The following is a 54,898-nucleotide window of genomic DNA, read 5'->3' as shown; positions in this document are numbered from 1 at the left end:
TCAATGGTGACGAGGGTACACCTGTTCCCATTCCGAACACAGTAGTTAAGCTCGTTTACGGTGACAATACTTGGCTGGCGACGGCCCGGGAAGATAACTCGACGCGCACATTGATAACGCCGGTTCTGACGAACCGGCGTTTATTTTTTGTTAAGATTCCTTGTGTTTCCCCAATTCATACACTTTCTATGGTATAATATATTGATTTTTGTTTATAGGGGAAATGCAATGAATAAGATTTTAAAAGAAAAAATTGTAGAGGCATTATCGTCTGTTTTGCCTATCACATTGATTGTATTACTGTTAAGCATTACAATTACGCCCATGCCGGTCGGAACGCTGGTTTTGTATCTGGTTGGTGCGGTGCTTCTGATCGTCGGTATGGCATTTTTTTCACTGGGTACCGATGTTTCTATGACACCGATGGGCGAAGGCATCGGCGCACAATTGCCGCGCACGAAAAATCTGTTTGCGGTTGTGGGCATTACATTCGTGATCGGCGTGCTGATTACCATAGCAGAACCGGATTTGCAGGTTTTGGCGGGACAGGTTCCGTCGATTCCCAATGCTGTATTGATTTGGACGGTTGCAATTGGTGTAGGCCTGTTTTTTGTGCTGGCAATGCTGCGCACGCTGTTCAAAATTCGATTGGCGTCCCTGCTGATTGTGTTTTATATCGGTGTTTTGATTTTATCCGCATTTGTGCCCAATGAGTTTGTTGCAGTAGCCTTTGATTCCGGCGGCGTTACAACCGGCCCAATCACCGTGCCGTTTATCATGGCCTTGGGTATTGGCCTTGCTTCCATTCGTGGCGATCGGGACGCACAGGATGATAGCTTTGGTCTGGTAGCACTGTGCAGCATCGGCCCGATTTTGGCGGTATTATTGCTCGGTATTTTCTATAAGGGCGGCGATCCGGGTTATACTGCTGTGACTGTGCCGGAGGTGGAGGATACCAAGCAGGTAGCAAAACTGTTTGCGTATAGCCTGCCGGAGTATGTACATGAAGTTTTATCTGCCCTGATTCCGATCATTCTGTTCTGCGCGGTATTTCAGTTAGTGTTTCACCGCTTTCACCGGATGCAACTGAAAAAAATCGGCATTGGTTTTGGGTATACTTTCTTCGGCCTTTCACTGTTTTTAACCGGGGTTAATGTTGGCTTCATGCCGGTTGGTCATTTTTTGGGAAAGCAGTTGGCACAGAGCGGACACAGCTGGCTGCTAGTGCCGCTGGGTATGTTGATCGGATATTTTTTGGTGACGGCAGAGCCTGCGGTGCATGTACTAAATCGTCAGGTAGAAAATATTACGAACGGCGGTGTTTCGCAGCGTGCAATGATGCATAGCCTGTCCATCGGTGTAGCCTGCTCGGTTGGCCTTTCCATGCTGCGTGTGCTGACCGGAATTTCTATCTATTGGATTGTCATTCCTGGCTATCTGTTGGCGCTTGGTTTGACGTTTTTTGTCCCTAAAATTTTTACCGGTATTGCGTTTGACTCGGGCGGCGTTGCATCCGGTCCGATGACCTCCACATTCCTTCTGCCATTTGCAATGGGAGCGTGTGAGGCCTTGGGCGGCAATGTTTTAACGGATGCATTTGGTATTGTATCAATGGTTGCAATGACGCCGTTGCTGACGATTCAGATCCTCGGCTTGTTGTATCATCGAAAGATGCGGCGCACGAATGAAGCAGCACAATCCGCTGCAGAGGAAGAGGAAGAAATTATCGTTTTGGAGGAGGAGGAACAGCATGCGTGAGTATCAGCCGCAGATGGCGGCACGCAGTGCGGTGGAGCTGGTCATATCTGTAGTGGATGTATCACAGAGTGAAAAGGTGCTCCGCCTGTACCGAGATAGCCACGCGCTCGTGGATTATGTCTGCATGGCACATGGTACTGCGAAAACCGAAATGCTGGATTTGCTCGGCATCGGCGAAACGGCCAAGGCGATTGTTCTCTGTCTGACCGACCGGGAGCGAGCGTGTCTGCTGCTGGAAAAGCTGGGGCATAGTTTGCAAATGCGTTATCCGGGCAAGGGGATTGCTTTTACCGTTCCGATTAACGGAATCGGTGTGCGATGGCACAAGCTGTTGACGCAAACGGATGTTGGAAGCGAGGAGGCGGAGAGTATGAGCAAATCAGAGCGAGCCTGTGGTTTGGACGCGGTTGTCGTCGTGATGGAGCGAGGATATACGAATGTTGCCATGGATGCGGCGCGCAAAGCAGGAGCACGAGGCGGAACCGTGATAGCTGCGCGCGGCATTGCAGAAGACGAGGTCAAGCGTTTTTTCGGCATTGAAATTCAGGCGGAAAAGGAAATCGTTTTTTTGATTGTGCGCAGTGAGCAACGGCAGGAAATCATGACTGCGCTAATGAAGGCGGTCGGCATGAATACACGCAGCCATGGGCTGGTGCTTTCCGTTCCGTTGTCGGACGCAATCGGCTTGGCGGACTGAACCAAGCCAAGGAAATTGGAAGGGTCGCAGCAGTGGGGCTGCGGCCCTTTCCATTTGTGGATGATAGGCTGCGGGACGTTTTGATGTGCGCGTGCGGTTGGTGCAGTGCATACTATATCTTGTGTTAGGTCAAATGTGGAAAAGAATGGTATGCACTGCGTCTTTCAACAAGATGTACACAGAATTTTCCACAGTAAAAGAGTTATCCACAAAACAGCCGCTTGTTGTCCACAGAGAAAATTGATGAAATTTCAGAGAAACCAACAAGAAAAATATTTTGATTCTTACAATTCTTCCAAAAACCCTGTTTCCCCTTGACAGGCCGTTGTGTGAGCGGTAAAATATATAGCACAGGCACAAGATATGGTGCGGAAAATTAGAACAATCTACGAAATTTTGTGATCGCCGCAAGGCGGTTTTTGTATGAGAGAGGGAACAGAATTTATGATTCAGCAGATCGTCAAACGCGATGGGCGCAACGCCCCCTTTGAGATTGACAAGATTGCGGGTGCGATTTTCCGCGCGGCGCAGGCTTCCGGCGGACAGGATTACGAGATGGCGCGCGGTCTGGCTGAACAGGTGGAAAAGATGCTGGAAAAGGCTGTGGGAGAGCAGATTCCCACGGTGGAGCAGATACAAGATACAGTAGAGAAGGTTTTGATTGAAAGCGGACATGCCCGCACGGCCAAAAAGTATATTCTTTACCGTAATGAGCGCACGCGTGTGCGTGAGATGAATACCCGGCTGATGAAAGTGTATGAGGATTTGACCTTTCAGTCCTCGCTGGAAAATGACGTAAAGCGAGAAAACGCCAACATTGACGGCGATACCGCAATGGGCACCATGCTCAAGTATGGCTCGGAGGGCGCAAAGCAGTTTTACGAAATGTTCATTCTCGATCCGGCGCATGCCAAGGCGCATCGGGAGGGTGATATCCATATTCACGATTTGGATTTTCTGACGCTTACGACAACCTGCTGCCAAATTGATTTGCTCAAGTTGTTTGACGGCGGTTTTTCCACCGGTCACGGCTTCCTGCGTGAGCCGAATGATATCCGTTCGTATGCGGCGCTGGCGTGTATTGCCATTCAGTCCAATCAGAACGACCAGCACGGCGGCCAGTCGGTGCCGAATTTCGATTACTCGATGGCCCCCGGTATCCGCAAGACGTTCCGCAAGCTGTTCCGCAGTAATCTGGCAAAAGCGCTTGAGGTGTTCGGTGCGGATGAAAACAACGAAGTCGATGCCGCTGCGCTGACCGAGCGTGTCGAGCAGCAGACCGGAAAATGGGCCTGCCTTGCCGGCGATAACGGTTACGATGAAGCCATGGCGGCGGCGCTTGGCGAAACGCTCGATGAGCAGACCGTGCAGAAATGCATGCGCTTTGCCCGCAAGTATGCGGATAAGGAAACACGCAAGAGTGCGTATCAGGCGATGGAAGCGCTGGTACACAACCTGAATACCATGCATTCGCGTGCGGGTGCGCAGATTCCGTTCTCCTCGCTCAATTACGGCACGGATACCTCGCCCGAAGGCCGTTTGGTCATCGAGCAGCTGTTGCTGGCAACCGAGGCCGGTTTGGGCAACGGAGAAACGCCGATTTTCCCGATTCACATTTTCAAGGTGAAAGAGGGCGTCAACTACAACGAAGGCGAGCCGAATTACGACCTGTTCAAGCTGGCTTGCCGCGTTTCCGCCAAGCGGATGTTCCCCAACTTCTCTTTCCTCGATGCGCCGTTTAACAAGCAGTATTACAAGCCCGGCCATCCGGAAACCGAATGCGCGTATATGGGATGCCGCACGCGCGTTATCGGCAACCACTTTGACCCGACTCGTGAAATCGTCAACGGCCGCGGTAATCTGTCGTTTACTTCAATTAATCTGCCGCGCATTGCAATCCGCAGCCACGGTGATATCGACTGGTTCTTTGAGGATTTGGACCGCAAAATTGATTTGGTCATTGACCAGCTCCTGGCCCGTTTCCGCATCCAGTCGGCCAAGAAGGTGCGCAATTATCCATTCCTGATGGGCGAGGGCGTCTGGATTGATTCGGAAAAGCTCGGCCCGGATGATACAGTCGGCGAGGTGCTCAAGCACGGCACACTGACGTTGGGCTTTATCGGCCTTGCGGAGACGCTCAAATCGCTTATCGGCAAGCATCATGGAGAAAGCGATGAAGCGCAGAACCTTGGCTTGGAGATTGTCGGACACATGCGCGAGCGCATGGATCAGGCAAGCGAAAAATATGGTCTGAACTTTTCGCTGATTGCAACCCCGGCAGAGGGCTTGTCCGGCCGATTTGTCAAGATCGACCGCGAGAAATACGGCCGCATTGAGGGCGTGACCGACCGTGACTATTACACCAACTCATTTCATGTTCCGGTATATTATCCGATTTCTGCGTTTGAAAAGATTACGCGCGAAGCACCGTATCATGAGCTGACCAATGGCGGACATATCAGCTATATCGAGCTGGACGGCGATCCGACGCAAAATCTGGAGGCGTTCGAAGCGGTTGTCCGTGCGATGAAAGAAGCCGGTATCGGTTATGGCGCAATCAACCATCCGATCGACCGCGACCCGGTTTGCGGTTACACCGGCATCATCGGTGAAACCTGCCCGCGCTGCGGACGGCATGAGGGTGAGGGCGTGCCGCTTTCCAAGCTGCAAAAGCTGGGACTCTATAAGCATTTAAACAGTATGACGCTTGGCTATCACGGCGATCCTGCCGAGGAGGCCGACCGTCTGCCCAATACATTGCAAATTGTCAAGGAATAAGAAAGGAAGCGTATGATGATGGAGAAAAAGGAAATGCAGGAGCAGTTAATCGGCGAGGGTGTGGGCTTTGAGCGCATCCGCCGTATTACAGGCTATTTGGTTGGTACTCTGGATCGCTTTAATAATGCCAAGCGTGCAGAGGAGCATGACCGCGTCAAGCACACGGTTTCCTGCTGCTCGCTGGAGGAGGAGCATACTGCGTGATGGAAGGTACCATACGCATTGCGGGTACAGTCGGGGAGTCCATTGTGGACGGCCCCGGCTTCCGTTATACCCTGTTTACACAGGGCTGTCCGCATCATTGTCCCGGTTGCCATAATCCGCAGACGCATGATTTTGCGGGCGGCAAGGAGATGGAACTGGACACGCTGCTGCGCGACATGTGTCGCAATCCGCTGGTCAAGGGTGTGACCTTTTCGGGCGGCGAACCGTTTTGTCAGCCTGAGCCGCTGTATCGACTGGCGGTGGAACTGAAGGCGAAGGGCAAACACTTGATGGCATATTCCGGCTATACGTTTGAGCAGCTGCTGGAGTTGCCTGACCCGTACGTCCAAAAGCTGCTGGAGCAGCTGGATCTTTTGGTAGATGGGCCGTTTGTCGAGGCGGAGCGTAATCTGGAATTGCGCTTTCGCGGCAGTGCAAATCAACGTGTGCTGGATGTGCCTGCTTCTCTGGTAGCAAATGCACCCGTATGGGCGGAGCAGTACCGATAAGGGAAGCTGAAACGGAAAGGCCGCTGCAGAGCGGCCTTTTTTATGTTTTTCGCGCAAAGAGTACGCATGAGGAAAAGAGGAAAACCATATGCATGATGAATTGACTGCACAGGATATTGCAATGATGCAGAAGGAACTCGATCATCGCAAGCTGGAATTGATGCCCGAGCTGATTGAAGAGGTCAAACGTACGCGAGCGTTTGGTGATCTGAGTGAAAATTTTGAATACAAGGCGGCCAAGCAGGCGCAGAACCGTAACCGCAGCCGTATTCGTTATCTGGAACGCATGATTAAGTCGGCGCGCGTGATCGAGGATCGCGCCGCGGCGGATGAGGTCGGCCTGTTTGACAAGGTGGAGCTGTACTTTGAGGACGATGACGAAACCGAAACCATACAGGTGGTTACGACCGTGCGCTGCGACCCGCTGCAGGGACGCATCAGCCGCGAGGCGCCGCTGGGAAAAGCGGTGCTGGGCAGAAAGCAGGGAGATCGTGTTGCTGTGACAACCGAGGACGGTGATAGCTATACGGTGGTGATTCGCTCGATCTGCAAGCAGGCAGATGATGGAACGGGTTCGATTCTATAAAGAAAAACAGCAGCTGACGTAAAAGCAGCTGCTGTTTTTTTGGTTGAAAAAGCGGATTATGGCGCAGTTTCATCGGTGTCTTCGGTTTGCTCGGTTTCTGCATCTAACGTAGCGAAAAACGCTGCGCGCTCCACTGCGCATATCACATGCGGCAGGTCTTTTCCTCGATACAGTTTGGTGAATTGACCAACCGGCTTCATGCCGCAGGCCGCTGCAACATGAAGCGATGCGATGTTATCTGGACGGATTAAGGCAAGCACACGCGATACATCCAGTTTGTCAAATGCAAAGGTAAGCGCGGCGCGGGCGCATTCGACTCCGTAGCCCTGTCCCCATAGGTCGCGCCGAACAATATAACCCAGTCCGAGTGCAGTGGTCTCGGAGTCCAGGCGTTCGACCAATGGGCCGGCCAATGCGATTAACGCCCCGGTTTCCCGGTCAAGGCCTGCAAAATATCCGCACCCATCTTCGTGGTAACGACGCAGCATGTCTGCAATCCAGTCTACCACTTCCTCATAGGAAAAACCGTGTTCCCATGCATACATGGTCTGCTCATCCTGAAGGATCGGGGCGACAAGGGAAAAGTCATCCGCGCGTAAGCGGCGAAAACGCAGGCGCTCGGATTCCATTTCGTAATGCTGAATTTCCATTTGATTGCTCCTGTAAAAACGGTGCAGCGTGGCGCCGCACCGTTGTTCATGCTCTTAGTTTTTACTTTGTGCCGAAGATACGGTCGCCGGCATCGCCCAGACCGGGGACAATGTAACCATGGTCATTGAGCTTCTTATCAATGGCGGCTACGAAAATTTCTACATCCGGATGCGCTTTCTGAACGGTTTCAATACCCTCGGGCGCTGCGATGAGGTTCATCAGCTTGATGTGCTTAACGCCGCGGCGTTTGAGTCCGTCAATAGCAGCGATAGCAGAGCCACCGGTTGCCAGCATCGGGTCGAGCAGCAGCACGTCTCGCTCCTCGATATCACCCGGCAGTTTGCAATAATATTCAATTGGCTGCAGCGTATCGGGGTCACGGTACAGGCCGATATGACCAACCTTAGCAGCTGGAATCATTTCCAGCATGCCCTCCACCATGCCGAGACCGGCACGCAGAATGGGAACCAGCGCAATCTTCTTGCCGGAAATAACCTGTACACGCGCTTCTGCCAGCGGTGTTTCAATCGAAATTTCCTTAAGCGGCAGGTCGCGGGTTGCCTCGTAGCACATGAGCATGGCGATTTCGCGGGTCGCTTCGCGGAACTCCTTTACGCCGGTGGTCTTATCGCGCATCAGGCTGAGCTTATGCTTAATCAGCGGGTGATCCATTTCGTGAACGGTAGCCATAATCCTTTGTCTCCTTTAATGTAGATTCGATGCATCGCCGGAAAGCCGTTTCATACGTTCGCGTTCGGCCTGCGGACGGCGCAGGTAAAAGGCGTCCAGCTCTTGTGGGGAGCAGGTTTTACCTGCCTGTAGTAACGGCAGAGCAGCGGCAGCAACACCGTAACCGGTGGGGTAACGCAGCTCGGGCGGTGCGAGGCGCAGGCCGGTACATTTTTCCCTAAGGGTATTATAACATAGTTCGGCCCCATCTCCAACCAGAAAATACACGGTATCGCCGATTTCTTCCGCAAGATCGGTCAGTTTGACAGCGCGGTCTTCACACAAGCGTTTGGGCAAGCCGTTTTCGACTGCAAAGAGTGCATTATAAACTTGTCCTGCGCGCGCGTCCATCACACAGCACAGGCGACCGTCGAGCGCGTGTGCGCCGTATGCCATCGCTTCCAGCGTGGATACGCCGATGCACGGCTTGTCCGCGCCAAGCGCCAGCCCTTTGACCGTTGCCACGCCGATGCGTACGCCGGTGAACGACCCCGGGCCGTGCGCCACGGCAATGGCATCGACTGCATCGAGTGTCAAGCCGCAGTTTTGAAAAAGGCTTTCTACCATCGGAAGCAGCGTGCGCGAGTGGGTCAGTCCGCAGTTTTGAAAAGATTGCGCAATAAGTTTTTCGTCCTCGGTCAGCGCTACCGAGGCACTGACGGCGGAGGATTCCAATGCAAGGATTTTCATGCGCACACCTCCCCAGTGGTGATGAGCCGGTCATCCGGTTGACTGCCGTAGGCAATATGCACGGTTTTGTATTGTGCCGGCAAGATATCCGCCGCGTTTTCGCTCCATTCAATCAAAACGATGCGGCTGCCGTCCAAGTATTCCTCAAAGCCGATTTCAAACAGCGCTTCGCTGTCCAGAATACGGTACAGGTCAAAATGCGCCACGCGACCGCCTGGGGTGTCGTATTCGTTGGCGATGGCAAAGGTCGGGCTGGTGACTCGACCCTGATAGCCGAGTCCACGCAGCACACCGCGGGTAAATGCGGTTTTGCCTGCGCCGAGGTCGCCGGAGAAGGCAACAACGTCGCCCGGCTGCAGCGACGCGGCATAGTCTGCGCCCAAGGCTTCGGTTTCCTCGGGCGAGTGGGTGATATATTCCATTAAAACACCTTTTCTTGTGGATTCTGGCTTTATCATATCATGGAAGCAGACAAATAGCAAGGTGCGGGCTTAGGGCTGCGACGCGGCAGCCAGTGCTTTGATAACTTCTCCCGCAAGAATCATACCGGCAACCGGCGGAACGAAGGATACGCTGCCGGGGACGGCACGGCCTGCGGTGCCTTTTTGTTCCTCCGAGGGAAGGGGAGTGCGGGCTTCTTCCTTGGAGTAAACCACCTTGAGACGGCGAATCCGGCGTTTTTTGCATTCGAGTCGAATGACGCGTGCGAGCGGACAGACCGAGGTCTTATAGATATCGGCGACCTCGAAGCGTGTCGGGTCGAGCTTGTTGCCTGTGCCCATTGAGCAGATAAGCGGCACACCCAGCCGGTCGCATTCCGAAATCAGGTGCAATTTCGCGGTGACGGTGTCAATAGCATCAATCACATAGTCGAATTGTGTTAGGTCGAGCGTGCTGTCCGGGGTGTAAAACTGTTGCAGCGCGTGTACGGTGCAGCGCGGATTGATGTCTGCAATGCGTTCGCGCATGACTTCGACTTTGGCCTGTCCAGTGGTCGAAACAAGCGCAATCAGTTGGCGGTTGCGGTTGGTCAGGGAAACCGTATCGTTGTCTATCAGCGTCAGTTCTCCAACGCCCGCGCGGGCCAGCGCTTCACAAGTGAACGAGCCGACGCCGCCGATGCCGAACACCGCGACATGCGACGAAGCCAGTTTTTGCAGCGCATCCGCACCAAGCAGCAGTTCTTCACGGGAAAATTCATGCAGCATATCGTAAACCTCTCAATAAAGTATGGTCAGAGTATATCACAGAGCGTTTGCGTGGGCAAGCGGGAAGGAGAGGAAAGCGGGGCTTTCGAGCCTCCTTAGCCGCTTCCATTCGGGGAGCCGCTGCACGGGACGGGTGCTTACTGTGAGACGCAAAATCCGCCCGTTGAGGTCGGATTTTGCGAGGCTCCGGCCGACTGGGGCAGTCGGCCTAAACACACGGGCTACAAAACAGCCCACTGGGCTGTTTTGCTTGACGCCCTTTCGAGCCTCGAGCCGCTCCAAAAAGAAAACGCCTGTCTATGACAGGCGTTTTCTTTTTGGAGCGGCTGACGAGGCTCGAACTCGCTACCTCCACCTTGGCAAGGTGGCGCTCTACCAGATGAGCTACAGCCGCATGTTTTTTGGTGCCTCCGGGCGGAATCGAACCACCGACACGGGGATTTTCAGTCCCCTGCTCTACCGACTGAGCTACAGAGGCATTCACAGCACGAGATATAGTATAGTCGAAAGTTGGAGAAAAGTCAACCATAAATTTTCCTTTTTTTCATTTTGTTGCGGAAGGGGGTGGGAGCATGGTATGATAGACCAAGTGAAAGGAGCGTGTAGCATGCGAATTTGGACAGGCCGCGCGGCGAGCGGCAAAACAACGGCGATTCTGCGGGAAATTGCGGAAGCCTGCCGAAAGGGCGAGGGAAAACAGGTTCTGCTGGTTCCGGAACTGAACTCGCATCAGATGGAGCGCCGACTTGCTGAGGCTACCGAAAACCATGGTGCGCGCACGGCCGAGGTGCTGACGTTTTCGCGTCTGGCCGACCGTGTTTTTTCCGAGGTCGGCGGACTGGCGCAGCAGATGCTGACTCCCGCAGGGCAGCTCCTTACTTTACAAGAAGCAGCGCGTCGCGTACAGGGGGGTCTTTCGGTTTGGAGCGGTCTTGCGGACAAACCCGAGCTGTTGCGTGAGGCGCTGCGGCTGGTGGATGAGTGCAAAACCTGCGCGGTAGCGCCGGAAATGCTGTTCGACGCGGCGCAGGAAAGCGAGGACGCGGCCCTTTCCGCCAAGCTGTCAGACTTAGCGCAGCTGCTGACCGCTTATGAGCGTCTGTGTGAACAGTCGCTGCCCGACCCGCGCGACCGCCTGACCCATCTGCGCGACCGTCTGCCCGAAAGCCATGTACTCGCGGGGGCGCAGGTGTATCTGGATGGGTTTCTCGGCTTTACGGCGCAGGAGCTGTCCGTGGTGGAGGCGATGCTTGCCGCAGGGGTGTCGTTGTCGGCGGCGGTCGCCTGCGATTTGTCACAGCCGGAGATTTTTGTAACTGGCTGTAAGACGGTCAAGACGCTGACCCGTATGGCAAAGCGGCATAATCAACAGGTGGAGAGGATTGAACTGGGCGCCAGCCGCCTGTCCCGCCCAGTGGGACTGGCTGCGGTGGAATCGGAAAGCCTGCTGCCGGTGCGCGGCGTGCATGAAGATATGTGCGAAGGTGTACGCTTGTACGCGGCGGCGTCTCCCTTTGATGAATGCGAACACGCGGCGGCTTATATCCGTCGCAAGGTACGCGACGAAGGCGCGCGCTATCGGGATTTTGTGGTTGCGGCGCGGGATATCGAGCCGTACAGCGCGGCTTTGGCGATGGCAATGGCGCGGTATGATGTGCCGGTGTTTCTGGCAGAAAAGCCCGACCTGCTTTCCCGACCGCCCATGGCGCTCGTGATGGGTGCGCTGGACGCGGTGCGCACGGGCTTTCGGTATGAGGAAATGTTCGGCTGTCTCAAAACCGGACTGACCAGCTTGACACGCGACGAGGTGGACCGGCTGGAAAACTATGTGCTGACATGGAACATCCGCGGCAGCGCGTGGGAGCGCGACTGGACCGATCATCCCGACGGATACGGTTTACCCATCGACGAGCGCGTGCGCGCAGAACTGTCTACGCTGAATGCATTGCGTGCGCGGGCGATTGCACCGTTTACCGATTTGCGCGAGCGCCTAAAAGGGGAAAACCCTGCCTCTGACTGCGTGCGTGCGCTGTACGATTTTCTGATTGCGGTGGATGCGCCGCAGCGCATGGCGGACCGTGCTGTCGCGCATGAACAGGCGGGACGGTTGCAGCTGGCGGACGAATATCGGCAGCTATGGGAGATTCTGGTCTCCGCGATGGAGCAGTTTGCGTGGGTGTGTGAGGAGACCATGCTCACCGCCGAGCGGTTTGCGCAGCTGTTCCGGTTGGTGCTGGGGGAATACGATGTCGGTTCGATTCCGGTTTCGCTCGACCGTGTCACTTGCGGCAATATCGAGCGTGTTTGCAGCGAGAACGTCAAATATGTCATTCTGCTCGGCGTGAACGACGGGCTGATTCCGAAAACTACGGCTTCTACCTCGCTGCTGAGCGATATGGACCGGGATAAGATGGACGCACTGGGCGTGGAACTCAAGGCCTATGGTGCGGAGCGGCTGCTCATGGAGCAGGAAACGCTGTACCGCGCGCTGGCGTGTCCGTCGGACGAGTTGCTGTTGTCTTATCACACGGCGGATGCCGCTGGCGGAGAAACGCGGCCTTCGTATTTTATCGGCACGGTGCGCAGCCTTCTTCCCGCAGTACCGCTGGATGCATATAAGGCCCAGTCGGTACGCGACCGTTTACAGGCTGAGCGCCCGGCGGTCGAGCTGGCATGCGCCTATCTGTCGGGCGACCGTTCGCCCGCTGTGCGCGCGGCCTATGATTTCTATCAGAATGACGAGCGGGTACATCGCGCGTCGGCGCAGCGGCGCGGGCGCGGTCCGTTGGAAAATCTGCACACCATCGAGGGGCTGTACGGCAAACACCTCAACTTGACTGCGTCACGTGTGGACACCTTTTATTCCTGTCGGTTTGCGTTTTTCATGCAGTACGGCCTCAAGGCCAAGCCGCGCAAGGTCGCACGGTTTGATGCGCTGGAAACCGGCACGTTCCTGCATTATGTGCTTGAGCATGCGCTTGCCGAGCTAGGGAAAAACGAGGGCGGCGCGGCGGCTGCCGACGAGACAACCGTCCGGCGCGTGTGCCGCGCGGTCGTGCGGCAGTATGTGCGCGAGGAGCTGGGCGGACTGGAAACCCGCACGGCGCGTTTCCGATATTTGTTCGGACGGCTGGCGCGCACGGCGGAGCAGATTCTGGAAAACGTGCTGGCAGAGCTGCGCGTGTCCGACTTTGAACCCATCGACTATGAGGTGGACTTCTCGCGCGGGGGCGATTTGCCGCCCGTCACCTGCGAGGATGCAGAGGGCGACGTGTCCCTGTCCGGCAAGGTGGACCGTGTGGACGGTTATATCAAAAACGGACGGCTGTATCTGCGCGTGATGGACTACAAGAGTGGAAAAAAGTCGTTTTCGCTGTCCGATATCTGGTACGGGCTGAATATGCAGCTGGTCATTTATCTGTACGCCTTGCAGCAGGAAGGGCTGGAGCGCTATCGTGCACGGCTGGAAGCTGAACTGAACGAAATCGTGCCGGCGGGCGTACTGTATGTGCCGGTGCGTGACGCGCTGCCGGATGCCGCGCGCGACACGGATGAAGAAACCTTGCGCGCATTGCGTGACAAAGCGCTGCGCCGCAGCGGTCTGCTCAGCGACGATATGGAGCTGCTCGACGCGATGGAGCACGGGCTGGAAGGCGACGGACGGTTTCTGCCGGTGTCGGTCAAGGTGAAAAAAGGCGAGGACGTGCCGACGCTTGCGGCAAAAAGTGCGGTGGCCGATTTGGAGAAATTCGGGCGGCTGGCGCGATACACGCACAAAAAGCTGCTCGAAATGGGCAAAGAGCTGCGTGCGGGCAGCGTAACGGCCGACCCTTGTAAAAAGGATAAGCAGTCGAGTTACTGCGACTGGTGCGATTTCCGTGCAGCCTGTCGTTTTGATGAAACGGCAGGGGACAAGGCGCGCTTTTTAAAACATTTGACGGACGAAGAGTTCTGGCAGCAAACAGGAGGTGAGTGACGTGCCGCAGTGGACAAAAGACCAACAGACCGCAATCGAAAACCGGGGCGGCACGTTGCTTGTCTCGGCGGCGGCGGGTTCAGGCAAGACGGCCGTGCTGGTCGAGCGGGTGCTCACCCGTTTGACCGACCCGGAAAACCCGGTGGATATCGACCGGCTGCTGCTGGTGACCTTTACCAATGCCGCCGCCGCCGAAATGCGCGAACGCATCGGCGCGGCACTGGCACAGGCGGTCGCACGCGACCCGCAGGATACGCGCCTGCGTCGGCAACTGTTTCTGGTGCATCGCGCCAAAATCACAACCGTACATGCGCTGTGCTTGTCGCTGGCGCGGGAACAGGCCGCTGCGCTCGGCATTGCGCCGGATTTCCGTCTGATGGATGCGCAGGAGGGAAAAATCCTGCGCGCCGAGGTGCTGGAAGAGGTGATGGACGCAGCGTATGAGCGCGGCGACGCGGGCTTTTTCGCGCTGTGTGACCTGTTGACCGCGGGGCGCGACGATAAAAAGCTGGGCGACGTGATTTTGAGCACATACGAAAAGATTCAAGCGCACCCTGACCCGCGCGCCTTTCTGGAAACCGTGCGGCAGGGATTGCATGCGGACGGCATGGATACGCCGCACGCGGCGGTGCTGCTCACGCAGGCGCGCGCGGCGGCAGAGCACGGCGCAGCTTTTCTTCACATGGCGGTGGATGCCGTGACTGGCATTGACGAGCTGTATGACACCTATCTGCCCGCGCTGAAAAGCGACCTGAACCAAGCCGAGAGCCTGCTGGATGCGCTGCACGGCGGTAATTGGGACGCTTGCGTGGAAGCGGCGCAGTCGATTACATTTGACCGGATCAAGGCCGCGCGCAAGTTCGAGGACAAGGCATTTCTCGAGGAGATAAAGGCGCTGCGCGAGGAGTGGAAAACGGTGGCCAAAACCATTCGGGAAAAGTGGCTGACCGTGACGGCGGAGGAAATGGCCTGCGACCGCGTATTGACCGCACCCGCTTTATCTGCGTTGATTGACATGGTAAATGCTTTTGAACAGGCGTTTTCCGATGCCAAGCGTGCGCGCAATGCGGCGGATTTTAACGATTTGGAGCATTTCGCCGTACAACTGCTGTATGATGGCGCGCAGCCCTCCGCGCTCGCGCGCACGCTGAGTCAACAGTATGCGGAGATAGCGGTGGACGAATATCAGGACACCAACGCCGTGCAGGACGCAATTTTCCGCGCACTGTCGCTGGAGGAACGCAACCTGTTTCTGGTCGGTGACGTGAAGCAGAGCATTTACGGCTTCCGTCTGGCCGACCCGTCCATTTTCCTGCAAAAGTATCATGCCTTTGCCGATGCGGATGACGTGCAGGACGATGCGCCGCGCCGTGTGGTGCTCGGACAGAACTTCCGCTCACGCGCGGCGGTGCTGGATGCGTGTAATTATCTGTTTTCAGCTGTGATGGGTGAGACGGTCGGCGATTTGCAGTACACCGACCGCGAAGCATTACATCTTGGCATGGACTATCCGGACGCGGGGCATGCGCGCTACAAGACCGAGGTGCTGCTGCTCGACGCGGCGGGACTGGGGGAGGATGAGGATGCGCCGGATAAAACCTCGCTGGAAGCGCATCTGGTTGCGTCCCGTATTCGCGCGCTGCTGGACGAAGGATTCCCGGTCTTGGACAAGGAGACGGGCGCGCTGCGGCCGGTCACGCCGGGCGATATCGTCATTCTGCTGCGCTCGCCGGGACCGCGTGCGCAGGCGTTCATTGCGGCGCTCGAGCAGGCCGGCCTGACTGCCAGCGCGGAGGAACGGGGCGGATTGCTGGGTACGGCTGAGGTAGGCACGATGGTGTCGTTGCTGGCGGTCATTGACAACCCGCGGCAGGATGTGGACCTCATCGGCGTGCTGCGCTCGCCGCTGTTCGGATTTACCGAACAGGAACTGGCCGACATTCGACTGACCGACCGACGTATCAGTTTTTACGATGCACTGGTTGCCTCGCGTGAGCAGTTTGATAAGGTGGAGTTGTTCTTACAGCAGCTGGATGATTTGCGCACCTTCGCATGCGACCAGCCGGTGTATCGATTGTTGTGGGAGATTTACGACCGGACAGGCGCGCTCGGTTTGTATGGTGCGCTGCCCAATGGCGCGCAGCGGCAGAGTAATCTGCTGGCGTTTTTCGAGCGGGCGCGCGCCTTTGAAGCGCAAGGCTATCGTGGTCTGTTCGCCTTTGTGAGTTTGCTGCGCGGCATGCAGGAAACAGGCGAGGACTTCCAGACAGTCGGTGCGGAGACGACAGGCGGCGCAGTGCGCATTCTGTCCATCCACAAGTCCAAGGGACTGGAGTTCCCGGTGGTGATTGTGGCGGGCTGCGCCGGTCAGTTTAACGAAATTGACTTGCGTGAGCCGGTGCTGGTTCATAAAGAACTGGGCTTTGGCTCCAAGTGCCGCGATTTGGAGCGCGGCGTGCAGTATGATACGGTTGAGCGCACAGCGGTCGCGGTGCAGCAGCGGCGTGAAATGGTCAGCGAAGAGCTGCGCGTGCTGTATGTCGCGCTGACGCGTGCGCGGGAAAAACTGATTATCACGGCGGCAAGCGGGACGCTGGAAAAATCGCTGCAAAAGTGGGCGCAGTGGGCGGCGCTCGACCAGCTGCCGCAGTACGCCATGGGCGCAGTGCGCGCGCCGCTTGCATGGATTGTCGCGCCGCTGCTGCGGCATCCCGCGTCGCGTTCCCTAAGGGAAACCTACGGGCTGGAGGTGCCCGAGCACGGCACGGACTGTGATGCGTTTATTCTGCGGGTGTTCCGGCCGGATGAGGTTGCCGAGCCTGCGCTGCCCGAAGTGCTGCGCTTTGCCGAGGCAGATACGCAAGGCTACACCGTGCAGCCGTATTTGCAGTATCCGAATGCGTTTCTGTCCGAGCTGCCCAGCAAGCTGACTGCGACCGGTTTGGGCCGCGGCTACCGCGCGGACGAGGCCGCCGAGCAGACGCCCCCGCCGCGCCGTGAGGTCAAGCTGCGCGCGCCGCTGTTCGAGCAGGGACAGCGCCGTCTGACACCGGCTGAGGTCGGCACAGCGCATCATTTGTTCATGCAGTTCTGCGATTTTGATGCGGCGGCGGCTCCGGGCGGCGTGGAGCGCGAACGGCAGCGGCTGGAAGAAGCCGGACTGCTGTCGCCCGAGCAGGCGGCGGCAATCAACCCGAGAAAAATCGAGGCGTTTTTCGCATCCGATTTATACCGCGGCCTGATGTCGGCGTATCCGGTGCGGCGGGAGTTTAAGTTTTCCGTGCTGGTGCCGGCGGCGCAGTATTTTCCGGTGGCGGAGCAGGCGCTTGAAGAGAAGGTGCTGCTGCAGGGCGTCATCGATTGTCTGATTGACACGCCGGAAGGCTTTGTGATTTTGGATTTCAAAACCGACCGAGTGACCGAAGACGGCATTTCCGCGCGTGCGGCGCAGTACCGCGCACAGATGCAGGCCTATATGCTGGCGGTGCGTGAGATTTTTGCACGGCCGGTTTGCCGGTGCATCCTGTACTTCTTTCACAATGGCCTGAGCTGGACAATGGGGGACAGTTAAGATTGCGTTAAAATCTTTTGCGTTCGGTTGACAGTGCGTAGGGAAAATGCTAACCTGATAGCGGAAAAGCAAGGGATACCGGCGATGGCCGGACGATTCCGCAAACATGATTTCGCCCATAACATTCATTCCTCATTTCCAAAGGAGAGAGCCGCGGCTTGTCACGTAAGCTGCGGTTCTTTCTTTTTGCGGTTTGCATAACGGGCAGTTGGTAAATAAACGCAAAATCTGTCACATACCCGCTTTACTTTGTTCGGCAAAAAGGATATAATAAAAAGCAACATTAAATCCGGAAAAACAGGAATGAAGAAAAGGAGAAACAATATGGCATATTATTTCAGTGAACCTTCGCATACGTTCAACGAATATCTGCTTGTGCCGGGGTATTCCTCCGCAGAGTGCATCCCGGCGAATGTCAGCCTGCGCACTCCGATTGTCAAGTATCGCAAGGGCGAGCAATCCGCGCTGTATGCCAATATCCCGATGGTTTCCGCTATCATGCAGGCGGTTTCGGACGACCGCATGGCAATTTCATTGGCACAGGAGGGCGGCATCTCCTTTATTTATGGTTCGCAGACCATCGAAAGCGAGGCGGCGATGGTCGCCCGCGTAAAGTCCTACAAGGCGGGCTTTATCGTGTCCGATTCCAATCTGCGTCCCGAGCAGACGCTGGCGGACGTTTTGGAGCTGAAGGCAAAGACCGGTCACTCCACCATGGCGGTCACGGACGACGGCACGGCAAACGGCCGTCTGCTCGGCATTGTTACCAGCCGTGACTATCGCGTGTCCCGTATGGAGCGCGACGTGCCGGTATCTGAATTCATGACGCCGTTTGACAAGCTGGTCACCGCACCGGCGGACACCACGCTCAAGGTGGCAAACGACATCATTTGGGATCACAAGCTCAACTCGCTGCCGCTCGTAGACGAGGAGCAGCATCTGGTTTATATGGTGTTCCGCAAGGACTATGACAGCCACAAGGCCAACTCGCTCGAGCTGCTCGACGAGCATAAGCGCTATGTGGTTGGCGCAGGCATCAATACCCGCGATTATGCCGAGCGTGTTCCGGCACTGGTGGAGGCCGGTGCGGACGTACTGTGTATCGACTCTTCCGAAGGTTTTTCCGAATGGCAGAGCCGCACGCTGGCATGGGTTCGTGAAAACTACGGCGACAGCGTCAAGGTCGGCGCAGGCAACGTGGTCGACCGTGAGGGCTTCCGTTTCCTCGCGGACGCGGGCGCGGACTTTGTCAAGGTCGGTATTGGCGGCGGCTCCATCTGCATCACCCGTGAGCAGAAAGGCATCGGCCGCGGTCAGGCGACTGCACTGATTGAAGTGGCTGCGGCGCGTGACGAATATTATCTGGAAACCGGTGTCTATGTACCGATTTGCTCGGACGGCGGCATTGTGCATGACTATCACTGCACGCTGGCGCTTGCAATGGGTGCGGATTTCCTGATGCTCGGCCGTTATTTCTCTCGTTTTGATGAATCCCCGACCAATAAGGTCAATATCAACGGCAGCTATATGAAGGAATACTGGGGCGAAGGTTCGTCCCGTGCGCGCAACTGGCAGCGTTATGATATGGGTGGCGATAAAAAGCTGTCCTTTGAAGAAGGCGTTGATTCCTATGTGCCGTATGCCGGCTCGCTCAAGGATAACCTTGGTCTGACGCTGAGCAAGGTTCGTTCGACCATGTGCAACTGCGGTTCGCTCTCCATTCCGGAGTTCCAGAAAAAGGCCAAAATTACGCTGGTATCTGCTACCTCGATTGTTGAGGGCGGCGCACACGACGTGCTGCTCAAGGAGACTTCCACAACCAGCAAGTAAGCAAAGCTGCGTCTGAAAAGATTGCCCCGCAGACTAACTGCGGGGCAATTCTTGTCGGAAAGGGGAATGTATATGGAGAGTGAAGTCCACGAGATGGTCGGCGCGGCGCTTCGCATGCTGCACGGGCTGGGCTATCGCGTGCGGCGCAACGGCGGCGTATTTTTGCGCTGGTGTGTGTTCGCGGTGGTCATTGGTCTGGTAGTCGGCGCGGTGGGCGCGGCGTTCCATCTGGCGCTGGAATGGGCAGGGGAAATGCGCGCGGCGTATGCATGGCTGCTGTATCTGCTGCCGTTTGTCGGCGTATTCATTGCGTTCTGGTACAAGCAGGCAGACATGCCGCTCGAGCGCGGTACCAATTTCATCCTGACCTCGGTGCGCGAGAATCATCCGGTGCGGCTGCGGCTGGCGCCGAGCATTTTTGTCACTTCGATTTTGACGCATCTGTGCGGCGGTTCGGCCGGCCGCGAAGGCGCGGCGATTCAGCTGGGAGGTGCGATTTCCGGCAATATAGGACACTGGATGCGGCTGGATGATAAGGACAGCCGTACGATTACCATGTGCGGCATGGCGGCAGGCTTCGCCGCGCTGTTCGGCACGCCGCTGGCAGCGAGCGTTTTCGCCATGGAGGTCATCAGCGTGGGCGTGATGTATTATGCGGCATTGTTCCCGTGTGTGCTGGCGTCCGTAATTGCGCATTATGTCGCGCTTTCTCTTGGCGGCGGGACGACTGCGTTTACGCTTTCCGGTGTGCCGCAGGAGGTTGAGCCTCTGCTGCTGGTCAAGCTGGTGCTGTTCGGTGTGGTCTGTGCGGTGCTGAGCGCTGTTGTATGCATCGTGTTCCATCGTATCGGACACCTTTTCAAAAAGTACATATCCAATCCATATTTGTGCATCGCCGTGGGCGGTCTGGTGGTTGTGCTGGTATCCTTGCTGCTCGGCACGAGGGACTACAACGGCGCGGGCATGGAGGTTATCGAGCGTGCGGTCGCGGGCCAGGCGGGGTATGCGGCGTTTTTCATCAAGCTGGTGCTGACTGCTGTCACCATCGGCGTGGGCTACAAGGGCGGCGAAATTGTGCCCGTTTTGTTCATCGGGGCGACGTTCGGCGCGGCTTATGGCGTCTTTTTCGGGCTTGCGCCCTCGTTTGCAGCGGGGCTTGGCATGACTGCGGTGTTCTGTGGCGTGACGAACTCGCCTCTAACCTCGATTCTGCTGGCGTTTGAGCTGTTCGGCGGCCAGAGCCTTGCATTGTTTGCGCTGGTGATTTCGATTTCTTATATGCTCAGCGGGTATTACGGCTTGTACAGCGAGCAAAAGATTTTGTATTCCAAAATGCGGCCGCAGTTTATCGACCGCAAGACCAAATAACATTGTTTCCGGGAGGAAAAAACATGCACGAATTTAAGGGTGCAATATTTGACATGGACGGCACGCTGCTCGATTCCATGCCGGTGTGGACGCGGTTGACGCAAGGGTATCTGGCAGGGTTCGGGCTGACGATTACAGACGAGGAGTATGCGGCATGCGAAGGCTTTTCCCAGCCGCAGGTGGCTCAGTATTTTGCCGACCGCTATCCGGAGCTGCCCGGCGGCGCGCGGGGACTGATGGAGGGAATGGACCGGCTGATTACCACGCGCTATGAGACGATTGCCAAGCCGAAGGACGGCGTCATCGAATTTCTCGACGGACTGCGTCGCCGCGGGGTAAAAATGGCGATTGCAACGCTGACAGCGCGGCGTCACGCGGAAAAGGCGCTGCGTGACCGGAATATGATGGGCTATTTTGAGTTTATGCTGACCATTGAGGATGTGGGTATTTCCAAGTATCAACCGGATATTTATTTGAAAAGCGCGGAAAAACTGGGGCTTGCGCCTGCCGACTGTATCGTGTTTGAGGATGCGCCCTATGCATGTGCCACAGCCAAGCGTGCAGGATTTCGGGTCTGCGGTATGGTGGAGCCTGCCTATGCGGCGGGGGAAAACGAACTGCGTTCAGTCAGTGATTTTGTAGTCGAGCAGTCATATGGCGAATTACGTGGAAAACTGTAAGAAAGGGCTTGCAATCTCGGTTTTTATCTCGTACACTATATGGTAAGAGTGAAAAGCGGCTGCGCCAGACATGTTCTGGTGCGGCTTCATTTTGGTTAGGGGGAATGAATTTTGGAAGAACAAAATAAAATGGGTACGGCGCGCATGGGGCCGCTGATTTTCTCCATGGCACTGCCGGCGATGATCTCGATGATTATCAACGCGCTGTATAATATTGTGGACAGCATTTTTGTTGCCCAATACTCGCAGAGTGCCCTGGCTGCGGTTTCACTGGTGTTTCCGCTGCAAACACTGGTTGTGGCAATCGGTGTCGGCACTGGCGTGGGTGTCAACTCGCTGATTGCGCGTCGCCTGGGTGAAAAACGCCGTCTGCATGCAAATTCGGCGGCGGAGCACGGTATCGCATTGTCTGTGATTGGCGGCATCGTGTTTTTGGTATTGGGTTTCGGCTTGTCAGGCGTGTTCGTGCGCGCGTTCGGCGCGGCCGAGGATGTCACTGTGCAGGCGATTCAGTATTCGCACATTGCGGTTGGCCTGAGCATTTTCGTTATGATTTCGATGATGTGCGAAAAGCTGCAGCAGTCGACCGGCAATATGATTATTCCGATGTGTCAGGGTTTGACGGGCGCAATCATCAATATTATTCTGGACCCGCTGATGATTTTCGGCATTGGTCCCTTCCCGGAGATGGGCGTGCGCGGCGCAGCGCTGGCAACCGTTACCGGACAGATTTTTGGTATGCTAATCGGATTGTGGGGCGTATTTGTTCATCAGAAGGTTCTGCAAGTGAACATGCGGGAATTCAAGTGGCGTCTTCAGACGGTCAAGGATATTTATCGTGTCGGCTTGCCGGGCATTGTTATGCAGAGCGTGGTGTCCGTGATGACGGCGGGCATGAATGCAATCCTCATTGGTTTTTCGCAGACGGCAGTCAATGTGCTGGCGGTCTATTTTAAACTGCAGACCTTTGTGTTTATGCCTGTGTTTGGCTTAAACCAGAGTGCGCTGCCGGTTATGGGATACAACTACGGTGCGCGCAATAAAAAGCGCCTGTTTGGCGCTTATAAAATTACGCTGACAGCAGCTGTCGTTATCATGTTTATCGGTCTGATTTTGTTCCAGCTATTTGCGGAGCAGATGCTGATGATGTTTGTGGACCGTACGGATGCGGCTGCAATCGACGATATGCTCTCGGTCGGTGTTCCGGCCCTCAAGACCATCAGCCTGTCCTTCCTTGGCGCGGCCTTTGGTATCATCAATTCCACGCTGTTCCAGGCGACGGCCCGCGGCATGAACAGCCTCATCGTATCGGTTTGCCGTCAGCTCGTTATTATTCTGCCGGCGGCATGGCTGCTCGGCCAGTGGAAGGGATTGGATGCCGTCTGGTATTCGTTCCCGATTGCGGAAATCGCTGCATTTTTCATTTCGTATGTGCTGTTGTGGCGTGAGTACAGCACAGAGTTACGGTATCTGGGTGCTGAAAAGGAGAAAAACGTATGAAACGCATTGCAAGCTTTGAAGTGAATCACGACAAACTCAAACCGGGCATGTACACCTCCCGCATTGACGGGGATGTGACAACCTATGATATCCGCATGGTGTATCCGAACGCGGGCACCTATATTCAGCCGGCGGCCGGACACACGTTCGAGCATCTGTTTGCCACCTATGCGCGCAACTCGCGCTTTGCTGAACATATCATCTATTGCGGTCCGATGGGATGTCAGACCGGATTTTACTTTCTGGTACGTGATTTGGCGCCGGCGGACGCGATTGACCTTGTGCGCGAAACGATGGACTTCATTGCGTCCTACGAAGGGGAGATTCCGGGCGCAAGCCGTATCGAATGCGGCAACTATCTGCTGCACGATTTGGCAGGTGCCAAGGCGCTGGCGGCGTCCATGATTCCGGTGCTGAAAGACTGGAAGGAAGAAAATTTAGTATATGAAAAATAATGCTTGCATTTTGCCGTATAATATGGTATCATATCCTTACGACTGCAAGAGAAATTTTGTGATTTCCCGTGGAAAGAGGTGAAACAACATGAAACAGGGCATCCATCCCGAGTACAAGCAGACCACGATCCGCTGTGCCTGCGGCAATGTCATTGAGACCGGCTCCACTAAGGAGAATATCGTCGTTGACGTTTGCTCCAAGTGCCACCCCTTCTTCACGGGCAAGCAGAAGCTGGTAGACACCGGCGGACGTGTTGATCGCTTCAAGAAGCGTTTCAATCTGGACAAGTAAGAGGAAGCCATCGAAACGGTTGCTGACGAAGCGCGTTTCGGTGGCTTTTCTGTTTTCAAACCCGCCCGCACACATGCGGGCATGCCCCGGAGAGGGGAGGAATGAACACGATGACCGAACTGGAAAACAAAACACAGGCCGAGCGCGCCGTGCTGGTTGGGCTGTCCTGCCCGTCCTTCACTGCGCAGCAGGACGCAGACGAGCGCACGATGGATGAGCTGCGCGCGCTGGCCGAGACTGCGGGTGCGGAGGCGGTTGCGATGACCTTGCAGCGTCGTCCTGCACCGGATGCGCGCACCTTCATCGGTGAGGGAAAAGCGGAAGAAGTACGGCAGCTTGCCGAGGCCAATGAGGCCACGCTCGTGCTGTTCGACAATGAGTTGTCTCCGTCGCAGACGCGCAACCTGGAGGAACTGACCAAATGCACCGTGCTCGACCGCTCGGCGCTCATTTTGGATATCTTTGCGCAGCGTGCCCGCACGGGCGAAGGTAAGTTGCAAGTAGAGCTTGCGCAGTATCAGTATATCCTGCCGCGTCTTGCCGGTATGTGGACGCATCTGGTGCGCCAGACCGCGGGCGGCGGCAAAAGCCCGATTGGTACGCGCGGCCCGGGCGAGACACAGCTTGAAACCGACCGCCGTCACATCCGTAAGCGCATCGACAAGCTCAAGGCAGAACTGGAACAGGTGCGGCAGGTACGCGCCGTGCAGCGCCGTCAGCGCAAAAAGACCGAGATGCCGTTGGTTGCCATCGTGGGCTATACCAACGCGGGTAAGTCCACGCTGCTCAATCAGCTGACCGGCGCGGGTATCGAGGCAAACGACCGCCTGTTCGATACGCTTGACCCGACTACGCGCAAAAAGCGCATTTCGGATACGCAGGAGATTTTGCTGAGCGACACGGTCGGCTTTATCCGCAAGCTGCCGCACCATCTGGTCAGTGCGTTTAAGGCAACGCTCGAGGAGCTGGCCTATGCCGACCTATTGCTGCATGTCGTGGATGTATCGGACGAGGATTGGCGTATACAGGCTGAGACGGTCGAGGGCGTTATCGCACAGCTGGGCGCGCAGGAAATCCCGCGCCTGATGGTGTACAACAAGGCGGATAAGTGCGCGCCGGAGTCGCTGCCGTTTTTCCGTCCGGATGAGGGCGTTGCCATTTCGGCTAAGACCGGCGAGGGCGTGGACGCGCTGCTGGCGGCCATTGAGCATGCGCTCGGACGCGGAAAGCATCGCGTTAAGCTGCTGATTCCGTATGCGGACGGCGCCGTGCTGGACATGCTGCACCGGGAGGCACAGCTGGAATCAACCGAGTACGCTGCGGAAGGCACGCTGGTCGAGGCGATTGTGGACGATAAGACTTACGGCCGTGTGGCGGACTATCTGGTTGAGGAATAACGCGCAAATAGAGCTGCGCAAAAACGGGGATACACGATGGAAAAGGACTATTTTGTTCCCTTTGCCGCGTATGGCGAGGATAAATTTGAAGAAAAACGTTCCAAGTTCACCGGACGGCTGTGGCGCGTGGAAACAGCGGAGGAGGCGGTTTCGCGTATTAAGGAAATGCGCGAAACCTATTGGGACGCAACGCACAATTGCTATGCCTACATTCTGCTCGAGGGCAACGTCATGCGCTATTCGGATGACGGCGAGCCGCAGGGCACGGCGGGCATGCCCATTCTGGATGTGCTGCGGCACGAACAGCTGGAAAACTGTCTGTGCGTGGTGACGCGCTATTTCGGCGGCGTGCTGCTGGGCACCGGCGGGCTGGTGCGCGCTTATACCAAGGGTGCGCAAATCGCTGTCGCGGCGGCGGGCGTGCAGCGTATGAGCCTGTTTTCGGTCGCGCTGATTGCGTGTCCATATAATCTATACGAAATGGTGCTGCATCTGCTGCCGGATTACGATTGCGCTGCTGAACAGACCGATTTCGGGGCGGATGTGACGCTGACCGTAACCTTGCCAGCGGGTGGGGAGGAGCGGCTCAACGCGGCGCTGGCCGAAGCGACCGCAGGACAGGTGTACGCTGAGGTGATGGAGACGCGCTTTATGGGCAGGCGTGTAAAATAAAGTGAAAAAAATTGCCCTGAAAAAAAGGATTTTGCAGATGGAGTCAGTATAAATCAAATAGACGAATTTTTGATGCCAGCAGTCAGGGAGGCGCGTGCCGTATGACAATCCGGGAACAGCAGGAGCAGCGGGAGCACCTGACGCTTGCGCCGTGGGCGACCTTTGCGGATGCTTCGCAGGGACGGCAGCGCGAAATGGAGCCGTGCGCCTATCGCACCTGCTTTCAGCGCGACCGCGACCGTATCATTCACTCCAAGGCGTTTCGGCGGCTTAGCCATAAAACGCAGGTGTTTATCTCACCGGAGGGCGACCACTATCGCGCCCGCCTGACGCATACGCTGGAGGTGTCGCAGATTGCGCGCACAATTGCGCGCGCGCTGCGGCTCAATGAGGACTTGACCGAGGCGATTGCATTGGGGCATGATTTGGGTCACACGCCGTTCGGTCATGCAGGCGAGCGTGCACTGGCCGAGGTGTGTCCGTTCGGATTTCGACACAATGAGCAGAGCCTGCGCATGGTCGATTTGATTGAGGACCTGAATTTGACGCAGGAGGTGCGCGACGGCATCATCTGTCATACGGGCGCGAAAAAAGCGGACACGCCTGAAGGACGCATCATCCACTATGCCGACCGCATTGCCTATATTAACCATGATATTGACGATGCCATGCGCGGCGGTCTTATTACAAACACCGATATCCCGCAGTATCTGCGCCGCCGTCTGGGCGACAGCCATGGCAAGCGCATTGATACCATGGTCACCGCGATGATTGAATACGGCACAGCGCATCAGGAAATCGGTATGGATGAACAGGTGCACGACGATATGATGGAGCTGCGCCAGTTTATGTTTGACCATGTGTATCACGGTACCGAGGCGCAGCGCGAGGAAATGCGCGCTAAGACCATGCTGCGCGGTCTGTATGAATATTTCGTAGTCCATCCGGACGAGCTTCCGGGGGATTATTTTGTGCTGATGACGCGCGGCGAACCGCTTGAGCGCGTCGTGTGCGACTATATCGCGTGCATGACCGACCGGTACTCGATTTCGGTTTACACAAAATTATTTATTCCGAAAAGCTGGAATAAGATTGAAGGATAAAAAATCCGGCTATCCTACAAAGGAGGTGGGCGAATGGCGTTTGACCGTGTGTTTCTGGATGAATTATCCGCACGGAACGATATTGTGGATGTCGTGTCCCAGTACGTTCAGCTGAAAAAGAGCGGCGCAAATTATTTTGGCCTTTGCCCCTTCCATAATGAAAAAACGCCGTCCTTTTCGGTTTCGCCCGATAAGCAGATTTTTCACTGCTTCGGCTGCGGCGCGGGCGGCGGAGTGATTACCTTCACGATGAAGGCCGAAGGGTTGGAATTTCCCGATGCGGTCCGCTATCTGGCGGCGCGTGCAGGCATGCAGGTGCCCGAGCAGGGCGAGGCCGACCGGCAGGCAGCCCGCCACCGCGATCGGCTGTACGCCTTGTGTAAAGACGCGGCGCGGTTTTACTATGATACGCTGTGGCAGCCGGAGAACCGCGTGGCACAGCAGTATTTTCTCGGGCGCGGCTTGCACCGGCGCACGATGAACCGATTTGGGCTGGGCTATGCGCCCGACTCGTTCCACGCGCTGCTCGACGCGATGACCGCGAAGGGCTATACGCGGGAGGAAATGCTGGATGCAGGGCTGCTCAGCCGCAGTGAAAAGGGGCGTGTGTACGACCGGTTCCGTGGGCGCGTGATGTTTCCCATCATTGACGTGCGTGGCAATGTGATTGCGTTCGGTGGGCGTGTGCTGGATGATTCCAAGCCCAAGTATCTCAATTCGCCCGAAACGCCGATTTTTCACAAAAGCCGCAATCTATTTGCGCTCAACCTGTCCAAGACTACGAAAAACGGGTATTTTATCCTGGCAGAAGGCTATATGGATGTGATTGCGCTGCATCAGGCCGGATTTGACTGTGCGGTGGCCTCGCTCGGCACGTCGCTGACCGAGGAGCAGGCGCGTATCATCGCCCGCCACACCGACCGCATTGTGATTTCCTACGACGCGGACGGAGCGGGGCAGGCGGCGGCACAGCGCGCGATTGACATTTTGAAAAAATGCGATTTGCAGGTCAAGGTGCTCAAAATTCCGGGCGCAAAGGACCCGGATGAGTTCATCAAAGCCAAAGGGGCGGATGCGTTCCGTGCGCTCATCGAGCGCAGCGAGGACCATAACGCTTACCGACTGGAGCAAATTGCAGCGAAATACGATTTGGAGGATGATGAAGCGCGTGTGCTGTTCCTGCGGGACGCGGCGCGCATGCTTGCCGGCATCGAAAGCAGCATCGAGCGAGAAGTATACGCGGGGCGCGCGGCCAAGATGGCGGGCGTGACTGCCGAGGCGATGAATGTCGAGGTGCGGCGTGAGCTGAACATCCGCCGCAAAAAGCAGAAAGCCGCCGAACGGCGCGAGATTCGCTCACCAATCGGTATGGCGCAGCCCAAGGACCGCACGCTTGCCTATGCGGATGTCAAATCCGCCAAGGCGGAGGAAAACGTGCTTCGCCTGCTGTTTTACGATCAGAAGCTGGCAGTGGGACTGGAAAAAGAATTGCCGCCGGCGTGGTTTTCCGCGCCTGTGCTGCGTAAGATATATGAGCGTGTGCTCGCGCTCGACCGGGAAGGCCAGATGGTGGATATCCTGTCCTTCGAGGGGTGGCTGGAGGTAAATGAGATGAGCCTGCTTTCCGCCATTCTGGATCAGGGCATCCCACCGGGCGAACACCGGCAGGAAATGCAGGAATACATAAATACGATACGAATGCAGCGCGTCAGAGATGGTACGATTACCGAAGCAGGCGAGGACCCGCTGCTGACCTTTGGACGAATAAAAAAACAAAACGCGGGAGGACAAACGATATGACGACAACGGGCAATGCAAACGCACCGGAGCATGCAGTGGACCAACAGCAGGTGCTCAAGGACCTGCTGGCGCTGGGGAAAAAGAACGGACGGCTGACGCTCAAGGAGATTGCGGATGCGCTGAGCCAGCTGGATATGGAAAGCGACGACATCGATAAGTTGTATGAAACGCTCGAAACCATGGGCATAGAAGTTGAAACCGAAGGCGTGCTGGAAAAGGCGCTGGGTGACGACGACGATGAAGTGTTTGAGCCGGACAGCGTGGAGGAGGTTCCGGAAGAGGAGCTGATAGACACCTCTGCCATGGCGGAAACCTTTGCCATTGACGACCCGGTGCGTATGTACCTGAAGGAGATTGGCAAGGTGGATTTGCTCTCTCCGGAGGAAGAGGTGACGCTGGCCGAGCAGATGCAGAAGGGCAACGAGGCAGAGGCCCGCATTGAGGCGGAGGGTGACGCCATCCCGGCGGAAGAGCGTGTGCAGCTGGACCGCGATGTGAAAATCGGCGAAAAGGCGAAAAAGCGTCTGGCAGAAGCAAACCTTCGTCTGGTGGTTTCGATTGCCAAGCGATATGTCGGCCGTGGCATGCTGTTCCTTGATTTGATTCAAGAGGGCAACCTTGGTCTGATTAAGGCGGTCGAAAAGTTCGACTCAACCAAGGGCTTTAAGTTCTCGACCTATGCGACCTGGTGGATTCGGCAGGCGATTACGCGCGCAATTGCCGATCAGGCGCGTACTATCCGCATTCCGGTGCATATGGTGGAAACTATCAACAAGGTTATCCGCGTTTCGCGTCAGCTGCTGCAGGAGCTGGGCCATGATCCCAGCCCGGAGGAAATTGCCAAAGAGATGAGCATGCCGGTCGACCGTGTGCGTGATATTCTCAAGATTGCGCAGGAGCCGGTGTCGCTTGAGACCCCGATTGGTGAAGAGGAAGATTCGCACCTCGGAGATTTCATTCCGGACGATGATGCGCCCGAACCGGCCGAAGCAGCGTCCTTTATGCTGCTCAAGGAGCAGCTGGTTGAGGTGCTCAAGACACTTACTCCGCGCGAGGAAAAGGTGCTGCGTCTGCGCTTCGGTATTGAGGACGGACACACTCGTACGCTGGAGGAAGTCGGTAAGGAGTTCAACGTCACGCGTGAGCGTATTCGCCAGATTGAGGCAAAGGCGCTGCGCAAGCTGCGTCATCCGTCACGCTCGAAAAAGCTCAAGGATTTTCTGAACTAATCATAAAAAAGCAAGCGCCCCCCAAAAGACAGACCATATCCAATCGGAAAATGGTTCGGCTTTTGGGGGGCGCTTTGTGTGAAGAAAAGGGATAGATTTTAAGCGTTTACGATGCGGCCTGTATCGGCTGATTCGCGGGCCAGCAGAGCAAGGCGGCTGTCCTCGAGCGATTCGGACAGGTCAAGCAGACCCGAGCCATGGCCCTCCAGCGTGTGAATGAAATCTTCAAAAATCATGGGCGGATGCTCAAGCGGCACCGGCTGGGAGCCGTCGTTTTGGTCGTTGATGAGGTAAACCGCATCGCCGCGCACCTCGATAACGCCGTGCGTACCCGCGGCGCGTACGCGGTCATCCCCATGGGTTGCTGCGTTGGCCGGACGAAGATAGTCGGCGCTGACCTGTGCGCAGACATCGTTTTCCATTGTCATCATCAGCTGTGCCGTGACCTCCAAGTCCTCATATCCTTGATTGGCAGTTGTCGAATGATGAGCAAAGATGGTCTTTGCGGCATGCGGATATAAATAACGGATGAAATCAATGCCATGAATGGACACCCATGGAATCAATCCGCCGTGCTGTGCACGATGACGGAAAAAGGGCGCACGCTGACCGAGTCGATAGGATTTTTGCGCGGTCAGCAAACGGATTTCTCCAATGGCACCCGCATCGACCAACTGCTTCGCGGTGTAGAACCAGGGGTCATAGCGTGCAGTCTGCATGGCCCACAGCAGAGCAGGAGAGGCGGCCGCTGCTTGCTGCACGCGCGTCAGGCCGTCTAGGGTGAATGCCAGCGGCTTGTCACAGTAAACATGAATGCCGCGCGCAAGCGCCTGACAGGTCATCGTTTCATGGTCGCAAAACATACCGTCTACAACCAGAACATCCGGTTGAGCATCGTCAATCATGGTCAGATAGTCAGGATATTCCATCGGTGACAGACCGAGTTTCGCAAAATCATCCAGCACTTCCGTCATGGGTTCACCGGTCCACGTGCGGCACCAGCCTGCAATTTCTACTTGCGGCAAACGGGGGAGTGCGCGGGTGACGGTGGCTGCATGGCCGGAGTTTCCTGCAATGCAAATACGAATCATATGTGTATCTCCTCTTTTTTGCGGAATCGTTCGCCGGAAAAAGCATGATACCCTTCCAGTCGGATGTTGGTCGGGCGATGCGCCCAGTCAAAACCGCATTCGGAAGGCAGTTTCCCGGTTTGGAAGCAGGTCCAGGCATCGTCGGCTAGGCCGCGCATAAACACACCGGGTTCCGGCGTGGAAACGTGCTCCATGCGGTCTGCGGGCAGCGGATAGACATCGGCCTGATCGAAAATGGCATTGCACATGGTCAGATGCGGCAGAACGGTATCTGGTGTACAGGGCACCTCCACGCTGGGGTCAGCGGCAACCGCTATCATGGTGCGCAGTTTCTGTGCAACGTGATATTCGCCTAAGGCGGCCCCATAGTTTTTGGTGCTGCCGTCATCAAAGGTGGCGATAATTTCCGCGGAATCATCGTTGCCCGAGGCGGTGACAACCGCATGCTCAAACGTATATTGCAGGATTGGGTCTACGTTGCGGTCTCCCGAGTGGGTCAGAGCCAAGAAAAAGTCACAGCCGGACGCGAATTTGCCTGAAACAAATGCGGTATCAAAGGTTTCAATCCCTTTGCCGTTGTACAGCTCAACGGCCAGACTTTTCGGCATGGCCGCAGTGTCAAAGCGGTCGCCCAGCACAAAACAGGTGTTATGTAAATAGTGTGCGGTTGCGTTGGTCAGGATGGAGTCCAGCACCCAATGGCCCTGTGCGTCCCGAATATGACCGCGCCAAGGACTGTTGTAATAGCTGTCATAGCGCTGCCAGGAGACATAGGTGCGCAGGGATTTGGGCGCGCCCAGCAGACCGGCTTGTATGTCGCGCTTGAGGTTCTGGATGGGGTCGCAGAAGGACATCTGAAATCCAACTCCCAGCTTGCGGCCGGAAGCAGATACTGCGGCGCGAATATCCAGTGCATCCTGCAAAATGGGGGCAAGCGGTTTTTCGCACAGCACATGTGCGCCGTGCCGGAGCGCCAGCAGGCATTGTTCCTTGTGCAGATGAATAGGGCTGGCGATGAGCACCAGATCGGCGGAACTGGCAGCAAAAAATTCTTCCGGGGTACGGTACATTGGTACCTCCTGAGCAGTCAGCTGGGTGTAGCGAGGTATCTTTTCGTAAAACGGGTCGATTGCCGCCACCAGTCGATAGCTTTCCGGATCGACAAAGCGTTCGAGCAGCCCCAGACAGTAGTCCCCGTATCCGCCTGCGCCGATGATTGCCAGATTGATGGTTTTCATATGCGTCCTCATCCTTTTTTCAAATTCTGCTCCAAAGGGCAGCGTAATTTTCTGGTTTTCATTGTATCGCAGCCGCGTCCCGACTGGTGGGATGCAGTTGCGCAATAATATGTAAAATATGCTATATTTGTTCACGTTCTCGATAGCGCAGCGGGGTGTATCCGGTTTCCCGGCGAAAGGTGCGGATAAAGTTGTTGACATCGGAAAAGCCGGCATGGAACGCGACTTCGCTGACAGGAAAATCCGAGTGGATGAGCAGGTCTTTAGCCGCGGCCAGACGGGCCTGTACCAAATATTGCTTGGGGCTGTATCCCGTCAGGCTCTTGAAGCAGTGGGTCAGATAGCAGGGCGTTAAAAAGACACGTTCCGCCAAATCACTGACTCGGATGGGTTCGGCGTAGTGTGTATCAATGTAATGCTGGACGGCAAAGACTGCGGTCTTACCGGCCTGCGAGGTGGCGTCAAACAGCGCAGGACGCAGTCGGCACAGCAAAATGAGCAGTTCGGAAATCAGGCTCATGTGCATGACGCCCGCAAATGAGTCCTGTATATGCTGCTCTTCCAGCAGTCGTCGGAAAATCAACTCAAAGCGTTCCATATGGTCGGATACGTCATATCGGTGGCAGAAACCCTGCGGACGGCTGCGCAGAGGCATGAGCAGCCGCCGGTCGGTAATCAACCGCTCGGTCATGTCCGGGTTCAAAATCACATAGTAGCGTTCATAAACCGGCGTGCGCAGTTCGAGAGAGTGTTCTTCAAATCGACCGATAACAAAAACCGAACCCGGTCCACCATCATAGGCTGCATCGCCAATATGAATGCGGATGTGCCCCTCCCGAATGAACAAAAGCTCATAGGCATTGTGGAAGTGGATGCGGATGGCGGTATCGCTGTCTTTAAAACAGCATTCCTGCATCACGGCGTTTTGCTCCATGGGGAAACCTCCTGATATCGCAAAATTTACATATTATCACACAACTTGATATGACTTTCTATCTGTCGGCTATTATATCATAACATTACAGTTGCTGCGCAGAAAAGCCTGAATTTCGTCAAAAAATTCTCTTTGTGCAAAGACGGCAGCGCAAGAAGAGTGAGAAGGAGGATTTATATATGGAGCATGAAAAGTTCCATTATAAGACAAAAAAGGAGTTGATTGAGAAGCTAGAGGAGATGGAAGTACATCTTCCTCTGTCGGATAACATCGATGTATTAAAGCGGCCGGTTTTAATTGGTGCAAAGACCGCAGCAAATTCCATTGCGATTCAGCCGATGGAGGGCTGCGACGGAACGGCGGACGGCAGTCCGGATAAACTAACCTTGCGCAGATATGACCGATTTGCAAAAAGCGGTGCCGGTCTAATATGGGCGGAAGCGGTTGCTGTTCTTCCCGAGGCACGCGCCAATCCGCGCCAGTTATGGATTCATGAGGAAAACCTGTCGGATTTCCAAAAATTTGTGGCCGATATCAAACAAGCCTGCATGCGGGAAAACGGCTTCGAGCCGATTGTGATTATGCAGGCGACCCATTCGGGGCGCTACTCCAAGCCGGAAGGTGTACCGGCGCCGCTGATTGCGTACAACAACCCGATTTTTGAAGGGGACAATCCGATTGCGTCTGACCGCATCGTGTCGGATGATTACTTGTTTGCGCTCGAAGAGAAGTTTGCCGATGCGGCCCGTTTGGCTGAACGGGCAGGCTTTGACGGCGTGGATATCAAGTGCTGTCACCGTTACCTGAACAGTGAACTGCTGTCCGCGTATACGCGCAAAGGCGCTTTTGGCGGCAGTCTGGAAAACCGAACCCGGCTGCTGCGCCATGGCGTCAAAAACGCGATGGACGCAACCGGAAAGGACTTTATCGTCACTTCGCGTCTGAATGTCTACGACGGCTTCCCATATCCATACGGTTTCGGCGTGCGTTCGGATGCAGGGGCGGAAGTCGACCTGACGGAGCCGCTCGAACTGGTCGGCCGTCTGCATAACGAACTGGGAATGCAGCTGCTCGATGTGACCATTGGCAACCCCTATTTTAATCCGCACGTCAATCGGCCGTATGACAATGGTCCGTATATTCCGAAGGAGCACCCGCTCGAAGGCGTGGCCCGCATGTATCACTGTGTCAGTACGGTGCAGAAGGCGTATCCCGGTTTGAAGGTGATTTCGTCCGGTCTGAGCTATTTGCGTCAGTTTGCAGGCAATCTGGCTGCGGGCGCGGTGGAAGAGGGCGGCTGTACGATGGCGGGATTTGGCCGCGAGGCGTTTGCTTATCCGCAGTTTGCCCATGACCTGCTGCACACCGGCAAAATGGACGAGCGGAAGTGCTGCATTGCATGCGGCAAGTGCACCGAGCTGATGCGTGCCGGTTCCACTGCGGGCTGCGTCATTCGTGACCCGGAATATCTGCCAATTTATCAGCGCGATGTACAGGGCAAGCAGTAAAGGGGGCAACTTACATGCAGAAAATCGCACTGGTGACCGGTTCCCGTCGGGGCATCGGTTTGGGTATCGCCCGCGCACTGGGCAAGGAAGGCTATTTTGTTGTGGTTTCAGCGACTGCGACACAGGATGACGCAGTCATAGAGAAATTGCAGGCAGAGGGTGTGGATTGCATCTACCTTCCGTGCAACATTGCAGAGCGCGAGGACCGGGAGCGTATTTTGGAGGATGTCTGTGCGCGATATGGCCGGTTGGACGTTCTGGTTAACAATGCGGGTGTTGCACCGGCGGTGCGCTTGGATCTGTTGGAAACTACCGAGGAGAGCTTTGACCATCTGATGCAGATAAATCTCAAGGGGACATTCTTCATGTGCCAGCTGGCAGCGCGCAAGATGATTGATTTGCAGCAAAAGGGACTGCCGGATTATGTTCCCCGCATTGTGAATATCTCTTCGATGTCGGCCTACACCTCATCCACCAGCCGCGGAGAATACTGCATCTCTAAGGCAGGCATCTCCATGACGACCAAGCTGTTTGCCGACCGCCTGGCAGAGTACGGGATTCCGGTTTTTGAGGTGCGTCCGGGCATCATTCAGACCGACATGACCGCAGGCGTGACCGAAAAATATCAGAAGCTCATTGCGGAAGGCATTACGCCAATCAAGCGGTTTGGTCAGCCGAAGGATGTAGCGGACTGTGTCTGTGCGGCGGTCAGCGGATTGCTGGACTTTGCAACCGGGCAGGTGCTCAATGCTGACGGCGGGTTCCACATCCGCCGCTTGTAAGGGGACTTACGGTATGATAAAGACTTCGATTTGCTGCGCAGGGCAGATCATGCCGGTTTATGCGCTGGATACGCTGGTGGTTGGCACGGGATGTGCGGGGTTTAATGCGGCTGATTGGCTGTATGATCTCGGTCGGACCGACCTTGCAATTGTGACAGAGGGCATTCAGATGGGCACCTCACGCAATACCGGAAGTGACAAGCAGACCTATTACAAGTTGTCTCTGGCGTCAGACGGTGCGGATTCCGTGCAGGAGATGGCGGAAACGCTGTTTTCCGGCGGCAGCGTCAACGGCGATACCGCTTTGGCCGAGGCGGCGGGTTCGGTGCGCAGCTTTATGAAGCTGGCAAATCTGGGCGTACCGTTTCCAACCAACGAATACGGCGAATATGTGGGGTATAAGACCGATCATGACCCGCGGCAGCGCGCGACCTCAGCCGGGCCGCTGACCTCACGCTTTATGACCGAGGCGTTGGAGCGCAGTGTGCAGCGCAAGGGGATTCGAATTTTCAATCATATGCAGGCTGTGCGGCTGCTGGTGGAAGACGGTAAGGTGTTTGGTCTGCTGGCGCTCGATTTGACCCGTCCCGGACCGGATGGCTGGACGCTGTTTGCCTGCGAACACATCCTTTTGGCGACCGGCGGACCGGCAGGGGTATACGATGCTTCGGTTTATCCATGCGGGCATGTGGGAATGACCGGCATGGCGCTCGAAGCCGGGGCCAAGCTGGTCAATTTACAGGAATGGCAGTACGGCTTGGCCTCGACCGATTTCCGTTGGAATGTGTCGGGCACCTATCAACAGGTGCTGCCGCGGTATATCTCGGTGGATGCGGACGGAAACGAGCGGGAATTTCTGCTCGATTACTTTGATACGCCGTCGCAGGCACTGGACGCGGTTTTTCTCAAGGGATATCAGTGGCCGTTTGACGTGCGCAAGGTGCATGGTTCCTCGCGGATTGATTTAATTATCCATCACGAAACCGTTGATTTGGGACGTCGTGTATATATGGATTTCCGCACGGACCCGACCGGGCTGGATTTTTCTGCACTTTCGGAAGAAACCTGTCAATATCTCAGAAATTCGGGCGCGCTCCTGCCGACCCCGATTGCAAGACTGGCAAAGATGAATCCGGATGCAATCGAGCTGTATCGGGCACACGGGATTGATTTGAAAACCCAGCCGCTTCGGGTTGCGGTTTGCGCCCAGCATAATAATGGCGGCATTGCAGTGGATGTCAACTGGCAGACCAATATTCAGGGGCTGTATGCGGCGGGAGAATGTGCGGGCACGTTTGGCGTGTATCGTCCGGGCGGTTCCGCGCTCAACGCCTGTCAGGTGGGGTCGATGCGTGCGGCCGAGCACATTGCCTATACGACAAAACCGCAGCGGTTTTGCATGGAACAGCTGGAACAGCAGGTGGAGCATGTGCTGACCGGCTGGCTGACCGAGGTGATGTCTTGTCTGGAGCATTGCGACGAAAGGAGCACTTCCTACACCATACGGCGGGAGATGCAGCAGCGGATGAGTGCGCAGGCGGCGCATATCCGCGATTTGACCGCGTTGAAAACGCTGGAAACGACGCTGGACACCGTTTTGCAGAGCTTTTTCACGGATTATAAGCTGGCAGCAGTGGGCGGCTTAGCCCAGATGCTGCGCACCCGAGATGTGCTTTTGAGCCAACGCGCTGTGGTATCGGCCATGCGGCTTGCCGCCGAAAAGTGGGGCAGCCGCGGTTCAGGACTGGTGCTAGACCCGGATGGCACAGACTGCGGAAGCGGTCTGACCGGCTACCGCTATCGAGCGCCGCAATCCGCCGGCATGGACAAACAGCTCATCACCGAAATGAAAGCGGATGGGATTTCCTCTTCCTTTACACCCATCCGTCCCATTCCGGTGCGTGATGACTGGTTCGAAACAGTCTGGAGCGGCTACCGCGCGCGAACAGGCAGGGAAGGCGCCTCCAATCAGTCGGATAGACCGAGCTGTTCGGTGTGAAGCTTTTTAAACTGATTGGGGCTGACCCCATACCATTTGCGAAAGGCGCGATAGAATCCGGTATGGTCGCTGAAGCCGCAGAGTTCCCAGACCTTAGCGACCGGAACACCGGCCAAGATGCTGTTTTTCCCCGCAAGCAAGCGCATCTGAATGACATATTGATAGTAAGAAATATGCATATTTTGTTTGAATAAATGGGAAATATGATATTTGTTGGTGTAAAATACCGCTGCGAGCTTGTCCAGCGACAGGTCGCCGTTTAAATTGTTCTGCACATAATGCAGGATATCGGTCAGAAGCGACACATGCACGCCGCCCTGCACCTGTTCGGTTTCAGCGGCAAGCGCTCGATTGTACAGGGTCAGAATGTGCATGATGACCGAGATACCCTCTGTTCGGTAGCACAGTGAGCGCTCGTGATAGGAGGTAAACAAGGTTACAAAGCTGCCGCGCAGCGTGATGACAGAAGCCTCGTCCCCACGGAACAAATAGCGTCCCTGGATGTCCTGCTGGAGAAAATAACCGCAGTCGGCATCCTGCCGGATGAGACGGCTGAGCGCATTGGCCGATATCCACACGACATAACGTTCATACGGAATGTCAAAGTCATGAAACACCGGATTGTGCAGCACATTCGGCGGAATAATCAGAAGGTCGCCGGGATGTAAATGGAACTGTTGGTCGTCAACGATATAATCCACGTGTCCGCCTGAAAAAAAGTACATCTCATAAAACTCGTGGTAGTGCGGCTCCACGTCATGGTAGTCGTTATCCACTGCATGCTCGACTTCAAAGTCATGCTCAGTCATGTAGTGCTTGAACAGCCAGGACTGTCGCTCTCGGTCATTTTTTTTCATCGCGGAACATCCTTTCCACCTTTGGTTATATTCGACAAGAAATGGGGATTTGGTTTAGGCAAATTTGCTATTCGTTGTAAAATAAAAGCAAGAATCACAATATTTAAACCAAAAAATATCATTTATTTTGAAAAAGATTGTTTTTATAATGGTAGCACAAAGCACGAACAGAGGCAAGTTATTGCGGAAAAACTTTGCTGGAACCGTGCATCTGCATACCGGCATGCAAGAGGCGTTCCGACGGGAACGCGGAGAACAAACAGGATTGCACAGAAAGAAGGAGGTATTTTCCTCATGAAAAGCATGATGAAACGATTGGTGGCGGGCGCTGTCGCAGCAGCGGCGCTGACCGCTTTGACAGGATGCAGCGGCGGGAGTCAGGACCCCAAGCATCTGCTGATAGCGCATGGTCATGGCGATTGGCATCCGGTCAACATTGGTTTGGAAACGTTCGCCCAAGAGATGGAGGCGGAGACCGATTACACGTTTGACATTTATCCCAACGGTCAGCTGGGAGATGACAGCGCAATGATTCAGCTGGTCAAGGCCGGCGTTATGGACGTTGCCAAGGTCAGTGCAAGTGCGCTGGAGCAGTTCAATTCGGCTTATTCCATTTTCTCTCTGCCTTATGTATTCCAGTCCACAGAGCATTACTTCAACGTCATGAACAATTCCGAAGCGGTGCAGGAGATTTTTAACTCCACCCGTGAGGATGGCTTTATCGTGATTGGCTGGTTTGATTCGGGTTCCCGCTCGATTTACACCACCAAGGATGGTCCGGTAGAGTCTCCCGAAGATTTGCATGGTTTGAAAATCCGTACCCAAAGCTCGCCGACGTCGGTTGCCATGATTAACGCGATGGGCGGCTCGGCTACGCCGATGTCCTCGGGCGAGGTTTACACCTCCTTGCAGCAGGGCATTATTGACGGCGCGGAGAACAACGAGACCGTTCTGGTAGACGACGGTCACGGTGAGGTTTGTAAGTCCTATACCTACACCCAGCATCAGTATGTTCCGGATATTGTCATCATGTCGGTCGATACGTTTGATTCCATGAGCAAGGAAGACCAGCAGAAGGTTTATGATGCCATGGCGGACGCTTGGGAAGCGCACGAGCAGGAATGGCTGAAAATCGTAGAACGCAATAAGGAAGGCGCGAAAGAAATGGGCGTCCAGTTCTATGAGATTGATAAGACCCCCTTTATCGAGGCATGTAAGCCTCTGCAGGAAGAATTCTGCGCAGAGAGCGAGGATAACGCCCGCTACTTTGCGGATTTCCAGAGCTACCTGAAGTAAGGAGGAAGAGAAATGAGAAAAGTCATTGACAAAATCATCGAAGTGCTCTGCACTTTGATTATGGGGTATATGGTTCTGGCCGTTTGCTGGCAGGTCATCACCCGTTTTATTCTCAAAAATCCGTCTACGCTGACGGAGGAGATTCTCCGTTATTTGCTGGTGTGGACGACAATGGTCGGCGGCGCATACGCTTACGGCCGCCACAAGCACCTCTCCATCAATATTTTGACCAAAAAGCTGCCGTTTGTCGGTCAGAAGATTTTGGATATTGCGGTGCAGGCCGTGGTGATTGCATTCAGCATTATTGTTATGATTGTCGGTGATCTGCGTTTGGTAGAAACCACTTCCAACCAGATTTCCGCGGCATTGCATCTGCCGATGCCGTTTGTATACGCCAGCATTCTGGTCGGCGGTATCCTGATTATCTTCTATGCGTTGATTTTTATTGCAGAAGACCTGAAGGCCATTGCGGAACACCGTGCGGATGCACCGGTTGCCGAACAGAAGTAAGAGAGGAGAGAAAGAAACATGAGTGTATTACATATCGGCCTGCTGCTGTTGGCCAGCTTTTTCCTGTTGCTCGCCTTGAGCGTTCCGGTTTCGATCAGTCTGATCGTTTCCTCTCTGATTACCGTTTCCACCATGCTGCCGCTTGACCTTGGCACCTTTGTTGCCTGCCAGAAAATGGTCTCCGGTGTTGACAGCTTCTCGCTGCTCGCCGTACCGTTCTTTATTCTGACCGGTGTCCTGATGAATACCGGCGGTATTGCGCACAGGCTAATCAATCTGGCAAAAGTGTTGGTTGGCCGCATCCCCGGCGGTCTTGCGCATACCAATATCGTTGGTAATACCATGTTCGGCGCGCTGTCCGGTTCGGCTGTTGCCGCGTCTATTGCCGTTGGCGGCGTCATGCTGCCGATGGAGGAGGAAGCAGGCTATGACAAAAAGTTTGCCGCTGCGGCAAACGTCGCTTCTGCGCCGACCGGCCTGATTATTCCGCCGTCCGGCATCCTCATCATTTACGCGGTTCTGTCCGGTTCCTCGGTTGTCGGTATGATTATGTCCGGCTACGTACCCGGTATCCTGTGGTGCTTGGCCTGTATGGCGGTTGCTTACATCATTGCAAAGAAGAACAAGTATCCGACCAGCGAGCGCGTTCCCGCTAAGGTTCTGTTCCAGTATTTTGTCGATGCAATCCCCAGCATTTTCCTGATTGTCATTATCATTGGCGGCATTTGCTCCGGTATTTTCACCGCCACCGAGTCTGCGGCTGTCGCGGTTGTCTATACGCTCTTCCTTGCCATGGTGGTCTATAAGAGCATCAAGCTGTCCGACCTGCCGGGCATTCTGCGCGATGCCTGCGAAACCACTGCGGTTATCATGTTCCTGATTGCTGCATCTGCGGTCATGAGCTTTGTTCTGTCCTTCACCGGCCTGCCGACCGCAATCGGTGAAGCGCTGCTGAGCGTTTCGGATAACAAGTATGTCATCCTGCTGCTCATCAACCTGCTGCTTCTGGTTGCCGGCATGTTCATGGACATCACTCCGGCTGTACTGATTTTCGCCCCGATTTTCCTGCCGGTTGTCACCAGCTTCGGCATGGACCCCATTCACTTTGGTATTATGATGGTCATGAACCTGGGCGTCGGCAATATCACCCCGCCGGTCGGCTCATCGCTGTTCTCAGGCTGTCAGGTATCCGGAATTGATATGGAGGATATGATTAAGCCGTTGCTGCCGTTCTATGCGGCGATTTTCGTAGCCCTGATGCTGGTTGCATATGTGCCGTGGTTCTCCATGGTCATTCCCAACATGGTTATGGGCTAATCAAACAGCACCCCCTTTCTTTCGGCCGGTGAGGTCCGGCCATACTCCCCACGACGGATGCGGGGCGGACAAATCTGTCCGCTCCGCGTTGGCGACTCTGCGGCACCTCAGCGCCCGCACCAGTCCGGGCTTGAGATGCGCGATATGACACAAAAATCAATGCAAAGGAAGAAGCAAGATGATATATCACGTTCAGAATTTCGGTGCAAAGGCCGACGGCGTCACCAACGATGCTGCTGCAATTCAGGCGGCAATTGATGCCTGCTCTGCGGCGGGCGGCGGACGTGTTGTTCTGGAAAGTGGAAAAACCTATTATGCCAGCTCAATTGTTCTCAAACCCGGTGTAGACCTGCATTTGGAGCGCGGCAGCCTGCTCAAAGCGCACGAGGATATCCATACATATGTGCACCCGAATGAGGGGCAGAAAGATGACGGCATCGAACACATCGGCACGCCAGTGACGCTTAAGCCGTCCTATGCGTTTATTTATGCAAAGGATGCGGACAATATCGCTATCTCAGGACCGGGCACCATTGACGGAAATGCCTATGCCTTTGTAAAGCGTGTCAGCCCTTACTACGTCACCGGTGATTTTTATCCGCGGCCGACGCTGATTTACGTAGAGCACTGCAACCATATTTCTTTTACCGAGGTTGTTCTGCAAAACGCACCGTTCTGGACACTGCATCCGGCAGGGTGTGACGACGTGCTGATTTCCCAGATTCGGATTTTAAACGATTTGGATGTAGCAAATTCCGACGGCATTGACCCCGACCATTCGACAAATGTGCGCATCATTGGCTGCCATGTGACCTGCGCCGATGACTGCATTTGTCTGAAATCTTCAGCAGGCAACATGGAGTACGGCCCAACTAAGAATGTGATTATTTCAAACTGCACGCTGATTTCCACCTCGGCTGCACTGAAAATCGGCACTGAGGGAACGGGGAATTTTGAGAATGTTCTGGTGGACAACTGTATCATCTCCGGTTCTAACCGCGGTATTTCCATCCAAATCCGAGATGGCGGCAACGTCAGCAATGTATCGTTTTCCAATATCATCATTGAAACCCGACGCTTTGCCGATTGCTGGTGGGGCTGTGCAGAGCCGATTACCATTACCACCCACGACCGTGACGAACATACCAAGTCCGGCCACATTTCCAATATTCGCTTTTCCAACATCACCTGTGACAGCGAAAACGGCGTCTTTTTCTCGGGCAGCGTAGGAAACGAGATTGAGGATGTCTGGATGGAAAAGGTACAGGTCACCATGCGTGCAAAGACCAAGTGGCCGCGCGGCCTGTATGACCTGCGGCCGGGTTTGAATCGCGGTGGTTCAGGCAGCGACTCCACTACGGTTTCGGCGGCTGAGGGGCTGTGTGCAGGAATTGAGAAAATGGCGTCTCCCGGATTCTTTTTGCGCGATGTGAAGGGGGTTACCCTGCGCGATTGCCGCGTTCGCTTTGAGGGCGATGATTTATCCGATTTTGGAGAAGCCCTGCGCACCGAGCGCTGCACCGAGGTATCGGTCGAGAACTTCCGTGGAAAGGCGGCCCGTCCGGGTTTGGCCGATCAGGTAATGGAGTAAGGGGAAGACTATGTGCAGATAGGGAAGAAGCAGTGCTGTTGCCTGCATCTTCTGGACACAGATTCCAATATAATCAACAAAGGAGGCTCTTCTTGATGAAGAGCCTCCTTTGCTGATTTGGCGGCGCTTGTCGTTTAGCCTGAACTCAAAGTAGTAGCTCCATGTCTTTCCGCGCTTGCGGACAAAACTGGTCATAAAAATAACCCTTTCTTACCGTAAAACCGTATGGTAAAGTAGGGATACTGACGGATGTAGGAATTTATCAGTACCCCATGTCCCGCTCTGGTGTTGCAGCACCGGGGCGGGATTTTCTATTATCACAATAACTATGATAAAGCTATATCATGTAAGTTTTATATCGATTCGAATGGTGAATTTGCTCGCTTTATTTCAATGCAACATGTTATTTGCATGAATTGCCTTGAAGAAAAAATCTGTACGCCTTAGATGATTTGCATATCTTTAATTGTTACATTTCCACGATTCACGACAAGAAAGTTGATCTCTTCGACATTACTCCACTTTGTATAGTGCATATTAAAATCAGTTATGAATGTACGGAGAGCGCTTCCGTCCGTCGCAGGCGGCGCGGGAAGGCTCGGCAGTCCCGCCGCACCTCAAGGTCACGCTGTCCAACGGCATCGTGGTCGAGCGCAAGGGAAAGAACCAGCGCAAGCGGGCGATGGCGGACATGCTCGCGCAGCAGGTGGACACGCTGCAGCGCAAGGACTGGGCCGAGCTGATGTGTACGCAGTATGTCTGTGACAAGTACCAGAAAAAGAGTATCGAGGAATTTGGCTACGGCAAGGGCTACACCTATCTGTCCGAGGAGTTCGGGCGGCTGCTCAACCAGCTGAGCGAGGTCGTGGAACGCGGCGTGCATGTCGTCGTCACCGCGCACGCCAAGATGCGCAAATTCGAGCAGCCGGACGAGCTGGGCGCGTATGACCGCTGGGAGATGAAGCTCTCGGCCAAGAATGCACCGCTTGTCAAAGAGTGGGCGGACATGGTGCTGTTCGCAAGTTACAAGACCTATGCCGTCAAGACCGAGAGCGGCAAGGTCAAGGGGCAGGGCGGGGAGCGCCGCATGTACACGGCGCACCACCCTTGCTGGGATGCGAAGAAAACCGCTTCGGCCTTGTGCCTGAGTTGCCGTTTGCGTTCGCTGAGATCGCGTCCGTGATCGGGGAAATCCCGTCGATTTCTGAACCCGTGCCGCAGAATGAGCCGAAACCGGTCAATTCCCCGGTAAATCCGGCGCAGGAAGTAGAGGGAAACCCAGCTCCTGCGCAGGACGACGGCCTTGTGCCGGACATTCCGGACGGCATCCCGCAAGCGCTCGCCGACCTGATGCGTGCAAACAACGTCACCGCAACCGACATCCAGACCGCCGTTTCCGCCAAGGGGTATTTTCCGCTTGGCATGGAGATCACGGACTATCCGAAGGACTTCATTGACGGCTGCCTGATCGGCGCGTGGGATCGGGTGTATCAGGTCATTCTGCAGGAGCGCGAAAATATCCCGTTTTAATGAAGGAGGAATTTACCCATGAACGAAACCACAATGGAACGCGAACTCGGCTGGGAAGACGAGATCGAAAACGAAGGCAGCCCGCGCCGCGTGCTGGAAGCGGGAGAATACCCGTTTACCGTAGAGAGCTTTGAACGCGCCCGCTTTGGCGGTTCGGAAAAGGTGCCGCCCTGTCCGCAGGCGATCGTGCATCTGCGCATCGACACGCCGAAACGCTTGCAGCCTTTGAGCGCGGCGATTATAACGTGCTGTGCAATTCGATGCTGCTGACCGAGGGCTGGGACTGCCCGAGCGTGGACTGCATCGTTGTGCTGCGCCCGACCAAGGTGCGCAGCCTGTACAGCCAGATGGTCGGCCGCGGTACGCGCCTGTTCCCGGGCAAAGACCACCTGCTGCTGCTCGACTTCCTGTGGCATACCGAGCGGCACGAGCTGTGCCACCCGGCGCATCTGATTTGCGAAAATGAAGAGGTCGCCCAGCGCATGACCGAAAACATCGAAGCTGCCGGCGCGCCGGTGGACATTGAGGAAGCGGAGCAGGAAGCCCGCGAAGAAGTAGTCGCAGCGCGCGAGGAAGCGCTTGCCAAGCAGCTGCACGAGATGCGCAGCCGTAAGCGCAAGCTGGTCGATCCGCTGCAATTCGAGATGTCCATTCAGGCGGAGGATTTGTCCGGCTATGTACCGGCGTTCGGCTGGGAAATGGCGCCCGCAAGCGACAAGCAGCGCAGCGCGCTTGAAAAGTGGGGCATTTTGCCGGATGAGATCGACAACGCCGGTAAGGCAGCCAAGCTGCTCGATCGTCTCAGCGCGCGACGGGCGGAAGGGCTGACCACCCCAAAACAGATTCGTTTTCTCGAGGGACGCGGCTTCCAGCACGTCGGCACATGGCAGTTTGAAACGGCAAAGAACCTGATCGATCGCATCGCTGCCAACGGCTGGCGCATCCCGCATGACATCAATCCGCAGGAATATATAGGAGCGTAAATGGAACGAAATGAGCTGGACCTGAAACAGGCGCTTGCTTACATCGAGCCGATGAGCCTTTCCTATCAGGAGTGGGTCGGCGTCGGCATGGGACTAAAGGAAGCAGGACTTCCGGTTTCCGTATGGGACGAATGGTCGAGACGGGACGCGCGCCGGTATCACGCCGGCGAGTGCGCCCGCAAATGGGAGACCTTTCGCGGGACAGGCAACCCGATCACGGCGGGAACAATCGTGCAGATGGCGCTTTCCAGAGGCTGGCGGCCGGAACGAGACGGCGGGCATGAACTGGGCTGGGAGGCGGAGATCGGCGCGAAGGACGACCCGTACCGTGTGGTTGACCCGCACTGGGTTGAGGGACGCGATATTGCAGAGCCGGCGGACTGGCATCCCGTGCAGCAGCTCATCACCTATCTGGAGACGCTGTTCGACTCGACCGAGACAGTCGGCTATGTGACGCGCAGCTTCGAGAAGGACGGCAAGTACATGCCGACCAAAGGCGACTGGTCGCGCACGGCGGGCAGGCTGATCGAAGAACTGTCCCGCTGCAAGGACGATGTGGGCGCGGTGCTGGGCGATTACAACCCGGCGGTCGGCGCGTGGATTCGCTTTAACCCGCTCGACGGCAAGGGTGTGCGCAACGAGAACGTGACCGATTTCCGGTATGCGTTGGTCGAGTGCGACGGCATGGAGCTGGAGCGGCAGAACGCGCTCATCCGGGAACTGGAGCTGCCGGTGGCATGCCTTGTCCATTCGGGCGGTAAAAGCCTGCACGCCATTGTCCATATCGACGCCGCGGACTACAACGAGTACCGCAGCCGGGTGGAATATCTGTATGCGGTCTGCCGCCGCAACGGGCTGGAACTCGACCAGCAGAACCGCAACCCCTCGCGCCTGTCCCGTATGCCGGGCGTGATGCGCGGCGGCAAAAAGCAGTATCTGATCGACGTAAATCTCGGCAAGGCGAACTTTGCGGAGTGGAAAGAGTGGATCGAGAGCGTGACCGACGATCTGCCCGATCCCGAGAGCATGTCGGAGGTGTGGGATCATCTACCCGACCTTGCGCCGCCGCTGATCGAAGGTGTGCTGCGGCAGGGGCACAAGATGCTGCTTGCCGGGCCGTCCAAAGCGGGCAAGTCATTCGGCCTGATCGAGCTGGTGATTGCACTGGCCGAAGGGCGTGACTGGCTGGGCTTTTCCTGCGCGCAGGGGCGCGTGCTGTATGTCAATCTGGAACTCGATCGCGCGTCCTGCCTGCACCGCTTTCGCGACGTGTACGACAAACTGGGCTGGCCGCCGAGAAATCTGTCCAATATCGACATTTGGAACCTGCGCGGCAAGGCAATCCCGATGGACAAGCTCGCGCCCAAGTTGATTCGCCGCGCGCTGAAGAAAGAGTACATCGCGGTCGTGATCGACCCGATCTATAAGATCATTACGGGCGACGAGAACAGCGCCGATCAGATGGCGGCGTTCTGCAATCAGTTCGATCTGGTCTGCACTGAGCTGGGCTGCGCAGTGATCTACTGTCACCATCATTCCAAGGGCAATCAGGGCGGCAAGCGCTCGATGGACCGCGCGAGCGGTTCGGGCGTGTTTGCCCGCGACCCGGACGCACTGCTTGACCTCATTGAGTTGGATATCAGTGACGATCTGCGCAAGCAGCTGGAGAACAACGCGGTCTGCAAGGTGTGCGGCGCGGCGCTCGAGGCGGCGGGGCGGTCAGACGATGTCTCGCAGGATACGCTGTGCAGCCAGCGGGAGGCGCTGGACGCCTGCAAACGGCTGCTGCCGGGCACGGCCTATCATGCGCTGCTGGACGACGTCGCAGACACCCGACGCGAGGTACAGGCACGCACGGCATGGCGCATTGAGGGCACGTTGCGCGAGTTCCCGCGGTTTATGCCGGTCAACCTCTGGTTCGAGTTTCCGCTGCACCGGCTGGATCACAGCGGTCTGCTGGCGGATATCCGTCCGGGAGAAGATGTGCCATCATGGAAGCAGGGCAGGGAGAAGAAACCTGTTGATAAACGGCAGGAGCGACTGAACAAGCTGGAGGGCGCATTTGCCGCCTGCGATCTGGAGGGCAAGGGCGAAGTCAGCATTGCCGATCTTGCGGAATACTGTGGGCTGAGCCGCAACACCGTTAAGACGCATGTGGACGAGCATCCGGGTTTTGAGCGGCAGAAAGATGGCACGGTGCGCAGGGTGTCAACCTGTCAAAATCAAATTGACACCCCTTTTTGACACCATTTAGAGTGCAAAAACAGGGTGTCAAAAATGCGAAAATCGAAAATTGACACCTTTTAGAAACGAAAAAAGTGATATTTCGCAGAAAAGACAAATTGACACCGGCAGAATAAACAATCAATAGGGTGTCAAGTGGGTGTCAACTTGTGCAAAATGACCTGTAAAATGCGGCATGGATGGTGTCAAAAAACGGGGTGTCAAAACCCCCTATATATATAGGGGGTTTTGACACACATCCGCTTTTGACACGCCACCATCGAACGCGCGAGGAAAGGAGCGTGCAGAAAATGGAAATTCAGTTTTTTATGCCGATGCGCCCGCCGACCTGCACGCATCAGGAGAAGCGGGTGCGGGTGGTGCATGGTAAGCCGATGCTCTATGACCCGCCCGCCGTACAGGCGGCGCGCAGTAAGCTGACCGCCCATCTGGCGCAGCACGCACCGGAGGCGCCGCTGACAGGCGGGGTACGGCTGATGGTTAAATGGCTGTTCCCGCGGGGGAAACACAAGGATGGCGAATACCGCACCACCAAGCCGGACACGGACAACCTGCAGAAGCTGCTGGGGGACTGCATGACCGAAGTCGGGTTCTGGAAAGACGACGCGCAGGTGTGCTCGGAGATCATCGAAAAATTTTGGGCGGAGATCCCGGGCATCTGGATCCGCGTGGAGGATGTATGACATGGAATTTGAAGAGATGAACCAGCGGGCGTACCGCCGGGAAGCGCCGCCGGACGATCTGACACCCGCCGAGCGCATGATCTACATGGCGCTCTGCCTGCTCTATGAGCTGCACTTTGCCGGGCATTACACCCGCGAGGAAGGTGTGGCGCTCAAGCGCCGGCTGGAACAGGATTTCATACAGTACCGGAAACAGGAAACCGAATGGATACGCTACCAGACTGCGATGAAGCTGCTGCGCCGGTGCGATCTGCCGATCGTGCAGGGGATTGTGTCGGAGCGATAGAAAAGGGGAGAAATGGAAGCTCGTACGGGCACAAAAAAGCCGCCCGGTAAAGGGCGGCGGCAGTCACACATCATTGTGTGGGACGGAATGCTTTTTAGCATTTCGGTTTTGGTTCTGGTTTTCACGCGTGAGCGGTGTTTGACCGTTGCATTTTTCCATGCGTGCTTTCTTGTTATCCGGTTGGCTGTCCTTGGGCATTGAGATCACCTCGCTTTTGGATCCACGGCCGTACTGTCGGCCTGCGGTTCATGAAAGACTTTGTGTGGATAGCGTGTGCCGTCCATGACGATGGGGCGCACTTTCGCGTTGCCGTGCTTGGCTTCGCCCTGAATGAGTGGAACAGGCGGCACTTCGTTTTTCGGAAAATGTGTTTTGTGATTGCTTTCTGTACCGTGCGGCTCCTTTGGATCGGGGCGGCGCATACCTGCTTTGGCCATAAAAATCACCTCATCTTTAGCATGTGTGAGCAAACAAAGCGGCATACATGGAAATTTAGTCAGTTGCTCTTTTCAGCGTGCTCGCCCTCGGAAACAATCGTTTCCAATACGGAAATCAGGTCATGCAGGTTTTCCATGTGCACATTGCGGGATAAAATTTCATTTTTCAGTTCGACAGACAGAGATTCAAACTGGGAGCGGATTTTCGGACTGACATAGGACATGAAGATCACCTCATCCATAGCCTGCCCGAAAACCATAGGGATATCCGGCACATGAAAAAATGATGACGCTCGATAAAGGAGATAAATTATGGCGAAAACCAAAAAGATGCGATTGCAGCGGAGATACGGCATGCACAGGAGGAATTTCCCTTGACTAAATATGCACCTGAGATTGTGCGCTATTTGAACTGGAGGTATGGCAGTGACGGCAAAAGAATGGTTGGGACGGGCGCGCAAGCTGCGTCTGCGTCTCAGCGCGCTGGAGCAGGTGCAGGAGATTTTAGATAGGCCCTGTTAGTTCCTGTTTTGCTGTGGTATGGTGGCATTGTGAAAATGCAGAATGAAACCGAGGTCTGCATTACCTGTCTTTCACGCGCCCGCCTTGCAAACGCGGGGCGGGTATACAAAAGAGAAAAGCCGGGCATTACTCCTCGGCTTTATCGGTTGTATAGAAATCATCAAGGGAACAATGCAAAGCATTGCAAATGACTCGGGCTGTTGAGATGCGACAGTCACTGCGCTTCTCAATATCCTTGATGGTTCGGCGAGAAATGCCTACCAGAGTAGCAAGTTATACTTGAGAAAGTCCGGCTTTATGGCGTGATTCGTTTAGCATAAGAATATTGTACATCAGTCCCTTCTGCACATCGCTTTGCGTGCTACGAGAGAAAGCAAAGCCAGCGCATTGATGATAACCAGTGCTTTTGTTGCTGGTTGCCAATCACACGCAATAGCAGTAATGAGGTTGGTGGCGAGAAGAAAAGTCAAGAGCTTTCGGATATTCATAGTTTGTTTTGCCGATCTCCTTTCCGTTCGTATAGTCATATTGTGGCGCATGAATGGACGATAGTCAATGAAAAAACAATAATTATTGGAAAAATATGATTTAAGAATGCTTTAATCAGTACGGGTCTCTTTTGCCCGAAAGACTAACTATTAAAAGTCAAGGCTAAAAATGTGGATTGGCAAAAAACGTAGACGGATCAAAAAAGGTATAGCAAAGCTGACGTCCGTTAGGACGCCTCCGCAGAACTATGAAAGCAACGAGGTTATCGAAACCCTCTGGCGCGGTTACACCCATTGGAGCATGGGCGTGCTGGGCGGGGTGTGCTTCGCCCTCATCGGCCTGCTGGACGAATGGCAAGACCACCCGCCGCTCTGGCTGCAAATGCTGGAGGGCGCGATGATCGTGACCGTGCTCGAGCTGCTGGTGGGGCTGATCGTCAACCGCTGGCTGGGCTGGGGCGTGTGGGATTACTCCGACATGCCGTTCAACCTCTGGGGGCAGGTGTGCTTGCAGTTCGCGGTCGCGTGGTTTTTCCTCAGCGCGGCGGCGGTTTGGTTGGAGAACGCGCTGCACCGGCTGGCATCATGGCTTGCGCACCGGCGGGGGAGGTGATTTCTTGCCGGGTTGACCGATTGACGGCAAAATACGGAGACGATCCCACTATATATGAAATACATTGGCCAAAAGGCCGGAAAGGAAGTAAAAAATATGTACCAGAACAACATCTACATCCAGAACCATGAGGAAGTGGCAAGCATGGGCGGCGACATCGGCGTGTGCCTCGACAAGTACGACAAGAAGTACGGCCTGGGGCATGATGACCTCGCCCGCGCGCAGTACAGGCACTGGCGCAGCGTGCAGACCGGCCTGCCCGAGCTGCTGAGTGCGGCCGACAGAAAGCTGCTCGGCCTGTAAGCGGGAGGAGGTGACGGGGCGGGCAAAACCTGCCCCACCCTTATATGAATGTAGAAATCATTCTCTCCTGCATCAGCCTGCTCGGCACGTTGGTGGGGTCGATGGGAGGCATTCTGGTTTCTTCACGTCTGACCAGCTACCGCATCGAGCAGCTCGAGAAAAAGGTGAACGAGCACAACAAGGTGATCGAGCGCACCTACAAGCTGGAAGGGCAGATGCTGGAGGTGCAGCACGATATCCGGGATATGAAAAACCAGTGACGGAAAGGAGAACGACAACATGAGCAAACTGAGCGAAAAAACCAAACTGTGGATCAAGGCGGCGGGTGTGCGCGCAGTCAAGACTGTGGCGCAGTCGGCCATCGGCGTTATCGGTGCGGCGGCTGCGATGGGAGAGGTAAACTGGCCGATGGTCGCATCGGCAGCTGCGCTGGCGGGCATTATCTCCCTGCTGACCAGCGTCACCGGTCTGCCCGAAGTCAAGGCGCAGACGGAGCAATAATCAGAACAAAATATTGAGATTCTTCGTAAAATGAAAAAGCCGCCTAAAGGCGGCAAATTGACTCAGCGCGGCGCGCGATGATATAATATGTCGGGCGCTGTCGTTCCCAGCGGCGGGCGGTTGACCACTCTCCTGTCAAAAGGAGGTGGTGCATATGGGGATGAAACTGTTTCGTTTCTTCGTATGTATAGCAGTCATGCTTTACATACTCACCATAAATGCAAAGTAACCGCCCCATCGACCAAAATGTAGCGGTTACTCTGTAACAACTGATTTTGGGTCAGCCGTCTGCCGACAGCGCCCCTTGTATAAGATATTATACCACGCGTCCCGCCAAAGTCAAGGCGGGGCGTTTTCTTTGTCCCAGAGAGGAGTGCGTATGAAAATTTTACTGATTGCAGGGCATGGCGGCAGTCCCTATGATTCGGGCGCAGTCGGCTGCGGCTGCACGGAAGCCGTCGAGACGCGCCACATGGCGACCGCCGTTGCGCCGCTGCTGCGTAATTACGGCTTTGAGGTCGTGATGTACGACCAGAAAAACGACGCCTACAAGGTGCTGAAGAACGGCGGCAGCCTGCCGCTGTCCGGGGTGGGCTATGTGATCGAGCTGCACCTCAACGCGGCGGCAAACGACCCGAAAGGCAACGGCAAAACCACGGGCGTGGAGGTGCTGGTGCATACCGGGGAGACCAGTATCACGGTGGAGCAGACGATCTGCCGCCGCATCGCGGCGCTGGGCTTTACCAGCCGGGGCGTCAAGCGGCGCGGCGATTTGCTGGTGATGAACACCGTGCACCGCAAGGGCATCAGTCACGCGCTGATTGAGACGTGCTTTGTGGACGACGCGGACGATATGAAGCTATACAAGACGAAGTTTTACGACATTGCGCACGCGATTGCGGACGGCGTGGCGGAAGGCTTCGGCAAAACGGTTCAGAAGGAGGACGACGAAGTGACACAGAAGAAAACCGTCTGCATTGACGGCAAGAATTACACCTGCGACGTGATCGAAAAGGGGGGCCATAACTATGTCCAGCTGACTGATTTGGCACAGGCGGGGTACGACGTGACGTATGATGCCAAGACAAAGGTGCCGGGCATCGTCGCGCCGGAGACGCGCGCAGCCGTACCGGATGCGGACAGCGAGGTGCAGGCGGCCGTCAAGGCATTGCAGGACGCGTGCGGTTTGGAAGAAAGCACGATGGAGTATCTGCTCAAGTATCGGTACGGTGATGCGCTGGTCAAGAAGCTGGCTTCTGTTATGAAATAACGGTGTTCCATTTGGACACGGCAAAGCCCCTCCGGCTAAATACCGGAGGGGCTGATTTTTTGCGGAATTTTACTGGAAATCTACTGACAAGCATATTTCTGCCAGAACAAATATATCTTATAAAACGATAAATCTTTTCCAAAACAAAAGAAAATCGCAACTTATTTTATGGTATGACTGGTGCGTAAGCCGGGTTCTGTCGTGGACGGTCATCTATCTGGGACGCACGTTGCCGCACGTCTCAAGCCGCCAGTCGGGACGGTCGGGCAAACCATGGTCCCTGTCGGCGTTGCTGCGGATAGAGTTTACAGGCCCCCCGTGTCACCACGGGGCGCGGTGAGCTCTTACCTCGCCTTTCCACCCTTACCTCGTCGAGCCAAGCTCCATATCACTCGCTTTGCCAAAATGGCAAAGCTCGTCCATTTTGCTGTCTCTCTTCTCCCCACAAAAACGGGTGTTTTTGTAGGGGCCCCAATATAGGGGATGAGGCGGTATATCTCTGTTGCACTATTCCTAGGGTCGCCCCCGGCGGACGTTATCCGTTATCCTTGCCCTGTGCAGCCCGGACTTTCCTCATGCCGTCAGGCACGCGACCGTCTGCACCAGTCATGACATCCAGTATACCGCAAAAATACGTCCCCGTCAAACCGGACTTGCCAAATAGACGAAAATCCTGTATACTGTAACCTGTGAAAAAGGCGGTGTACGCATATTATGACAGCTTTAGAACAATATTTTGGCGGCCTGTCGGATAAGCGGGTCGGGGTTATCGGCGCCGGGGTGAGCAATATGCCGCTCATTCGGATGCTGCGTGCAGCAGGCGTGCGGGTAACCGTGCATGACAAAAAAGACCCGACCGAACTGGGCGACGGCTACGCCACACTGGCTACGCTGGGCGTGGATTTTGTGCTCGGGGAGCATTATCTGGATGCACTGGATGAGGATGTGATTTTCCGTACGCCGGGTGTGCATCCACGCTTTTTGCAAAAAGCACGTGAGCGCGGCTCGGAGATTACCAGTGAGATGGAACTGTTTTTTGCGGTTTGTCCCTGTCCGATTATCGGCATTACGGGTTCGGACGGCAAAACAACCACCACGACGCTCGTCAGTGAAATTTTGAAGCACGCGGGCTATACCGTGCATCTGGGCGGCAACATCGGAACACCCTTGCTGCCGCGGGTCAATGAAATGAAGCCGGAGGACTTTGCGGCTGTGGAGCTTTCCTCCTTCCAGCTGATGGGGATGAAGCATTCGCCCCATGTGGCGGCAATTACCAACCTGACGCCCAACCATCTGGATTACCATAAGGATTTCGAGGAGTATGTGCAGGCCAAGACGGCAATTTACCGTAACCAGACGGAGGAAGATCGTCTGGTGCTCAATCTGGATGATGAGGTCACACGAACGCTGCATGCTTCGGGCAATTTGTTCTGCACCAGTAAAAAGCAGGAGCTTGCCAACGGTGTGTTTCTCAAGGATGACATCATCTATATTGCGGAAGGCGGTGTGCGGCGCGAGTTGATGCCGGCAGCGGATATCCGCATTCCCGGTGCGCACAATGTCTACAACATGATGATGGCCGCAGCGATTGTGCAGGGCTATGCCTCGGATGACGATATCCGGGCAGTGGCAACCACCTTCGGCGGTGTGGAGCATCGCATTGAGTTTGTGCGCGAGAAGGACGGCGTGAAGTATTACAACGATTCGATTGCGTCCAGTCCGACGCGCACCATCGCAGGACTGGAATCCTTCCAGCAGAAGGTGATTTTGATTGCGGGCGGCTATGACAAGCATATCCCGTATGATGTGCTTGGCGAACCGATTTGCCAGCATGTTAAGCTGCTGCTGGTTACCGGCGCGACCGCACCGAAAATCCGCGATTGTGTGCTGGCGGTAGAAGGGGAGCATCCGACCATCCTCGAGGTCGAGAATCTCGAAACTGCGGTGCGTGAAGCGGCGGCGCGTGCCGAAGAGGGCGATGTGGTTATCATGAGCCCCGCAAGCGCGTCGTTTGACCGCTTTAAGAATTTTATGGAGCGTGGCAAGCTGTTCAAATCGCTGGTCAATGCGCTGTAACGGAATCAAAGAAAAAGCAGACCTTCAGCTAATGCTGAAGGTCTGCTCAGTCTGTCGAGAAACCCGGCCTATGCGTCAGGCATAAGCCGGGTTTCTGGCGTATAAAGGCCAAAAAAGTACAAACATGAATGGAGAAGACTTCTCCTTCCACAACCA

The 54,898-nt window shown here is 55.5% G+C and carries 50 protein-coding genes, 2 tRNA genes, 1 rRNA gene, 1 other RNA gene and 2 pseudogenes; 40 read left to right on the top strand and 16 right to left on the bottom strand.

Features of this window, described 5'->3' with window-relative positions; translation table 11 throughout:
* The 7 genes and pseudogenes from rrf to ACTQ34_RS08120 form a co-directional block, all read left to right on the top strand.
* Positions 1-110, top strand: a 5S ribosomal RNA gene (gene rrf, locus ACTQ34_RS08150); the annotation flags it as partial.
* Between the two features lie 118 nt (positions 111-228).
* Entirely contained in the window at positions 229-1,758 is a 1,530-nt protein-coding gene (locus ACTQ34_RS08145; RefSeq protein ID WP_441363347.1) for a DUF1538 domain-containing protein, read from the top strand.
* Complete coding sequence (locus tag ACTQ34_RS08140) at positions 1,751-2,455, top strand: hypothetical protein (protein WP_441363346.1); 705 nt, start codon at positions 1,751-1,753, stop codon at positions 2,453-2,455. The genes ACTQ34_RS08145 and ACTQ34_RS08140 overlap by 8 nt, the downstream gene beginning before the upstream one ends.
* A gap of 444 nt (positions 2,456-2,899) precedes the next feature.
* Positions 2,900-5,233, top strand: a complete 2,334-nt coding sequence (locus ACTQ34_RS08135) for an anaerobic ribonucleoside triphosphate reductase (protein WP_441363349.1) — start codon at positions 2,900-2,902, stop codon at positions 5,231-5,233.
* Between the two features lie 60 nt (positions 5,234-5,293).
* A pseudogene (gene nrdD, locus ACTQ34_RS08130) lies at positions 5,294-5,437 on the top strand (anaerobic ribonucleoside-triphosphate reductase); the annotation flags it as partial.
* A complete protein-coding gene (gene nrdG / locus ACTQ34_RS08125; RefSeq protein WP_441363345.1) occupies positions 5,437-5,946 on the top strand; it encodes an anaerobic ribonucleoside-triphosphate reductase activating protein in 510 nt (169 codons plus the stop codon). The pseudogene nrdD and the gene nrdG, both read left to right, overlap by 1 nt.
* A gap of 88 nt (positions 5,947-6,034) precedes the next feature.
* Complete coding sequence (locus ACTQ34_RS08120; protein WP_441363344.1) at positions 6,035-6,532, top strand: GreA/GreB family elongation factor; 498 nt, start codon at positions 6,035-6,037, stop codon at positions 6,530-6,532.
* A 56-nt stretch (positions 6,533-6,588) separates the two neighbouring features.
* Here ACTQ34_RS08120 and ACTQ34_RS08115 read toward each other — a convergent pair whose 3' ends face one another.
* The 7 genes from ACTQ34_RS08115 to ACTQ34_RS08085 form a co-directional block, all read right to left on the bottom strand.
* The gene (locus ACTQ34_RS08115) at positions 6,589-7,182 is read right to left on the bottom strand and encodes a GNAT family N-acetyltransferase (RefSeq protein ID WP_441363343.1); all 594 of its coding nucleotides are present in this window, start codon (positions 7,180-7,182) and stop codon (positions 6,589-6,591) included.
* A gap of 61 nt (positions 7,183-7,243) precedes the next feature.
* A complete protein-coding gene (gene upp, locus ACTQ34_RS08110; RefSeq protein WP_373166459.1) occupies positions 7,244-7,873 on the bottom strand; it encodes a uracil phosphoribosyltransferase in 630 nt (209 codons plus the stop codon).
* Positions 7,874-7,888: 15 nt separating this feature from the next.
* Positions 7,889-8,602 carry a tRNA (adenosine(37)-N6)-threonylcarbamoyltransferase complex dimerization subunit type 1 TsaB gene (tsaB, locus tag ACTQ34_RS08105; protein ID WP_441363342.1) on the bottom strand — a complete coding sequence of 238 codons (714 nt, stop codon included), beginning with the start codon at positions 8,600-8,602 and terminating at the stop codon, positions 7,889-7,891.
* Positions 8,599-9,024, bottom strand: coding sequence for a tRNA (adenosine(37)-N6)-threonylcarbamoyltransferase complex ATPase subunit type 1 TsaE (gene tsaE, locus ACTQ34_RS08100; RefSeq protein WP_441363341.1), 426 nt, complete (start codon positions 9,022-9,024; stop codon positions 8,599-8,601). Before tsaE ends, tsaB begins: the two co-directional genes overlap by 4 nt.
* 69 nt (positions 9,025-9,093) lie before the next feature.
* Positions 9,094-9,810: a tRNA threonylcarbamoyladenosine dehydratase gene (locus tag ACTQ34_RS08095; RefSeq protein ID WP_441363340.1), complete on the bottom strand. Its 717-nt coding sequence runs from the start codon at positions 9,808-9,810 to the stop codon at positions 9,094-9,096.
* A 318-nt stretch (positions 9,811-10,128) separates the two neighbouring features.
* Positions 10,129-10,204: transfer RNA gene (locus ACTQ34_RS08090), tRNA-Gly, on the bottom strand.
* 8 nt (positions 10,205-10,212) lie between these two features.
* Positions 10,213-10,288: transfer RNA gene (locus ACTQ34_RS08085), tRNA-Phe, on the bottom strand.
* Positions 10,289-10,417: 129 nt separating this feature from the next.
* On the opposite strand from ACTQ34_RS08085, the gene ACTQ34_RS08080 reads away from it, so the two are divergent.
* From ACTQ34_RS08080 to rpoD, 13 genes are all read left to right on the top strand, one after another.
* On the top strand, positions 10,418-13,786 hold the full coding sequence (locus tag ACTQ34_RS08080) for a PD-(D/E)XK nuclease family protein (protein WP_441363339.1): 3,369 nt from the start codon (positions 10,418-10,420) through the stop codon (positions 13,784-13,786).
* A 1-nt stretch (position 13,787) separates the two neighbouring features.
* The gene (gene addA, locus ACTQ34_RS08075) at positions 13,788-17,357 is read left to right on the top strand and encodes a helicase-exonuclease AddAB subunit AddA (protein WP_441363338.1); all 3,570 of its coding nucleotides are present in this window, start codon (positions 13,788-13,790) and stop codon (positions 17,355-17,357) included.
* A 324-nt stretch (positions 17,358-17,681) separates the two neighbouring features.
* Positions 17,682-19,187, top strand: coding sequence for an IMP dehydrogenase (locus ACTQ34_RS08070; protein ID WP_441363337.1), 1,506 nt, complete (start codon positions 17,682-17,684; stop codon positions 19,185-19,187).
* Positions 19,188-19,259: 72 nt separating this feature from the next.
* A complete protein-coding gene (locus tag ACTQ34_RS08065) occupies positions 19,260-20,555 on the top strand; it encodes a chloride channel protein (RefSeq protein WP_441363336.1) in 1,296 nt (431 codons plus the stop codon).
* Positions 20,556-20,578: 23 nt separating this feature from the next.
* Positions 20,579-21,235: an HAD family hydrolase gene (locus ACTQ34_RS08060; protein ID WP_441363335.1), complete on the top strand. Its 657-nt coding sequence runs from the start codon at positions 20,579-20,581 to the stop codon at positions 21,233-21,235.
* Positions 21,236-21,346: 111 nt separating this feature from the next.
* Positions 21,347-22,735, top strand: a complete 1,389-nt coding sequence (locus ACTQ34_RS08055) for an MATE family efflux transporter (RefSeq protein ID WP_441363334.1) — start codon at positions 21,347-21,349, stop codon at positions 22,733-22,735.
* Positions 22,732-23,190 (top strand): S-ribosylhomocysteine lyase, encoded by a 459-nt coding sequence (locus ACTQ34_RS08050; RefSeq protein WP_441363333.1) that lies wholly within the window; start codon positions 22,732-22,734, stop codon positions 23,188-23,190. The genes ACTQ34_RS08055 and ACTQ34_RS08050 overlap by 4 nt, the downstream gene beginning before the upstream one ends.
* 88 nt (positions 23,191-23,278) lie before the next feature.
* Positions 23,279-23,482 carry a 50S ribosomal protein L31 gene (gene rpmE / locus ACTQ34_RS08045; protein ID WP_031475830.1) on the top strand — a complete coding sequence of 68 codons (204 nt, stop codon included), beginning with the start codon at positions 23,279-23,281 and terminating at the stop codon, positions 23,480-23,482.
* A 110-nt stretch (positions 23,483-23,592) separates the two neighbouring features.
* Positions 23,593-24,879 carry a GTPase HflX gene (hflX, locus tag ACTQ34_RS08040; protein ID WP_441363332.1) on the top strand — a complete coding sequence of 429 codons (1,287 nt, stop codon included), beginning with the start codon at positions 23,593-23,595 and terminating at the stop codon, positions 24,877-24,879.
* A gap of 36 nt (positions 24,880-24,915) precedes the next feature.
* The gene (locus ACTQ34_RS08035) at positions 24,916-25,551 is read left to right on the top strand and encodes an IMPACT family protein (RefSeq protein WP_441363331.1); all 636 of its coding nucleotides are present in this window, start codon (positions 24,916-24,918) and stop codon (positions 25,549-25,551) included.
* Between the two features lie 101 nt (positions 25,552-25,652).
* Positions 25,653-26,654 (top strand): deoxyguanosinetriphosphate triphosphohydrolase, encoded by a 1,002-nt coding sequence (locus ACTQ34_RS08030; RefSeq protein ID WP_441363330.1) that lies wholly within the window; start codon positions 25,653-25,655, stop codon positions 26,652-26,654.
* 33 nt (positions 26,655-26,687) lie between these two features.
* Entirely contained in the window at positions 26,688-28,454 is a 1,767-nt protein-coding gene (gene dnaG, locus ACTQ34_RS08025; protein ID WP_441363329.1) for a DNA primase, read from the top strand.
* On the top strand, positions 28,451-29,683 hold the full coding sequence (rpoD, locus tag ACTQ34_RS08020) for an RNA polymerase sigma factor RpoD (protein WP_441363328.1): 1,233 nt from the start codon (positions 28,451-28,453) through the stop codon (positions 29,681-29,683). Before dnaG ends, rpoD begins: the two co-directional genes overlap by 4 nt.
* A 98-nt stretch (positions 29,684-29,781) precedes the next feature.
* Here rpoD and ACTQ34_RS08015 read toward each other — a convergent pair whose 3' ends face one another.
* The 3 genes from ACTQ34_RS08015 to ACTQ34_RS08005 form a co-directional block, all read right to left on the bottom strand.
* Positions 29,782-30,774, bottom strand: coding sequence for a Gfo/Idh/MocA family protein (locus ACTQ34_RS08015; RefSeq protein ID WP_441363327.1), 993 nt, complete (start codon positions 30,772-30,774; stop codon positions 29,782-29,784).
* Positions 30,771-32,012, bottom strand: a complete 1,242-nt coding sequence (locus ACTQ34_RS08010; RefSeq protein WP_441363326.1) for a Gfo/Idh/MocA family protein — start codon at positions 32,010-32,012, stop codon at positions 30,771-30,773. The genes ACTQ34_RS08015 and ACTQ34_RS08010 overlap by 4 nt, the downstream gene beginning before the upstream one ends.
* A gap of 121 nt (positions 32,013-32,133) precedes the next feature.
* The gene (locus ACTQ34_RS08005; protein ID WP_441363325.1) at positions 32,134-32,946 is read right to left on the bottom strand and encodes a helix-turn-helix domain-containing protein; all 813 of its coding nucleotides are present in this window, start codon (positions 32,944-32,946) and stop codon (positions 32,134-32,136) included.
* Between the two features lie 179 nt (positions 32,947-33,125).
* Between ACTQ34_RS08005 and ACTQ34_RS08000 the strand changes: the two genes are divergently transcribed.
* The 3 genes from ACTQ34_RS08000 to ACTQ34_RS07990 are packed head-to-tail and all read left to right on the top strand — an operon-like array spanning position 33,126 to position 37,235.
* Positions 33,126-34,454: an oxidoreductase gene (locus tag ACTQ34_RS08000; RefSeq protein WP_441363324.1), complete on the top strand. Its 1,329-nt coding sequence runs from the start codon at positions 33,126-33,128 to the stop codon at positions 34,452-34,454.
* 14 nt (positions 34,455-34,468) lie between these two features.
* Positions 34,469-35,236, top strand: a complete 768-nt coding sequence (locus ACTQ34_RS07995) for a 3-ketoacyl-ACP reductase (protein WP_441363323.1) — start codon at positions 34,469-34,471, stop codon at positions 35,234-35,236.
* 13 nt (positions 35,237-35,249) lie between these two features.
* Positions 35,250-37,235, top strand: coding sequence for an FAD-binding protein (locus ACTQ34_RS07990; RefSeq protein WP_441363322.1), 1,986 nt, complete (start codon positions 35,250-35,252; stop codon positions 37,233-37,235).
* On the opposite strand, the gene ACTQ34_RS07985 is transcribed toward ACTQ34_RS07990, so the two are convergent.
* On the bottom strand, positions 37,205-38,092 hold the full coding sequence (locus ACTQ34_RS07985; protein ID WP_441363321.1) for an AraC family transcriptional regulator: 888 nt from the start codon (positions 38,090-38,092) through the stop codon (positions 37,205-37,207). The two genes, ACTQ34_RS07990 and ACTQ34_RS07985, sit on opposite strands and share 31 nt — an antisense overlap.
* Positions 38,093-38,386: 294 nt before the next feature.
* Here ACTQ34_RS07985 and ACTQ34_RS07980 point away from each other — a divergent pair, with 294 nt between their 5' ends.
* The 11 genes and pseudogenes from ACTQ34_RS07980 to ACTQ34_RS07930 all read left to right on the top strand — a co-directional run bounded on the left by ACTQ34_RS07980 (position 38,387) and on the right by ACTQ34_RS07930 (position 48,532).
* The gene (locus ACTQ34_RS07980; RefSeq protein WP_441363320.1) at positions 38,387-39,388 is read left to right on the top strand and encodes a TRAP transporter substrate-binding protein; all 1,002 of its coding nucleotides are present in this window, start codon (positions 38,387-38,389) and stop codon (positions 39,386-39,388) included.
* A 12-nt stretch (positions 39,389-39,400) separates the two neighbouring features.
* On the top strand, positions 39,401-39,898 hold the full coding sequence (locus ACTQ34_RS07975) for a TRAP transporter small permease (protein WP_441363319.1): 498 nt from the start codon (positions 39,401-39,403) through the stop codon (positions 39,896-39,898).
* Positions 39,899-39,916: 18 nt separating this feature from the next.
* Positions 39,917-41,215: a TRAP transporter large permease gene (locus ACTQ34_RS07970; RefSeq protein WP_441363318.1), complete on the top strand. Its 1,299-nt coding sequence runs from the start codon at positions 39,917-39,919 to the stop codon at positions 41,213-41,215.
* Between the two features lie 178 nt (positions 41,216-41,393).
* Complete coding sequence (locus tag ACTQ34_RS07965; protein WP_441363317.1) at positions 41,394-42,806, top strand: glycoside hydrolase family 28 protein; 1,413 nt, start codon at positions 41,394-41,396, stop codon at positions 42,804-42,806.
* Between the two features lie 553 nt (positions 42,807-43,359).
* Positions 43,360-43,989, top strand: coding sequence for an ATP-binding protein (locus ACTQ34_RS07960; protein WP_441363316.1), 630 nt, complete (start codon positions 43,360-43,362; stop codon positions 43,987-43,989).
* Entirely contained in the window at positions 43,986-44,336 is a 351-nt protein-coding gene (locus tag ACTQ34_RS07955) for a hypothetical protein (RefSeq protein WP_441363315.1), read from the top strand. The genes ACTQ34_RS07960 and ACTQ34_RS07955 overlap by 4 nt, the downstream gene beginning before the upstream one ends.
* 18 nt (positions 44,337-44,354) lie before the next feature.
* On the top strand, positions 44,355-44,606 hold the full coding sequence (locus ACTQ34_RS07950) for a hypothetical protein (protein ID WP_441363314.1): 252 nt from the start codon (positions 44,355-44,357) through the stop codon (positions 44,604-44,606).
* Positions 44,552-45,319 (top strand): annotated as a pseudogene (locus ACTQ34_RS07945) (helicase-related protein); the annotation flags it as partial. The gene ACTQ34_RS07950 and the pseudogene ACTQ34_RS07945, both read left to right, overlap by 55 nt.
* Positions 45,320-47,563: an AAA family ATPase gene (locus tag ACTQ34_RS07940; RefSeq protein WP_441363313.1), complete on the top strand. Its 2,244-nt coding sequence runs from the start codon at positions 45,320-45,322 to the stop codon at positions 47,561-47,563.
* Positions 47,564-47,853: 290 nt separating this feature from the next.
* Positions 47,854-48,246 (top strand): RusA family crossover junction endodeoxyribonuclease, encoded by a 393-nt coding sequence (locus ACTQ34_RS07935; protein ID WP_441363312.1) that lies wholly within the window; start codon positions 47,854-47,856, stop codon positions 48,244-48,246.
* Between the two features lies 1 nt (position 48,247).
* The gene (locus tag ACTQ34_RS07930; protein ID WP_441363311.1) at positions 48,248-48,532 is read left to right on the top strand and encodes a hypothetical protein; all 285 of its coding nucleotides are present in this window, start codon (positions 48,248-48,250) and stop codon (positions 48,530-48,532) included.
* A 203-nt stretch (positions 48,533-48,735) separates the two neighbouring features.
* Here the strand turns inward: ACTQ34_RS07930 and ACTQ34_RS07925 are convergent, their stop codons facing one another.
* The 3 genes from ACTQ34_RS07925 to ACTQ34_RS07915 form a co-directional block, all read right to left on the bottom strand.
* Complete coding sequence (locus ACTQ34_RS07925; protein WP_441363350.1) at positions 48,736-48,969, bottom strand: hypothetical protein; 234 nt, start codon at positions 48,967-48,969, stop codon at positions 48,736-48,738.
* A gap of 59 nt (positions 48,970-49,028) precedes the next feature.
* Complete coding sequence (locus tag ACTQ34_RS07920; protein WP_441363310.1) at positions 49,029-49,229, bottom strand: molecular chaperone GroEL; 201 nt, start codon at positions 49,227-49,229, stop codon at positions 49,029-49,031.
* Between the two features lie 388 nt (positions 49,230-49,617).
* Positions 49,618-49,755, bottom strand: coding sequence for a helix-turn-helix transcriptional regulator (locus ACTQ34_RS07915; RefSeq protein ID WP_441363348.1), 138 nt, complete (start codon positions 49,753-49,755; stop codon positions 49,618-49,620).
* A 525-nt stretch (positions 49,756-50,280) separates the two neighbouring features.
* Between ACTQ34_RS07915 and ACTQ34_RS07910 the strand changes: the two genes are divergently transcribed.
* Genes ACTQ34_RS07910 through ACTQ34_RS07895 form a run of 4 tightly spaced genes read left to right on the top strand, consistent with a single transcriptional unit; the run spans position 50,281 to position 51,396 of the window.
* On the top strand, positions 50,281-50,592 hold the full coding sequence (locus ACTQ34_RS07910) for a putative ABC transporter permease (protein WP_441363309.1): 312 nt from the start codon (positions 50,281-50,283) through the stop codon (positions 50,590-50,592).
* A gap of 54 nt (positions 50,593-50,646) precedes the next feature.
* The gene (locus tag ACTQ34_RS07905) at positions 50,647-50,895 is read left to right on the top strand and encodes a hypothetical protein (RefSeq protein WP_441363308.1); all 249 of its coding nucleotides are present in this window, start codon (positions 50,647-50,649) and stop codon (positions 50,893-50,895) included.
* Between the two features lie 44 nt (positions 50,896-50,939).
* A complete protein-coding gene (locus tag ACTQ34_RS07900) occupies positions 50,940-51,155 on the top strand; it encodes a hypothetical protein (protein WP_441363307.1) in 216 nt (71 codons plus the stop codon).
* Between the two features lie 19 nt (positions 51,156-51,174).
* Positions 51,175-51,396, top strand: coding sequence for a holin (locus ACTQ34_RS07895; protein ID WP_441363306.1), 222 nt, complete (start codon positions 51,175-51,177; stop codon positions 51,394-51,396).
* A gap of 43 nt (positions 51,397-51,439) precedes the next feature.
* Here the strand turns inward: ACTQ34_RS07895 and ACTQ34_RS07890 are convergent, their stop codons facing one another.
* Positions 51,440-51,634: a transposase gene (locus ACTQ34_RS07890; protein WP_441363305.1), complete on the bottom strand. Its 195-nt coding sequence runs from the start codon at positions 51,632-51,634 to the stop codon at positions 51,440-51,442.
* Positions 51,635-51,775: 141 nt separating this feature from the next.
* On the opposite strand from ACTQ34_RS07890, the gene ACTQ34_RS07885 reads away from it, so the two are divergent.
* Complete coding sequence (locus tag ACTQ34_RS07885) at positions 51,776-52,666, top strand: N-acetylmuramoyl-L-alanine amidase (RefSeq protein WP_441363304.1); 891 nt, start codon at positions 51,776-51,778, stop codon at positions 52,664-52,666.
* A gap of 170 nt (positions 52,667-52,836) precedes the next feature.
* Here the strand turns inward: ACTQ34_RS07885 and rnpB are convergent.
* An RNA gene (rnpB, locus tag ACTQ34_RS07880) (RNase P RNA component class A) lies at positions 52,837-53,275 on the bottom strand.
* A 105-nt stretch (positions 53,276-53,380) separates the two neighbouring features.
* On the opposite strand from rnpB, the gene murD reads away from it, so the two are divergent.
* Positions 53,381-54,742 (top strand): UDP-N-acetylmuramoyl-L-alanine--D-glutamate ligase, encoded by a 1,362-nt coding sequence (murD, locus tag ACTQ34_RS07875; protein WP_441363303.1) that lies wholly within the window; start codon positions 53,381-53,383, stop codon positions 54,740-54,742.
* Positions 54,743-54,898 lie beyond the last annotated feature (156 nt).

The organism is Agathobaculum sp. LCP25S3_E8, assembly GCF_052117165.1.
Classification (GTDB): domain Bacteria; phylum Bacillota; class Clostridia; order Oscillospirales; family Butyricicoccaceae; genus Agathobaculum.
This window is presented reverse-complemented; position numbering and strand designations above follow the sequence as displayed.

Excerpts from the sequence above, each read along its gene's own strand:
- upp (WP_373166459.1), bottom strand. The coding sequence starts at position 7,873 with ATGGCTACCGTTCACGAAATGGATCACCCGCTGATTAAGCATAAGCTC.
- ACTQ34_RS07905 (WP_441363308.1), top strand. The coding sequence starts at position 50,647 with ATGAAATACATTGGCCAAAAGGCCGGAAAGGAAGTAAAAAATATGTAC.
- ACTQ34_RS07950 (WP_441363314.1), top strand. The coding sequence starts at position 44,355 with ATGAACGAAACCACAATGGAACGCGAACTCGGCTGGGAAGACGAGATC.
- ACTQ34_RS08120 (WP_441363344.1), top strand. The coding sequence starts at position 6,035 with ATGCATGATGAATTGACTGCACAGGATATTGCAATGATGCAGAAGGAA.
- rpmE (WP_031475830.1), top strand. The coding sequence starts at position 23,279 with ATGAAACAGGGCATCCATCCCGAGTACAAGCAGACCACGATCCGCTGT.
- ACTQ34_RS07985 (WP_441363321.1), bottom strand. The coding sequence starts at position 38,092 with ATGAAAAAAAATGACCGAGAGCGACAGTCCTGGCTGTTCAAGCACTAC.
- ACTQ34_RS08140 (WP_441363346.1), top strand. The coding sequence starts at position 1,751 with ATGCGTGAGTATCAGCCGCAGATGGCGGCACGCAGTGCGGTGGAGCTG.
- tsaE (WP_441363341.1), bottom strand. The coding sequence starts at position 9,024 with ATGGAATATATCACCCACTCGCCCGAGGAAACCGAAGCCTTGGGCGCA.
- ACTQ34_RS07940 (WP_441363313.1), top strand. The coding sequence starts at position 45,320 with ATGGAACGAAATGAGCTGGACCTGAAACAGGCGCTTGCTTACATCGAG.
- ACTQ34_RS07920 (WP_441363310.1), bottom strand. The coding sequence starts at position 49,229 with ATGGTTTTCGGGCAGGCTATGGATGAGGTGATCTTCATGTCCTATGTC.
- ACTQ34_RS08065 (WP_441363336.1), top strand. The coding sequence starts at position 19,260 with ATGGAGAGTGAAGTCCACGAGATGGTCGGCGCGGCGCTTCGCATGCTG.
- dnaG (WP_441363329.1), top strand. The coding sequence starts at position 26,688 with ATGGCGTTTGACCGTGTGTTTCTGGATGAATTATCCGCACGGAACGAT.
- ACTQ34_RS08135 (WP_441363349.1), top strand. The coding sequence starts at position 2,900 with ATGATTCAGCAGATCGTCAAACGCGATGGGCGCAACGCCCCCTTTGAG.
- ACTQ34_RS07890 (WP_441363305.1), bottom strand. The coding sequence starts at position 51,634 with ATGGGGCGGTTACTTTGCATTTATGGTGAGTATGTAAAGCATGACTGC.
- ACTQ34_RS07990 (WP_441363322.1), top strand. The coding sequence starts at position 35,250 with ATGATAAAGACTTCGATTTGCTGCGCAGGGCAGATCATGCCGGTTTAT.
- ACTQ34_RS07935 (WP_441363312.1), top strand. The coding sequence starts at position 47,854 with ATGGAAATTCAGTTTTTTATGCCGATGCGCCCGCCGACCTGCACGCAT.
- ACTQ34_RS08115 (WP_441363343.1), bottom strand. The coding sequence starts at position 7,182 with ATGGAAATTCAGCATTACGAAATGGAATCCGAGCGCCTGCGTTTTCGC.
- ACTQ34_RS07965 (WP_441363317.1), top strand. The coding sequence starts at position 41,394 with ATGATATATCACGTTCAGAATTTCGGTGCAAAGGCCGACGGCGTCACC.
- ACTQ34_RS08015 (WP_441363327.1), bottom strand. The coding sequence starts at position 30,774 with ATGATTCGTATTTGCATTGCAGGAAACTCCGGCCATGCAGCCACCGTC.
- ACTQ34_RS08000 (WP_441363324.1), top strand. The coding sequence starts at position 33,126 with ATGGAGCATGAAAAGTTCCATTATAAGACAAAAAAGGAGTTGATTGAG.
- ACTQ34_RS08080 (WP_441363339.1), top strand. The coding sequence starts at position 10,418 with ATGCGAATTTGGACAGGCCGCGCGGCGAGCGGCAAAACAACGGCGATT.
- ACTQ34_RS07900 (WP_441363307.1), top strand. The coding sequence starts at position 50,940 with ATGAATGTAGAAATCATTCTCTCCTGCATCAGCCTGCTCGGCACGTTG.
- ACTQ34_RS07925 (WP_441363350.1), bottom strand. The coding sequence starts at position 48,969 with ATGGCCAAAGCAGGTATGCGCCGCCCCGATCCAAAGGAGCCGCACGGT.
- ACTQ34_RS08070 (WP_441363337.1), top strand. The coding sequence starts at position 17,682 with ATGGCATATTATTTCAGTGAACCTTCGCATACGTTCAACGAATATCTG.
- ACTQ34_RS07910 (WP_441363309.1), top strand. The coding sequence starts at position 50,281 with ATGGGCGTGCTGGGCGGGGTGTGCTTCGCCCTCATCGGCCTGCTGGAC.
- ACTQ34_RS08145 (WP_441363347.1), top strand. The coding sequence starts at position 229 with ATGAATAAGATTTTAAAAGAAAAAATTGTAGAGGCATTATCGTCTGTT.
- ACTQ34_RS08060 (WP_441363335.1), top strand. The coding sequence starts at position 20,579 with ATGCACGAATTTAAGGGTGCAATATTTGACATGGACGGCACGCTGCTC.
- rpoD (WP_441363328.1), top strand. The coding sequence starts at position 28,451 with ATGACGACAACGGGCAATGCAAACGCACCGGAGCATGCAGTGGACCAA.
- ACTQ34_RS08035 (WP_441363331.1), top strand. The coding sequence starts at position 24,916 with ATGGAAAAGGACTATTTTGTTCCCTTTGCCGCGTATGGCGAGGATAAA.
- murD (WP_441363303.1), top strand. The coding sequence starts at position 53,381 with ATGACAGCTTTAGAACAATATTTTGGCGGCCTGTCGGATAAGCGGGTC.
- ACTQ34_RS08005 (WP_441363325.1), bottom strand. The coding sequence starts at position 32,946 with ATGGAGCAAAACGCCGTGATGCAGGAATGCTGTTTTAAAGACAGCGAT.
- ACTQ34_RS07980 (WP_441363320.1), top strand. The coding sequence starts at position 38,387 with ATGAAAAGCATGATGAAACGATTGGTGGCGGGCGCTGTCGCAGCAGCG.
- ACTQ34_RS07895 (WP_441363306.1), top strand. The coding sequence starts at position 51,175 with ATGAGCAAACTGAGCGAAAAAACCAAACTGTGGATCAAGGCGGCGGGT.
- ACTQ34_RS07930 (WP_441363311.1), top strand. The coding sequence starts at position 48,248 with ATGGAATTTGAAGAGATGAACCAGCGGGCGTACCGCCGGGAAGCGCCG.
- ACTQ34_RS08050 (WP_441363333.1), top strand. The coding sequence starts at position 22,732 with ATGAAACGCATTGCAAGCTTTGAAGTGAATCACGACAAACTCAAACCG.
- ACTQ34_RS08095 (WP_441363340.1), bottom strand. The coding sequence starts at position 9,810 with ATGCTGCATGAATTTTCCCGTGAAGAACTGCTGCTTGGTGCGGATGCG.
- ACTQ34_RS07885 (WP_441363304.1), top strand. The coding sequence starts at position 51,776 with ATGAAAATTTTACTGATTGCAGGGCATGGCGGCAGTCCCTATGATTCG.
- nrdG (WP_441363345.1), top strand. The coding sequence starts at position 5,437 with ATGGAAGGTACCATACGCATTGCGGGTACAGTCGGGGAGTCCATTGTG.
- hflX (WP_441363332.1), top strand. The coding sequence starts at position 23,593 with ATGACCGAACTGGAAAACAAAACACAGGCCGAGCGCGCCGTGCTGGTT.
- ACTQ34_RS07995 (WP_441363323.1), top strand. The coding sequence starts at position 34,469 with ATGCAGAAAATCGCACTGGTGACCGGTTCCCGTCGGGGCATCGGTTTG.
- ACTQ34_RS07975 (WP_441363319.1), top strand. The coding sequence starts at position 39,401 with ATGAGAAAAGTCATTGACAAAATCATCGAAGTGCTCTGCACTTTGATT.
- ACTQ34_RS08010 (WP_441363326.1), bottom strand. The coding sequence starts at position 32,012 with ATGAAAACCATCAATCTGGCAATCATCGGCGCAGGCGGATACGGGGAC.
- ACTQ34_RS07960 (WP_441363316.1), top strand. The coding sequence starts at position 43,360 with ATGTACGGAGAGCGCTTCCGTCCGTCGCAGGCGGCGCGGGAAGGCTCG.
- ACTQ34_RS07970 (WP_441363318.1), top strand. The coding sequence starts at position 39,917 with ATGAGTGTATTACATATCGGCCTGCTGCTGTTGGCCAGCTTTTTCCTG.
- tsaB (WP_441363342.1), bottom strand. The coding sequence starts at position 8,602 with ATGAAAATCCTTGCATTGGAATCCTCCGCCGTCAGTGCCTCGGTAGCG.
- ACTQ34_RS08030 (WP_441363330.1), top strand. The coding sequence starts at position 25,653 with ATGACAATCCGGGAACAGCAGGAGCAGCGGGAGCACCTGACGCTTGCG.